Origin of the sequence: Streptomyces sp. NPDC096152 (assembly GCF_044763235.1) — a bacterium.
Taxonomy (GTDB): Bacteria; Actinomycetota; Actinomycetes; order Streptomycetales; family Streptomycetaceae; genus Streptomyces.
Window position 1 is genome coordinate 202207 of record NZ_JBIWFW010000006.1, and the last position, 57110, is coordinate 259316.

The following is a 57110-nucleotide window of genomic DNA, read 5'->3' on the forward strand; positions in this document are numbered from 1 at the left end:
CGGGGGGGGCGGGGGGGGGGGGCGGCGGGGGGGGGGGTCGGGGCGGGCCCCCCTTGACCGTGCGGGGTGGGGCGGGCTGGGGCCCCCACGCCCCCCCCCCCGCCGCGGTGGGGCCGGGGGCTCTCAGCCCTCGAGCACGCCCGCGCCCAGCAGGCCGAAGAGCAGCACGCCGACCACGATCCGGTAGATGACGAAGGCGTTGAAGGAGTGCTTGGCGACGAACTTCAGCAGCCAGGCGATGGAGGCGTAGGCGACCACGAAGGAGACGATCGTGCCGACGGCCAGCGGGGCGGCGCCCACGCCGGTGCCGAGGGCGTCCTTCAGCTCGTACAGGCCGGCGCCGGTGAGGGCCGGGATGCCGAGGAAGAAGGACAGGCGGGTGGCGGCGACCCGGTCCAGGTCGAGGACGAGCGCGGTGGACATGGTGGCGCCGGAGCGGGAGAAGCCGGGGAAGAGCAGCGCGAGGATCTGCGAGCAGCCGACCAGCATCGCGTCCTTGAAGGAGGTGTCGTCCTCACCGCGCTTGTGGCGGCCCATCTGGTCCGCGGCCCACATCACGCCGCTGCCGACGATGAGCGAGCCCGCGACCACCCACAGCGAGGCGAGGGGGCCTTCGATGAGGGGCTTGGCGGCCAGGCCCACCACGACGATCGGGATGGTCGCGTAGATGACCCACCAGGCGAACTTGTAGTCGTGGTGGTAGCGCTCCTCGCGGTTGGTCAGCCCGCGGAACCAGGCGGAGACGATCCGCACGATGTCCTTGAAGAAGTACACGAGCACGGCGGCGATGGCGCCGACCTGGATGACGGCCGAGAACCCGACGACCGCGTTGTCGTCCACGGGAATCCCCATGAGCCCCTCGGTGATCTTGAGGTGGCCGGTGGAGGACACGGGAAGGAATTCGGTCACCCCCTCGACTGCTCCGAGGACGACGGCCTGACCGACGGAGATGGCGCTCATGGGATCCAGTTCTGAGGAGAGTTGGTCGACAGTGCTGTAGACAGTCTTACTACGCCGAGATGAAGGCAGGATTATCCGGGCCACAGAGCGCCGGCGGCGGACGCACCGGCGAACGCGGCGCCGAGGCCCGCCGCCACGCTCACGACGGCGTTGGCCGCAGCGTAGAGCCCGGCGCCGGTCTCGGTAAGCCTCAGGGTCTCGTACGAGAAGGTCGAGTACGTCGTCAGGGCCCCGCACAGGCCGGTGCCCAGCAGTAGCTGCAGGTGGGGTCCCGCGGCGCCCGCCGAGACGGCGCCGGTCAGCAGGCCGAGGACCAGACAGCCGGTGACGTTCACCACGAACGTGCCCCAGGGGAAGACCGAATCGTGCCGGGACTGCACCGCCCGGTCGGTGAGGTAGCGGAGGGGGGCGCCGACCATGGCTCCCACGACCACCAGCAGCCAGTTCACAACGACTTCTTACCCTTCCCGCCCGCCTCCGCGGGACCGTCCGGGCGGCCGGCGTACCGGATGACCTCGCACGCGTCGAGGGTCACGAGCCCCTCGGCGACCAGCTCGTCCAGCTGCGGCAGGAACGCCCGCACCCGCTCCTCGGTGTCCACGATCACGACCGCCACCGGCAGGTCCTCGCTCATCGACAGCAGCCGCGAGGTGTGGATCAGGGAGGAGGCGCCGAAGCCCTCGACGCCCCGGAAGACGCTGGCGCCCGCGAGGCCCGCGGCATGGGCCCGGTGGACGATCTCCGAGTAGAGGGGCCGGTGGTGCCAGGTGTCGTTCTCGCCGATGAACACGGTCAGGCGCAGGGCGCCGCCGGTGAGTCTCGTCATCGCTGCCTCCGGGCCAGGACGCGGCGGGTCGCCGTCACCGCGAGCCACACCGCCGCGAGCGCCGCGAGCAGGGTCGCGGCCAGATAGGCCAGCCCGGTGCGGGCATGGCCGGAGTCGACCAGTTTCTGCACGTCGACGGCGTACGTGGAGAAGGTGGTGAAGCCGCCGAGCACGCCGGTGCCGAAGAACGGGCGGACCAGGCGGTGCGCGGCCCACACGTCGGTGATGACCACCATGAACACGCCGATCACCGCGCAGCCGGTGACGTTGGTCCAGAACGTCGCCCACGGGAAGCCGCCGGGCGGTGCCGGCCAGCACAGCGAGGCCGCGTAGCGGGCGGTGGCCCCGACGGCGCCGCCGAGCGCGACGACCGCGACGACCGGGGTCTGGGCGCGCCAGGCCCGCCGCCCGGGGCGGCTCGCGACGGCTCGGAGGCTCTCGGTGCGCGGGGCTGTCATGGTCGTACGTCTCCTACTCGCCCGGGCCCGGACATGCGGGGCCGCTGCCTTCGCAAGTAGGGACCGTTGGCGGCGACGGTGCCGCGGTTCGGGTACGGCGGGCCCCACCGCCGCGCCGCGGTCTGATCGCGGCCGGGCTACAGACTAGCGCCGGGGCGCGGGCGGGTCACTTCGAGCCCGGGGCCGCCGCGGCCGGCCCCCGCTCCCCCGGTCCGTCGTGCCGGGACCGCTCACCACCCCTTCTCGAACAGCCGGGCCACTTCCGCGATACGGATGTCGTCACGGCGGTAGTAGGTGCGGCGCCGGATGCGGCGGGTGCGCAGCAGGCCCAGGTCGGCGAGCAGCGCGAGGTGGGTCGCGGCGACCCGGCGGGGCACGCCGAGCTTGGCGGCGACGGCCCGTACGGTGACGCCGTCGACGGCGGGGTCGCCGGGCCGCTGCCGGGGGAAGTGGGCGGCCGGATCCTTGAGCCACTCCAGGATGACCCGACGTGTCCGGCCGGCGGGAGTCCTCAGCATCGCCGCCTCCTCCGTCGATGGCGTCCCGTCCCCGTTTTTCCCACTCTCGCGCGGCCGGACCCGCCACGTCCCGGACTCGGGGTTCCTTGTCCGGTACCGAACGCCCCTGGTGGTGCGCCCGGTTCGGCGCGTGCGCGGGGCGCGCGGCGCCCGGGGCGGGGTGCACGCCCGGGGCAGGGTGCACCCCCGGGGCAGGGTGCACCCCCGGGGCGGGGTGCACGCCCGGGGCGGGGTGCACGCCCGGCCGCGATCGGGAACGGTGTCGCGAAGACGGTCAGGATCGGAGAAGCCGCCCGCCGCTCCCCCGTCCTAGCGTGGGGCCACCGCCCGAAAGCGTCGGGCGTGTCCGACGGACCCCCGTCGGCCCGGCTCACCGAGGAGTACGCCATGACCGCCGGCCTCAGGACGATCGTCTACCCCGTCAAGGACCTGGACCGGGCGAAGGCCCTGTTCGGCGCGCTGCTGGAGGTGGAGCCGTACGCGGACGAGCCCTACTACGTCGGGTTCAAGGACTCAGGCCAGGACGTCGGTCTCGACCCGAACGGGCACGCGAAGGGGATGACGGGACCGGTGCCCTACTGGCACGTCGCCGACATCCGGGAGCGGCTGGCCGCGCTGCTGGCGGCGGGCGCCGAGCTGCTGCAGGACGTGCAGGACGTGGGGGGCGGGCGGCAGATCGCCTCGGTGAAGGACGCGGACGGCAACCTGGTCGGCCTCGTCCAGGACTCCTGAGCCCTTGAGTGGTCCCTCGGCCGTGCCGATGTGGATGCACGCGCATTAACATTCGGTGCATGGGAGCGAACGCGGCCGAGACCCTCGAGGAGCGGTGGCGGGGCATCCTGTCGGTGCACGCCCGCACGATGTGCGAGATCGACCGGGTGCTGCACCCGCACGGGCTGGGCGCGAGCGACTTCGAGGTGCTGGACGTCCTGGCGTCCGCGTCGCCCGGGGAGGGCGGCCAGTGCCGCGTGCAGAACCTCGTCGGCCGGGTCCACCTGAGCCAGAGCGCCCTCTCCCGCCTCATCGGCCGGCTGGAGAGGGAGGGCCTGGTGGTGCGGACGGTGTGCGCGGAGGACCGGCGCGGGGTGTGGATCGCGCTGACCGGCAAGGGCCGTGACCTGCACACCGAGGTGCTGCCGCTGCAACGCGCGGTGCTGGCCCGTATGTTGAGCGGCTGACACGGACCGGGCGGCCCCGCCCTGTTCCCGCCCCGGCCCCCGGTGCGCCGCCCTGCCGCCCGTCCGCCCGGTCCTACCGGCGGGCCAGCAGGGTGCGCACACCCTCCGAGGTGAGGGTCAGGCCGTGCGGGGAGCTGGCGTCGATGGTGAGCGACAGGTCGTCGTCCGGCCACTGGGAGGCCAGGGCGCCCAGGGGCACCAGCCGGTAGCGGGAGACGAACGGCAGCAGCTCGGTCATCTCCATCTCGGAGGTGAACACGGGCACCACCGGCGCCCCACCCGGCTGCTCGAGAACCGGCAGCGCCACGGCGGAGGGATTGGTGGCCTCCTCCTCGCTCGCGTCGTCCGGCACGGGCACCAGCACGTCGCTGCTCGCGAGCGTGTCCAGTGCCACCGCGTCCTCGGCGTTGTCCACGAGCACGTCCAGCGCTCGCTGAGCGGGCGTGGCGGTGTTGTCGTTGGCGGGTGTATCCATGGCAGATCCCCTGGTCGCGGTGGTCGTGCGGCCTCCCGGGACGTGATCGCCCGCGGGACGGTCCTGCTCGCGTACCCGAACGGGCAGGGCGCAACCGTCACTCCCCGAAGAATGCGGGGGTGAAGTGGTGAAACGTTGCTTCACAGATCGGTCTCACTCCGGCACGGACTGTTCCGGGATGGCCGCGTCCTGCGGCGGGTCGGGGCGGCGCAGCAGACGGGTCTCCAGCGCGTCCAGTCCGAACAGCATCAGCATCAGTGCCACCGGGACGAGCAGAGCGAGGGCGATCACGATGCCTCCCGACGGAGCAGTGATCAAAGCTGCGCGTTGCGGCAGCCCGGTTCACCCCAGCCTGCGTCCGAACGGGCTACGGCGCACGTCCGGGGCCGGGGTCCCGTAGGCCGTTCGGGTGAAGCGGAGGGGGGCGGCGCGCCGGGGCACCGGTGCGCCGCCCCCTGTCACCCGGGTGCGGTGGGCCGGCCGGGCTCACACCCCGACGAGCCGGCCGTCGAGTTCGTCCGGCCGCGGGCCGGAGCCCTCCGGCGTCCGGGCCGGAGCGGCCGGGGAGCCGGCGGCGAGGCGCAGCTCGATGACGGCGCGGACGGCGGGCCACTCGTCGTCCAGGATCGAGTAGAAGGCGGTGCTGCGCACGGCGCCGTCCAGGCCGCGGGAGTGGGCGCGCCGGACACCCTCGCAGGTCGCGCCGAGCCGTTCGATCGCCGTGCACGAGCGGCGGTTGCGGGCGTCGGCGCGCAGGGAGATCCGGCGCACCCGCCAGGTCTCGAAGGCGTGGCGGAGCATGAGCAGCTTCGCCTCGGTGTTGATCCCGGTGCCCTGGGCGTGGGGGGCGAGCCAGGTGTTCCCGATCTCGGCGGCGTCCGGCACGGCGGTGACCGGATCGCCGTACGGCACGCCGGTCACGGCGGGCCACACCAGCGGGCCCTGCCAGTAGTCGAGTTCGAGGAAGCGGGTGGAGCCGACGACCCGTCCGTCAACGGCGCGGAGCACGGCGAACGGCAGTGCCCGGCCGGCCGCCTGCTCGGCGAGGGCGCGGTCGATGTAGCCGCGGGCCGCTTCGAGGTCGTGCGGCACGGGGGTGAAAGCGTAGGAGGAGCGGTCCTCGGCCCCGGCTCGGGCCAATCCCTCGGCGTGGTGCGGAGCGAGGGGTTCCAGCCGCGTCACACGGCCGGTGAGAACGACGGGTACGGGCACAGGGCCTTCGGTCTTTCTGCGAAAAAGGGGGGTGGAACTGCCCGCCACCGGGACCCCGGTGCAGGGCGGTGGTACAGGATGCGTCAGAGATCCCGTTGAGCGAGGAACGGGGACGTGAAGGACAGTAGACGGTCCGATGACGCCCCGCGCAAGACCCTCCGCCCGGTTCTCTCAGAGGTGTCCCGGGAGTCCACCCGGAGTGCCCCCGGGAGCGGCAGCACGACGGCCGGGGGCGCGATCGCGGCGGGCCCGGACGGGCCCTCCGCCGTGTGCAGCGCGGAGGGCCCCGGGGCTCACTTCCGAACCCACTGCTGTCTGGGTAACCACCGTCGCGGCCCCCGATTCGTCCCGTGCGCCACTTCCTGGAAGGCCCCCCCACCGCCGGGGACGCCCCGCCTCTTCCAGCCGGGTCGGGCCCGGCGTTTGCCACCGGGCCGGGCCCGCCCCGTCCTGCCGGGCCCGCCGCTTCCTGCCACACCCCGGTACGTCCCGGGCGGCCCGGCGACGGCGTCAGCGCGGGCGGCGCGGCGGGGGCTGCCTGACCCAGTCCAGGGAGCGCTCGACGGCCCGCTTCCAGCAGCCGTACTCCCACTCGCGCCATTCGGGGTCCATGTCCGGCAGCCACTGGGCGGCCCGGTGCCAGTTGCGGCGCAGGACCTCCAAGTCGGGCCAGTAGCCGGCCGCGAGCCCGGCGGCGTAGGCGGCGCCCAGGGAGACCGTCTCGGCCACCAGCGGCCGTACGACGGGGACGTCGAGGACGTCGGCCAGGAACTGCATGAGCAGGTTGTCCGAGGTCATGCCCCCGTCGACCTTGAGCTCCTTCAGGGCGAGCCCGGAGTCGGCGTTCATGGCGTCGACCACCTCCCGGGTCTGCCATCCGGTGGCCTCCAGGACCGCCCGGGCCAGATGCCCCTTGGTGATGTACGAGGTCAGGCCGACGATGACGCCGCGGGCGTCGCTGCGCCAGTGCGGTGCGAACAGGCCGGAGAAGGCGGGGACGATGTAGCAGCCGCCGTTGTCCTCGACGGTGCGGGCCAGGGTCTCGATCTCGGGCGCGCTGTGGATCAGGCCGAGGCGGTCCCGGAACCACTGGACCAGCGAACCGGTCACGGCCATCGGCCCTTCCAGCGCGTAGACCGTGGGCTCGTCGCCGATCTTGTACGCGACGGTGGTGAGGAGCCCGTGCCGGGAGCGCACGACGTCGGTGCCGGTGTTCATCACCAGGAAGCTGCCGGTCCCGTAGGTGCACTTGGCCTCGCCGGGCGAGAAGCAGGTCTGCCCGAACAGGGCGGCCTGCTGGTCGCCGAGGGCGGCCGTGATGCGGACGCCGGGGAGCAGGGCGCGGACCTCGCCGTAGCTCTCCGCCGAGGACCGGATCTCCGGCAGGATCGGGCGCGGCACCCCGAAGAACTCCATCAGCTCCGGCTCCCAGGTCAGGGTCCGGATGTTGATCAGCATGGTGCGGCTGGCGTTGGTGGGGTCGGTGATGTGCAGGCCGCCGTCCTTGCCGCCGGTGAGGTTCCAGATCAGCCAGCTCTCCATGGTGCCGAACAGCACCTCGCCGTCCCGGGCGCGCTCCTCCAGGCCCTCCACGTGCTCGAAGAGCCAGCGGATCCGGGGGGCGGAGAAGTAGGTCGAGGGGGGAAGGCCGCAGCGGTCGAGGAAGAACTCGTCCCCGGGCCGTTCCCTGAGCTCGTCGACGAGCGGGGCGGTGCGGGTGTCCTGCCATACGATGGCGCGGCCGTACGGCGCCCCGGTCCGCCGGTCCCAGAGCACGGTCGTCTCCCGCTGGTTGGCGATCCCGACGGCGGCGATCTGGGCGGCGTCCACCCCGGCGGCGTCCAGCGCCTCGGGCACGATGCGCCGGACGTTCTGCCAGATCTGGACGGCGTCGTGCTCGACCCAGCCCGGCCGGGGGAAGAACTGCTGGTGCTCGCGCTGCGCGACCGACACCAGCCGGCCCCGATGGTCGAACAGGATGCATCGCGTGGACGTGGTGCCCTGGTCGATCGACAGCACGTAGCGTTCAACCATGATCGGGCCTGCCTTCCGATGCGTCGCGCGGGGTGCGGGATCTACCAGCGGGCCGCTCCCAGGTCTCTGGAGATCGCCCGTGCCGCCTCCCGGAGCAGGGCGATCAGGGCGGGCTGGGGCCTGCCCCTGGTGTCACAGATGCGCTCGACCGGGCCGGAGAGGCCGATCGCGCCGACCACGAGGCCGCCGTGGCCCCGGATCGGCGCGGCCACCCCGGCGTCGCCCATGCTCATCTCCTGCACCTCGGCGCCCCAGCCGAGTTCCCGGATCTCGGCGAGCGCCTGGTTCAGGTCCTCGGGGAGCACCAGGGTGTGCCGTGTGTACGCGTCCAGTTCCGTCCGCAGCAGGGGTTCGACGGGCGCGGCTCCGAAGGCCAGCAGGACCTTGCCGAGCGAGGAGGCGTGCAGTGGCAGCAGCGCGCCCACGTCGAGGGTCTGGAGGGTGTCGTCCGGCCGGAAGACGTGGTGCACGATGAGCACCTTGCCCTCCAGCGGGGTGCCCAGGCGGACGGCCTCCCCGCTGCGGGCGGCGAGGGCGTCGGCCCAGTTGAGGGAGCGCGAGCGCAGCTCGTTGACGTCGAGGTAGCTGCTGCCCAGGTGCAGCAGCGCCGCGCCGAGCTGGTACTTTCCGGTCGCCTCGTCCTGCTCCACGAAGTCCACGTGCTGCAGGGTGCGCAGAATGCCGTGGGCGGTTCCCTTGGCCAGACCGAGCGACGACGCCACCTCGCCGAGCCCCAGTCTGCGCGGGCCGCCGGCGAGCAGGCGCAGGATCGCCGCCGCCCGTTCGATGGACTGCACCGGTCCGGCCATGCAGCGATCGTAGCCCGATTTGCCCTGATCCGGACTGCTGTTCGGCAATGCCGACCATTGTTCATTGACCGGACGCGTTTCCTTCCCTAGCGTGCCATATCGCGTCCGTACTCCGGTCGGACGCGCCACCCGAAGGAGGAGGGCACATGACCGCAGCGCAGCTCGCGGCAGCGCCTCGCGAGGAAGCGGACCAGGTCTTCCCGCTGCCGCCCGCCCCAGGGGCCGTCTCGGTCGTACGCCGTCGCGTGCGCGCGGTCCTGGGTGGCTGGAACCTGCCCGCCGACGCCGTCGAGGACGTGCTCCTGGTGGTGTCGGAGCTGATCACGAACGCTCTTGTGCACGCCCTGCCGCCGGCGACACTGCGGCTGTGGCGGATCCCCGTGGACGGACGCGCCGGGGTGCGCGTCGAAGTGACCGACCGGGGCCCCACCGCTCCGCCCGGCCCCAGGAAGTCCGCTCCCGACCTCGACGAGCACGGCCGGGGCCTCGGGATCGTCGCAGCCCTGTCCGCCCGGTGCGGCGTGCTCGCGCATCCCGGCGCGACCAGCCGGTGGGCCGAGGTGCTCACGGGCTGAGCCGGCCGGGCGGCGCCGATCGGCGCCGCCGTGGCGCGGCTCCCGCTTGACTCCTCGCGAAGACGCCGTCCAGGGTGGGCCACCAGGCCTGTGGACCGGTCCGAAGAGGGGCTGTCATGGTGGATTCGCTCGGCGTCGCCGTCGTGGGGTTCGGCTGGATGGGACGGGTGCACACCCAGGCGTACGCCCGCCTGCCGCACCACTTCCCGCAGCTCACCGTACGGCCGCACCTGGTCGCCGTGGCCGACGAGGTGCCCGGGCGGGCGGAGCGGGCGGCCGGGCAGTACGGCTTCGCCTCGGCGACCCGCGACTGGCGGGAGATCACCGCCGATCCCCGGGTCCGGGCGGTCAGCGTCACCGCGCCGAACTTCCTGCACCGCGAGATCGGCGTCGCCATGGCCCGCGCGGGCAAGCACCTCTGGATCGAGAAGCCGGTCGGCCTCACCGCCGCCGACGCCCGCGCCGTCGCCGACGCGGCCGCGGAGTCGGGCGTCCGGGGCACGGTCGGTTTCAACTACCGCAACGCGCCCGCCGTGGCCGCCGCCCGCGAGATGCTCGCCGCCGGCGAGATCGGCACGGTCACCCACGTCCGCATCCGGCTGTTCAGCGACTATGCCGCCCACCCCGAGGGCGCGCTGACCTGGCGGTACGAACGGGAACGCGGCGGGAGCGGGGTGCTCGGCGACCTCGCCTCGCACGGCGTCGACCTGGCCCGGCACCTGCTCGGCGAGATCGACTCGCTGACCGCCGACACCGCCGTGTTCGTGCCCCGGCGGCCCCGCCCGACCGGCGCCACCGCCGGCCACAGCCGCGCGACCGGCGGCGAGCCCGGTCCGGTGGAGAACGAGGACTACGTGAACTGCCTGCTGCGCTTCACCTCCGGCGCCCGCGGGGTGCTGGAGGCGTGCCGGGTCTCGGTCGGCGAGCAGAACGCCTACGGCTTCGAGATCCACGGCACCACCGGCGCCCTGTTCTGGGACTTCCGCCGGATGGGCGAACTCGGCGTCAGCCGCGGCACCGCGTACCAGGACCAGCCCGTCAGCACCGTCCACGTCGGCCCCGGGCACGGCGAGTACGCCGCCTTCCAGCCGGGCGCGGCCACCGCCATGGGCTACGACGACCTGAAGGTGATCGAGGCGTACCACTTCCTGCGCTCGATCACCGGGCCCGAAACCCGCGGAGCCACCCTCGACGACGCGGTGGCCGCCGCGCAGGCCCTGGACGCCATGGCCCGCTCCGCCGAGGAACGGACCTGGGTGCGCCTGGCGTAGGCACCCGCCCCCGGCGTTTCGGCCACGCCGCGCGGCGCAGTCGCCGCAGGGAGCGGGGGCGGCCGCGGCACGCGCCCCGGGATTCCACGGCGGGGACGCGACTCAAACACGTGCGTTCGAAACGGCGGCCGGTTCGTTGTCCCGGTCGGCATCAGCCCGTGCCCCCTGACATCCGCCCGACCCTCATCCCGTCCCCGCCCCCTGTGCCGAGGAGCGCGACCACCGTGATCAGCGACCTGGTGAACCTGCGTGCCTGGACGGCGTACGGCCGGTTCCAGATCGATCGAGGATTCCGGCCGCCGGAGCCCGCACGACTCCACTGGGGCGCTCCCGGCGCGGCCGGGCCAGGGACCGAACTGCTCGGTGACATCTCCGGCCGGCGGCTGCTCGACGCCGGCAGCGGCGCCGGGCACTACGCCGCGCATCTCGCCACCCGGCACGGCGCCCTGGTCGACGCCGTCGACGTCTCCCCCACCCAGCACCGCCGCGCCGTCACGCAGTACGGCACCACCCCCGGCGTGCGCTACCTGCTCGGGGACGTCGTCGAACACCTGCGGCGCTGCGAGCCGTACGACCTCGTGTACTCGATTCACGGGCTCGGCTTCCTCGACCCCCGCCGCAGCCTGCCCGCCCTGCGCGCCGCTCTGCGCCCCGAGGGCCGGCTGGTCTTCTCCGTCCTGCACACCGATCTGCACCGGCGGCCCCCGTCCGCCGACGTCCGGCCCCGCTCGCTGCGTGTGGGTCCGGCGGGCATGGAGCCCCGGGAGGTCCACATGTGGGTGCTCGCCCCGGAGTTGTGGGAGGACGTCCTCACCGCGCACGGTTTCGCCGTGGACGCCGTCGCCCTGCTTCCCCGCCCGGACGGCGATCCCGTCGTCGACCAGGTCGTCCGGGCGCGCCTTCGCGGGTGAACCTCCATACGGGTGATCCACTCCTCCCTCCAGCGGGGCGGATCAGCGGAAAACCCGGCTTTTCCGTGGTCGCGGTCCTCTCATCGCGATCGCATTCGAGTGGCAACGCGGAAGTGGCCGCACAAGACTGAGCGCCGTACGGGCCGACGCTTTGCGGGATTTCCTCGAGGAGCTCGAATGGTAGAGAAGTCCGCCGACACCCTGATAAACGCGACGGGAGAACCCGCGACCGCCGGGCGCGGCGGCGACGGCCGGAGAGCGGTGGAAACCGAGACGGAACTCGCCGGAATACTGGCCGGTCTCCTGTCCGTGGCGGAGGTCGCGGGCACCAGCAACTTCTTCACCGATCTCGGCGCCAACTCCCTGGTCATGGCCCAGTTCTGCGCCCGGGTCAGGAAGCACCCGGATCTGCCGTCCGTCTCCATGAAGGACATCTACCGGCACCAGACGATCCGGGATCTGGCGGCCGCTCTCGCCTGCGCCGCACCCGCTCCCGCCGACCCGGCGCTCCCGGTGCCGCCGTCGGCCCCCGGACCGGCGCCCGTGTCGGCGCAGCCGCCGGCACCGGTCACCCCGGCGAGCGATCTCGGTTACGTCGTGTGCGGAGCACTCCAGTTACTGGTCTTCCTCGGCTATTCCCTCGCCACCGGATTCGCCGCCGACTGGGGTTACTCGTGGATCGCCGAGGGCTCGGGTCCGGCCGACGTCTATCTGCGCTCCGTCCTCGCCGTCAGTGTCGGTTTCCTCGCCCTGTGCGCCTTCCCGGTCCTGGCGAAATGGATTCTCGTCGGACGCTGGAAACCGTGCGAGATCCCGGTGTGGAGCCTGGCGTACCTGCGGTTCTGGATCGTCAAGGTGCTGCTCCACGCCAATCCGATCGTGCTCTTCATCGGCAACCCCCTGTACGTGCTCTACCTGCGGGCGCTCGGTGCACGGATCGGCAGGAACGTCACGATCCTCTCCCGCACCGTGCCGGTCTGCACCGACCTGCTGACGATCGGCTCCGGCACGGTGGTCCGGAAGGACTCCTACTTCCTCTGCTACCGGGCGCACGCCGGACGTATCCAGACCGGACGGGTCACCCTCGGCAGGGACGCGTTCGTCGGCGAGAAGACGGTGCTCGACATCGACACCGCCCTGGGCGACGGAGCCCAGCTCGGCCATACGTCCACCCTGTACCGGGGTCAGTCCGTCCCGGACGGCGCGCGGTGGCACGGGTCCCCGGCGGAGCCGACGGACGTGGACTACGTGAGGGTCGCACCCGCCCGGTGCGGCACGTTGCGCCGGGCCGGGTTCGGCCTGTTCTCCCTCGTGCAGATGCTCTTCCTCTACCTGCCCCTGACCGTCGGCGGCTTGTACATGATCGCCACCGGGGTTCCGGCGTTCGGCAGGTGGCTGAACCGGGAGGGAGCCGGCGTCTCCTCGGCGGAGTTCCTGCTCGACGCGCTCGCCGTCTCCGCCCTGCTGTACTTCGGCGCCGTCGTCGTGGGGCTCGCCGTGCTGCTCACCGTTCCGCGCCTGCTGAACCTGGTCATCACGCCCGACAAGGTCTATCCGCTCTACGGCTTCCACTACGGGGCGCACCGGACGATCGCCCGGATGACGAACCTGAAGTTCTTCGCCTGGCTCTTCGGCGACAGCTCCTACATCGTCCCCTATCTGCGACGCCTCGGGTACGACCTGTCCCGCGTCGAGCAGACCGGGTCCAACTTCGGCACCGAGGTGCAGCACGAGACGCCGTTCCTGGCGTCCGTCGGCACCGGGACGATGGTGGCCGACGGACTGTCGCTGATCAACGCGGAGTTCTCCAGTACGTCCTTCCGGGTCACCCGGGCGACGATCGGCCCGCGCAACTTCCTCGGCAACAACATCGCCTATCCGGCCGGAGCCAGGACGGGCGACAACTGCCTGCTCGCCACGAAGGTGATGGTCCCCCTCGACGGCGAGATCCGCGAAGGGGTCGGGCTGCTCGGCTCGCCGTCGTTCGAGATCCCGCGCACGGTGGAGCGGGACACCCGGTTCGACCATCTGCGGACCGGGGACGAACTGCGGCGCCGGCTCGCCGCCAAGAACCGCTACAACCTCCGCTCCATGGCCCTGCACCTGTTCCTGCGGTGGCTGCTCACCTTCGTCCTGACCGCGCTGGGTCTGGCGTGCCTGACCCTGTACGGCACCCTCGGGCATCTGGTGATCGGCGGATACCTGGCACTCACGGTCGCCCTCACCGCCGCCTTCTACGTCCTGGTGGAGCGGTGCATCGGCGGGTTCCGCCCGCTGCGCCCCCGGTTGTGCTCCATCTACGACCCCTACTTCTGGTGGCACGAGCGGCTGTGGAAGGTGCCGGACGAATACCTCAACCTGTTCAACGGGACCCCGTTCAAGAACGTGATCTGGCGCGGGCTGGGCGTCCGCGTCGGACGCCGGGTCTTCGACGACGGCTGCTACATGACGGAGCGGGCGCTCACCACCGTGGGCGACGACTGCACACTGAACGCGGGCAGCAAGATCCAGTGCCACTCCCAGGAGGACGGCACCTTCAAGTCCGACCACTCCGTGCTGGGTGCCGGCTGCACCCTCGGGGTCGGCGCCCACGTGCACTACGGCGTGACGATGGGCGACGGCGCCCAACTCGCCGCCGACTCCTTCCTGATGAAGGGCGAGGAGGTCCCCCCGTACGCGCGGTGGGGCGGAAATCCCGCCGTGGAGAGGCCGGATGTCCCCGGTGGGCCCGGTTGGGGCCAGGCGGCCACGGCAGCAGGAACGTCCTCGGCGAACGGCGCCGCGGCGACAGCGCGTTGAGGAAGGCCATTCGATGGGAACGCAGGCGCAGGCGGACCGGGAGTTCTGGAGCGGCGTGGTGACCGCCGGCGGCGTCACCGCGGTCCCCCGATGGACCCGGGAGCCGGTGGCGGGTACGGCCGAGCACCGTGTCGTGGTGCCGGACGGCGTGGCGGGGGCGGTGCGTGCGCTGGCCGCCGCGTCCGACGTGCCGGTGAGCGCGGTGCTGCTGGCCGCGCACGCCAGGGTGCTGGCCGCGGTGTCGGGCGAGCGGGAGGTCGTCACGGGGTATGTGCCGGGGCCCGGACACGGCCCGCTGCCGTGCCGGCTGGCCGTCCCCCCGGGGTCGTGGCGCGGCCTGGTGCTGAACGCGCACCGGACCGAGGCGGAGGTGCTGGCGCACCGTGACTTCCCGGTGGACGACCTGCGCCGGGAACTGGGCGTGTCCGAGCCGTCGTACGAGATCGTGTTCGGCCCCGCGGGGTTCGACGGCGAACTGCCCGCCGAGGTCGTACTGGCCGTGGACTGCCGTACCGAGGACGGGCGGTCGGCCCTGCGGCTGCGGTACCGCACCGAGGTGCTGGACGCCGCGTGCGCGGCCCGCCTCGGCGGTTACCACCTCACCGCGCTGGGTGCCCTCGCCGCCGACCCGGACGCGGAGCACACCGGACGGAGTCTGCTCACGGCCGACGAGGTCCGGTACCAGCTCGAAGGGCTCGCCGGGCCGCACCGCGAACTGCCGCCGGTGCGCGCGCACGAGCTGTTCGAGCAGCGCGCGCGGGCGCATCCGGAGGCGGTCGCCGCGGTGCACGGCGCACGCTCGTGGACGTACGGCGAGCTCAACGCGCGCGCCAACCGGCTGGCGCGGGCCCTGCTGTCCCGGGGGCTGGGCAGGGAAGACGTGGTGGCCGTGGTCACCGAGCGCAATCTGGACTGGCTGGCCTCGGTGCTGGCGGTCTTCAAGGCCGGGGGCGTCTACCTGCCGATCGAGCCGCACTTCCCAGCGGGCAGGATCGCGGCGACCCTGTCGCGCGCCGGATGCCGGCTGGTGCTGACCGAGCCCGGCAGCGACCGCAACCTCACCGAGGCCCTGGGCACGCTGCCGGGGGTGCGGACGCTGCCGGTCGGTACGGCGTACGAGGAGCAGGACGCCGACGGCGACGTGGGCGTGGCGGTCGCCCCGGACCAGTTGGCCTACATCTACTTCACCTCCGGCTCCACCGGGGAGCCGAAGGGCGCGATGTGCGAGCACGCGGGGATGCTCAACCATCTCCACGCCAAGATCGACGACCTGGGCATCGGGCCGGGCCGGGTGGTGGCGCAGACCGCGCCGCAGTGCTTCGACATCTCCCTGTGGCAGTTGCTGGCCGCGCTGCTGGTGGACGGGCGGACCCTGCTGGTCGAGCAGGACGTGGTCGTGGACGTCGAGCGGTTCGTCGACACCCTCGTCCGCGGCCGGGTCGGGGTGGTGCAGGTCGTGCCCTCCTACCTGGAGGTGGTCGTGTCCTACCTGGAGCGGCACCCCCGCGAACTGCCCGACCTGGCCTGTGTGTCGGTGACCGGCGAGGCGCTGAAGCGAGAGCTGGTCCAGCGCTGGTTCGCGGTCCAGCCGAGGATCAAGCTGGTCAACGCCTACGGACTGACCGAGACCTCCGACGACACCAACCACGAGGTCATGGACCAGGTGCCCGAACGGGTGCTGCTGGGACGTCCGGTGAACAACGTGCGCGTCCTCGTCGTCGACGAGCGGCTGTCCCTGGTGCCCCTGGGCGCACCCGGGCTGATCGCGTTCTCCGGGGTGTGCGTGGGCCGCGGGTACGTCAACGACCCGGAGCGCACGCTCGAGGCGTACCGGCAGGACCCGTACCGCCCCGGCGAGCGGCTCTATCTGGGCGGCGACTGGGGGCGCTGGCACCCGGACGGCAAGCTGGAGTTCCTCGGCCGCCGGGACAACCAGGTCAAGATCCGCGGCTTCCGCATCGAGATCGGCGAGATCGAGAACACCCTGCTCCGGGTGCCCGGAGTGCGCGACGGCGCGGTGGTCGTCGCCGAACTCGCCGGCCGCAGCACGCATCTGATCGCCTTCTACAGCGGTCGCCGCCAGGACACGGAAGCGCTGCGCGAGGCACTCGGCGCGGCGCTGCCCGCGTACATGGTCCCGAGCGCCTTCCACTGGCGGGACAGCCTGCCGCTGACCGCCAACGGCAAGATCGACCGGAAGGCCCTGACCGCGCTGGCCGAACGGGCCGCGGCGGACGCCGACAGTGCCGGCGCCACCGGGGAGCGGAACGTCCCGCGCACCCCGGCCGAGCGCAGGCTCGCGGCCGCGTGGGCCGGGCTGCTCGGGGTGCCCGAGGAGCGGATCGGCCGGCGGGACCACTTCTTCGACTCCGGCGGCACCTCGCTCACGGCGGTGAGACTCACCCTGGCCCTGGACCGCGCGGTGTCCCTGAAGGACATCACCCGCCATCCGGTGCTCGCCGACCTCGCCGCCCTGCTGGACGGCGCGGGACGGCAGCGCGCGGGGCGGCGCGCGGAACTGCTGCAGCCGCTGTCGGCGCCGGAGGGAATCCCGGAGTGCGCCCTGGTCTGCTTCCCCCACGCGGGCGGCAACGCGGTCAACTTCCAGCCCCTGGCGAGCGCCCTGGCGGGCCACGGTGCCGCGGTGTACGCCGTCGACCCGCCCGGGCACGACCTGGCCGCCCCCCACGAGGCGTTCGCGCCGCTGGAGGAGCTGGTGGAGCGGGTCGTCGCAGAGATCACCGGGCGCGGTCTGACCGGGGTCATGCTGTGGGGCCACTCCTCGGGTGCCGCGCCGGCCGTGGAGACGGCGCGGCGGCTGCGGGAGCTCGGCGTCGACGTGCACCGGGTCTTCCTCGGCGCGCAGCTCCTCGGCACCGCGGACGAGCGGCGCGCCGCCGTCGGCGAGCTGACCTCGCTGAGCGACGCGGAGATCGCCGCACGGCTGAGCGCGGAGGGCGGCCACACCGAGCTGGGCGAGCTCGACGCGCGGCACGCCGAGCACGTCGGCGCCGCCTACCGGCACGACTGCGTGGCGGCGCACCGCTACTTCGCCACGGCGCTGGAGGCCCCGCCGGCCGACAGGCTGTCCGCCCCGGTCACCGTGGTCGTCGCCGACGACGATCCGCACACCGCGCAGGCCCCCGACCGGCACCCGGAGTGGCGGCTCCTGGCCGAACGGGTGGACCTGCACCGGCTCGCCGAGGGCGGCCACCACTTCCCCCGCACCCGTCCCACCGACGCGGCGCGGGCCGTCCTGGGTGCCTCCGAACTGATGGCACCGTCCTGAGCCCGCCGCGACCCGCGATCTCCACGGTCCCGCGGGGAGGTGTGCGGCGCTTCGACAGCCCTCGCGGACCCGGCAGTCCCGGACCCAACCTCGCGAACGCGGCCTTCGCGGACCCAACCGTCGCGGAGAGCGCCTTCGCGGACCCGGCCAGACCTTCGCAGACCTCGCGGACCGGAGAGATCCTCCGCGGTGACGAACGAGAGGAAACCAGATGTCGTTCTCTTCCCCGGCATCCCTGCTCGAGGTGGAGCTGGAGCCGGACCGGCCCCCGGTCCTGCACGTGGACCCGCCCGAGGACGCGCCCCGCTGGGCGGCCGAGCACCGCGAGGGACTGCGGGCGCGGGTCGCCGAGCACGGAGCGCTCCTGATCCGTGGTCTGGAAGTGCGGGAACCCGCGTCCGCCGGTGCCGTCTTCGCGGGGCTGGCCGGCGGCCTGATGACGGAGCGTGAGGCCTTCGCGCCCCGGCAGCGCTACAGCCCGGGGCTGTACGCCTCCACCACCTGGCCGGCCAACCAGCCGATGTGCATGCACCACGAGCTCAGCTACGCGGTGGAGGTCCCCGGACTGATGCTCTTCGCGTGCCTGACCGCGCCGGCCGAGGGCGGGGCGACCGCGGTGGCCGACGCCGAGCGAGTGCTCCAAGCGCTGCCCGCGGCAGTCGGCGAGCGGTTCGAGCGCGAGGGCTGGATGCTCACGCGCTCCTACAACGACGAGATCGGGGCGTCGCTGGAGGAGTCGTTCGGCACCGCCGACCGCGCCGCCGTGGAGCGCTACTGCCGCGCCAACGCCATCGAGTTCACCTGGCAGCCCGACGGCTCCCTGCACACCCGGCAGCGCCGCAGCGCCGTGGTGCGCCACCCGGTCACGGGCCGCCGCTGCTGGTTCAACCAGATCGCCTTCCTCAACGAGTGGACGCTGGCCCCGGAGGTACGGGAGTACCTGGTGGACGTCTACGGCGAGGAAGGGCTGCCGTTCAACACCCGCTACGGGGACGGCAGCCCGATCGGCGAGGACGTGGTCCAGCTCCTCAACGCCACCTACGAGGAGCACACCCGGCGCGAGCCGTGGCAGGCCGGCGACGTGCTGCTGGTCGACAACATCCGCACCGCGCACAGCAGAGAGGCCTTCACCGGAGAACGCCAGGTGGTGGTCGCCATGGCCGAGCCGCAGCGCCTGCCCGAGAGCCGTCCCGCCGGGGAGGGGAGCCGCCGATGACCTCCGTGACCTCCCCCGCCGCCCACGGCACGGCCCCGCGCCCGGCGCCGGTGCCGAGCTTCTCGGTGATCTCCGGCGCCCAGGTGCGGCAGGCCCTGGAAGGGCGCGAGAAGCAGATCGTGGAACTGGTCGAGTCCGCCTACCGGCTGCACGGCCGGGGCGACTCGGTGAACCCGCCGTCGTACTTCCTGCGCTTCCCCGACCGTCCGAACTCCCGCATCATCGCGCTGCCCGCCTCCCTCGGCGGACCGGTGGGCGTGGACGGCCTGAAGTGGATCTCCAGCTTCCCCGACAACGTGGCGGCCGGTCTGCCCCGGGCGTCGGCGGTGCTCATCCTCAACGACCGCGAGACCGGCTACCCGTTCGCCTGCCTGGAGAGCTCCATCATCAGCGCCACCAGGACCGCGGCCTCCGCCGCGCTGGCCGCGGACTGGCTCACCCGCGGCCGGTCCCGCCCCACCCGGGTCGGATTCTTCGGCACGGGCCTGATCGCCCGCTACATCCACACGTTCCTCGCAGGCACCGGCTGGACGTTCGACTCCGTCGGTGTGCACGACCTGTCCGCCGACAGCGCCGCGGGCTTCCGCGGCTATCTGCGGCAGGACGGCCGCGCCGGGCACACCGGTCGGGTCACCGTCCACGACAGCGCCGAGGAACTGATCCGCTCCAGCGACCTGGTGGTCTTCGCCACCGTCGCCGGGCAACCCCATGTCACCGACCCGGCCTGGTTCGCCCACCACCCCGTCGTCCTGCACGTCTCCCTGCGGGACCTGGCCCCCGAGATCCTGCTCGCCTCGGCGAACGTGGTCGACGACGTCGAGCACTGCCTGAAGGCCGACACCTCCCCCCACCTGGCCGAGCAGCTCACCGGCGACCGCGACTTCCTGGACGGCACACTCCACGACGTCATGACGGGACGAACGAGCCTGCCCACCGACCGAACCGTGATCTTCTCGCCCTTCGGGCTCGGCGTCCTCGACCTCGCCGTCGGCAGTTACGTGCACGACGAGGTGGCCCGGACCGGAGCCCTCCACGTCATCGACGACTTCTTCCACGAGCTGCGCCGATACGGCTGAGCGGTTTCCCTCAGCCCTGGCATGAGGAGGCCAGCGTGCCCGTCATTTCCGCTCCCCACGCGTACAACGAGGGCCAGCTCTACATCGACTTGGAGTCGATCATGGGGCGATCCCTCTTCCTGAAGTGCGAGGGGTTCAACTTCGCCGGCTCGATCAAGCTGAAGGCCGCGGTAGAGATGGTGGAGGCCGCCGAGCGGGACGGGCTGCTGACGCCGGACTCGGTGCTGATCGAGTCCTCATCCGGCAACCTGGGCGTGGCGCTCAGCATGATCGCGGCCAGCAAGGGCTACCGGTTCCTGTGCGTGACGGACTCCCGGTGCAATCTGTCGACGCGCCTGCTGATGGAGGCGCTCGGCAGCCAGGTGCACGTCATCGCCGACCTGGACGCCAACGGCGGCTTCCTCGGCGCCCGCATCGACTACGTGCGCGCACTGTGCGCCGCCGACGACCGGTACGTGTGGCTCAGCCAGTACACCAATCCGGGCAACTGGCGGGCGCACCACCGCAGGACGGCGCCGGAGATCGCCAGTCAGTTCCCGCAGCTGGACGTGCTGTTCGTGGGTGCGGGGACCACCGGGACCCTCATGGGCTGCGCCCGGTTCTTCCGCGCGTGGCACCGGCCCGTGCGGGTCGTCGCGGTCGACACCGTCGGCTCGGTGACCTTCGGCGGCGAACCGGGCCGCCGGATGATCCCGGGAATCGGCATGAGCATGCGCCCGCCCCTGCTGGACGAGTCCTACGTCGACGAGGTGATCAAGGTCGAGGAGGCCGACACCATCCGCGTCTGCCACCGGCTGGCCCGGCGCGGGTTCCTGTTCGGCGGCTCCACCGGGACGGTGGTCAGCGGGGCGATGGACTGGCTGGCCCGGCACGACGACATGGGCGAGCTCACCGCGGTCGCCATCGCCCCGGACCTCGGTGAGCGCTATCTCGACACCATCTACCAGACCACCTGGCTGGAGGACCTCTACGGCGAACACGTCCTCGGCGGCGAGGAGGTGACCGCCGGTTCCCCGGCGGCCGAGCCGGTGCTGCGCACGCCGGTGCGCGAGCGCGAGCCGCTGAACGGCACGCCGTAGGCGGGCGCCCGGCCGGTTCCGCACCGGGCGTCCGGTGCGGGACCGGCCGGGCGCTCGGTACGGTGCGCCTCAGGACGGTGGCGCGCCTCAGGACGGTGGGGCGCCCCAGGCCTCAGGACGGTGGCGCGCCTCAGGACGGTGGTGCGCAGCAGCTGTCGTCCGGGGCAGTGTCCAGGCGGCAGAAGCAGGACGCCGTGATCGGCACGTCGGCCACCGCGGTCGCGATCTTCAGCTGCTGGGCGACGATCCGTGCCTCGGCCGTCCGGCCGAGCCGCAGCAGGCACTCGTGGAATCCGTGCAGCGCCCAGACGTTGCCGGGGTGCTGCAGCGGGCGGGGAAGCGTGTCGTCGAGCCCCAGGTCGGCCCGGTAGACCGCCTCGGCCTCCTCGACCCGTCCCCGCTCCAGGAGCAGCGCGCCGTACGCGTGCCGGGCGGGCTGCATCCAGCCCCACGGCTCGTCGTACGGGAGGCCGTCGTCCAGTTCGACCGACCGGCGCAGCGCGGTGAAGGCCGCCTCGTGGTCGCCCCGGCGGTAGTCCAGTTCGCCGTCGAGCATCGCCGAGGCGATCGCCAGGATGTCCGCGCAGGTGTTGTTGAACAACATGCGGGTCTGCGGGACTTGGGCGGCCGCCTGCCGGAAGAGGGTGCGTTCCGCCTCGGCGTCGGCGATCCTGCCGGTGGCGGAGAACGCGACGCCGCGCGCGTAGTGCCGCATCGCCGTGCTCACGCGGTACAGCCGCGGGTCGGCCGGCGGCGGCAGACGCAGGATGTCGTCCCAGCGGCCGAAGCGGATCAGGACGTGCACCCGCATCGCGAGAAAGCCCTCCAGCCAGTCGGCCATCGGCGGGCTCTCCACGCGCAGCAGTTCCTCGGGCACGGCGGCCTCGAGCCGCTCCGCCGTCTCCAGCGCGTCCTGGAAGCGGCCGAGGAACATCGCGCCGTAGATCCGGAAGTGGAGGTTGTGGCACCGGTAGAGGGTGTAGAAGTTCATCGCGCCGGCCCGGGTCAGGTACTTCTCGTCGGCGGCGATGGCCGCGGCGTTGTCGGAGACCACCCGCCGGTAGTCGCCGCAGAGCACCTCCAGATGGGACGGCATGTGCTGCAGGTGCCCGGCGTCGGGCACCAGGCCGCGCAGCCGGTCGGCGGCGGGCAGGGCGGTCTCGGGGGACGGGGACATCTCCATCAGGTGGATGTACAGGTGCAGCAGGCCCGGGTGCCGGGTGCCCGCCCGTGTCGCCATCGCCCCTTCGAGCACGGCCCTGGCCTCGGGCGTGCGCGCGCCGGGCGCGGGGCGGCCGGTGCGGATGTCCCACAGCTGCCAGGGAGTGAGGTTCATCAGGGCGTCGGCGTACAGGGCCGCCACGTCGAGGTCGTCGGGCGCCAGCCGGTGGACGGCGCCCATGCGGTCGGCGTAGGCCGCGTTCCACACCGAGCAGTCCTCGGCATCCTCGGCCTGCGCCCGTGGGTAGCGGGCGCGCAGCGCCTCGATGAGCGCCCGCTCCACGGGGGACGCGGACGCCGCCTTGGTGTGCGCCCGCTCCACCGCGGCGTGGGTGCGCTCCACCGTCCGCGCGAGGTCCCGCTCGTCGAAGAACTCCCAGGGCTTGTTGTAGTTGGGGCCCAGGGCGTAGGCCACGCCCCAGTCGGCCATGGCGCAGTCGGGGTCCGCCGCGGCGGCCGCCTCGAAGCAGCGGACGGCCTCCTCGTGGTTGAAGGCGTACGTCCAGTTCAGCCCGCGGTCGAACCACGACTGGGCCTCGGGGGACGACGTCGTCACGCGCCGGGTGTGGCTACCCAGGTCGTAGTAGTTCACATGTCCCGACCCTAGCGGGACTTCGAGCAAAACGTATCGATTCACCGTGAATCACTCCGCCGGTCGGCCGCCCGAGCCCCGGCGGTCGCCGCGCGCACGCACTCTTGACGAGTACACGTAGAACGCCGAAGAATGAGCGCGCCGCTTTGACAACGTTGTCCAAGTCTCCGGGGAGGGGCTGACGTTCATGCGATGGACCCGGCGAATACGTGGTGCGGGCACAGTGGTTGCCGCGGTCGCGCTGCTCGGTGCCGCCCTCGCCGCACCCACGGCCGAGGCGGCCGACACCGGCGGCGGCCGGCTCACCGATCTCGTCAACCCGTTCATCGGGACCGAGAACGAGGGCAACACCTACCCCGGCGCGGCCGTGCCCTTCGGCATGGTCCAGTTCTCGCCGGACACCGGGCACAACACCGGCTACGACCACTCCCAGAACCACATCCGGGGCTTCTCGCTCGTCCATCTCTCCGGCGTCGGCTGCGGGCTGGGCGGTGACCTGCCCGTGCTGCCGACCACGGGCGACGTCACCGAGACCGACTACGCCGAGTACCAGGCCGAGTTCGGTCACGACACGGAGCGGGCGAGCCCCGGCTACTACAAGGTCGGGCTGAAGACCGGCATCGACGCCGAACTGACCGCGACCGCGCGCACCGGCGTGCAGCGGTACACCTTCCCCGCCACCGACAAGGCCAATGTGCTGCTCGACGCGGGCCAGTCACTGCACCGCACCGTCTCCACCCGGGTCGAGGTCCTCGACGACCGGACCGTGCGCACCGCGATCACCGGCAGCGGTTTCTGCCAGGACACCAAGCCGTACACGGTCTACACGATCACCCGCTTCGACCGCCCGTTCACCGCGTACGGCACCTGGAACGGCTCGGCGGTCACCGACGGTTCGAGGACCGGCCGGGACGGGGCCTACGTCCGCTTCGACACGACGAAGGACCGGACCGTCGAGGCGACGACCGCCCTGTCGTACGTCGACGCGCACGGCGCGGCCGTCAACCTGCGCTCCGAGGGCGGCCGTTCCTTCCAGCAGGTCCGCGAGGCCGCGCGGCGGGCCTGGGAGGACCGGCTCGACGACGTGCGCGCGCAGGGCGGCACCCCCACACTGCGCCGCACGTTCTACTCGTCGCTCTACCGGTCCTTACTCGCACCGAACATCGGCAGCGACGCCGACGGCCGCTACACCGGCTGGGATCAGAGGATCCACCACGCGCGGGGCTTCACGTACTACCAGAACTGGTCCCTGTGGGACACCTACCGCACCCAGTCCCAGCTCCTGTCGCTGCTGGCGCCGCGCGAAGCCCGCGACATGGCGATCTCCCTCATCAGGATCGACGAGGAGAGCGGCTGGCTGCCCAAGTGGGGCTACGGCACGGTCGAGACGAACATCATGACCGGCGACCCGGTCACCCCGTTCCTCACCAACGCCTACCAGCAGGGCCTGCTCAAGGGCTACGAGGAGCGGGCGTACACGGCGCTGAGGAAGAACGCCGACGGCGTGCCGCCCGCCGAGTCGCCGGCCGTGGGCCGCGAGGCGAACAAGGAGTACGTCGAGGGCGGTTTCGCGCCGTACATCAAGGGCCGGCCGCACGCCAAGCCCGGCGACTCGGACTACGACCACGGCGGGTCAGCGACGCTGGAGTACGCCCTGTCGGACTCCATGCTCGCCGAGATGGCCCGCGACCTCGGCCATGACGCCGACGCGGCGCGCTACGCCGCCCGGGCCCAGAACTACCGCAGGATCTTCGACCCCTCGACGGGCTTCTTCCGCGCCCGTGACGCCTCGGGAGCGTTCACCGGCCCGGCGGACCCGGCCAGGAGCGAGGGCTTCCACGAGGGCACGTCCTGGCAGTACCAGTGGCTGGTGCCGCAGGACCTGCCCGGCATGGTCGACCTGATCGGCGGGAAACGGGCGGCGAACGACCGGCTGGACTCCTTCTTCGCCTACGACCGGCTCGTACGGGACCCGGCGAGGACCGCCCGCGAGGTGTGGGTGAACGGCCCGTACGACTACTACAACGCGGACAAGTACAACCCGCAGAACGAGCCCGACCTCATCGCCCCGTACACCTACCTCTCGACCGGGCAGCCGTGGAAGACCACCGACGTGGTGCACGCCGCGCTCACCCTCTTCACGGACACCCCCACCGGCATCACCGGCAACGACGACCTCGGCACCATGTCCGCCTGGAACGTGCTGTCGTCCATCGGCCTCTTCCCGGTGCAGCCCGGCTACGACACCTGGGGCCTGTCCACCCCCGTCTTCGAGCGCGTCGACCTGAGGCTGGACCGCCGCTACTACCCGCGCGGCGCGCTCACGATCACGGCCCCCGGCACCTCGGACGCCCACCGCTACATCCGGTCCGCCCGCGTCGACGGCACCCCGTACGACCGCACCTACCTGACGACCGACGCTGTGCGGGACATGCGTTCGCTCGGGTTCACCACCGGCGCCGAGCCGTCCGCCTGGGGAACGGCCGCCGAGGCCGGACCACCCGCGCTGAATCAACACGGAAGGTGATCCCACAGGGAAACTGAAGGCCGCCCGAGTCCCGTCCCCTCCCCCCGGGGGGGCGGGACTCAGGCGTGTCCGGGGCGTACAGTGTGAGTACCCCTGGGGGTATTTTTCAAGGAGAAAACCGTGGAACTGGAGCTTGAAGGCCCAAACCTGAAGTCCGTACTGAACCGGCTGCGCCGCGCACAGGGCCAGATTTCCGGCGTCATCCGGATGATCGAGGAGGGGCGCGACTGCGAGGACGTCGTCACCCAGCTCGCGGCGGCGTCGCGCGCCCTCGACCGGGCGGGTTTCGCGATCATCGCCAGCGGCCTGCAGACGTGCGTGGCCGACATCGACGCCGCCCGGGCGAACGGCGAGGACGCCGTACAGATCCGCACCCGACTGGAGCGGCTGTTCCTGTCGCTGGCGTGAACCGGCACGCCTTTGGCCCGCCGATCCCTGGACACCACCCGCCCCACCCGTCCCTCGCGAACCGACAGAAAGGCCACCCCATGCGCTACGACCGCACCGTGCACCTCGACACCGACTTCGCCACCGCCGTCGAGCGTGTCCGGGAAGCCCTGGCCGCGCAGGGCTTCGGCATCCTCACCGAGATCGACGTCACCGCCACCCTCAAGGCCAAGCTCGACCAGGACATGGAGGACTACGTCATCCTCGGCGCCTGCAACCCGCCGCTGGCGCACCGCGCACTGGAAACGGACCGCACCATCGGGCTGTTGCTGCCCTGCAACGTGGTCGTCCGCACAGAGGGCGTCGGCACCACCGTCCAGGCGCTCGACCCCGCCACCATGGTGACGCTGACCGGGCTCGACGCCCTGCGTCCCGTCGCCATCGAGGCGACCCGCCGCCTCGACGCCGCCCTCACCTCGCTCACCGCACAGACCCCCGAGGGCACTTCGCGGGCGGACTGACCGCCCACGGGATACCCCCGGGGGTACTTGTGTTACGGTGGTACACATACCCGGGGGGGTAATTTCCGTGGGAAAGGAACATCTCCGTGTTCTTCATCGACACCATTGAGCTCGAGGGCCTCGGCAACCGCCACTACCTGGCCGGCGGCAAGGAGACGGCCGTGGCGGTGGATCCGCCGCGCGACTTCGACCAGGTGCTGGTGGCGGCGGCCCGGCGCGGGGTGCGGATCACCCACGTCGCGGAGACCCACATCCACAACGACTACGTCACCGGTGGTCTGGAGCTGGCCCGGGTGACCGGCGCCGCCTACCTGGTCCCGGCCGGTGCGCACGTGTCGTTCGAGCGGGTGCCGGTCGCCGACGGCGACACCGTCACCCTCGACTCCGGACTCGAACTGCGGGCCGTCGCCACCCCCGGGCACACCCCGCACCACACCTCCTACGTCCTGCAGGACAAGGGCGTGCCGGTGGCCGCGTTCACCGGCGGCTCGCTGCTGATCGGCACCGTGGGCCGCCCCGACCTCGTCGAGCCGCGCCTGACCGAGCAGCTGGCCCGCGCCCAGCACGCCTCCGCGCACCGTCTGGCGGCCGAGCTGCCGGACGAGACCTCCGTCCTGCCCACGCACGGCTTCGGCAGCTTCTGCTCCTCGGCGCAGGCCGAGGGCGACGCCACCACGATCGGCAAGGAGAAGGCCGTCAACGCGGCGCTGACCTCCGACGTGGACTCCTTCGTGGCCCGGCTGCTCGCCGACCTCGACGACATACCGGCGTACTACACGTACATGGGTCCGGCCAACGCCGCCGGCCCGGCCCCGGTGGACCTGACCCCGCCGGCCGTGGCGGACGCGCGGGAGATCGCCTCCCGGCTCGCCGCCGGCGAGTGGGTCGTGGACCTGCGCAACCGGGTCGCCTTCGCCGAGGGCCACGTGGCCGGGTCGTTCAACTTCGAGGCGGACGGCAAGATCGCCACCTACCTGGCCTGGATGATCCCGTGGGGCAAGCCGGTCACGCTGCTCGCCGAGTCCCCGGAGCAGCTGGCCGCCGCGCAGCGGGAGCTGGTCCGGGTCGGCATCGACCGGCCCGCCGCCGCGGCGACGGGCAGGCCCGAGGAGTGGGTCGCCGAGGGCGGCCGCCCGGCCTCCTTCCCGCGGTCCACGTTCGCGGGGCTGGCCGAGCAGGGTACGGACGGGATCGTCGTCCTGGACGTCCGCCGCGACTCGGAGCGGGCCGGCGGCCACATCGAGGGCTCCGCGCACATCCCGATCCACGAGCTGCACAAGCGGCTCGGTGAGGTACCGGCCGGCACGGTCTGGGTGCACTGCGCCGGAGGAATGCGGGCCGGCATCGCCGCCTCGCTGCTGGACGCCGCCGGGCGGGACGTGGTGGCCGTCGACGACGGCTTCGACAACGCTCCCGAGGCCGGACTGTCGATCGTGACCGGCTGAACAGGCCCGTCGTACCCCATCACTAGTTCTTGCGAGGTTGTGTGATGTTCCTCTTCCGTCGCGGCAAGAGCCGCGTCACCGTCGACGAAGCCCGCCGACGCACCCAGGGCACCGGCGCCCAGGCCGTCCTGCTGGACGTGCGCGAGCAGCGCGAGTGGAGCGCCGGGCACGCGCCCGGCGCGGTCCACGCGCCGCTGTCCGTCCTGCAGGCCGGGGCGGCCCTGCCCGGCGCGGCCCAGGGGCGGCCTCTGGTGGTGATCTGCCGCAGCGGGAACCGCTCGCAGCGGGCAGCGGAACTGCTGACCGGACGCGGCATGGACGCCGTGGACGTCAAGGGCGGCATGAGCGCCTGGGCCGCAGCCGGTCACCCGGTCGTCGACGAACGCGGGAACCGCGGCTCGATAGCATGACCGTTCTGATCGTCGCGCTCCTGGCCGGCGCCGCCATAGGCCTGGCCCTGGGCGGCCTCGGCGGGGGCGGCAGCGTCCTCGCCGTTCCGGCCCTGATCTACCTCCTCGACTTCACTCCGGCGGCCGCCACGACCGCCAGCCTGATCATCGTGACCATCACCTCGGTCACCGCCCTGGTCGGGCACGCCCGGGACGGCAACGTCATCTGGCGCACCGGCCTGCTGTTCGCCGCGGCGGGCATCGTTCCCGCGATGCTCGCCGGCGCCCTCTCGAGCCATCTGCCCGAGACCGTGCTCACCGTCGCCTTCGCCGTCATCGCGGCGCTGGCGGCCCTGCGGATGCTGCGCCCCCAGCCCACCGTGCCCCCCGGCCGGGTCCACGCGGGGAAGGCGGGAGCCGCCGGCGCCGGACTCGGCGCGGTGACCGGGTTCCTGGGCGTCGGCGGCGGCTTCCTGGCCGTCCCCGCACTGGTCAGCGTGCTCGGTCTGACCATGCGCCGGGCCGTCGGCACCAGCCTGCTGGTCATCACGATCAACTCGCTGGCCGCGCTCACCGCCCGGGCGGGCAGTGGGGTGCAGCTGAACTGGGCGGTCATCGCGCCGTTCACCGCGGCGGCGATCCTCGGTGCCTGGGACGGCAAGCGCCTGTCGAAGAAGATCAAGGGCAAGACGCTCCAGCGCGTCTTCGCCTATGTGCTGCTCGCCGTCGCCGCCTTCATGCTCGTCGACGTGATCGCCTGATCACATCATGACCACGCCACCCCCCTGATACCCCGCGGGGTACCCGTACTACTCTCCTCGTACCCCCCTCGAAGCCCCTTCGAAGCACAAGGATGACTCCCCTCATGACGACCCCCACCACTCTCGATCCCGGCCAGGCCCGCACCCGCCTCCACGAGCTGACCGTCATCGACGTCCGCACGCCCGGCGAGTACGACGGCGGCCACATCCCCGGCGCCCTCAACATCCCGCTCGACCAGCTGGACGCGGCCATGCCCGACATCCGCACCGCGGCCCAGCGCGGCGAGGTCCTCGTCGTCTGCGCCTCGGGCGCCCGCTCGGAGAACGCCTGCCGGATGCTCGCCGAGAACGGCATCCACACCGCCACCCTCTCCGGCGGAACCGGTGCCTGGGCCGCCCAGGGCCACGACCTGCAGCGCCCCCGGGGCGCCGCCAAGACGAAGTGGGCCATGGAGCGCCAGGTCCGCCTGGTCGCCGGTTCGCTCGTCCTGACCGGCCTGCTGCTCGGCCTGTTCGTCCACCCGGCCTTCCAACTGCTGTCCGCGGGCGTCGCGGGCGGGCTGGTCTTCTCGGCCCTGACCAACACGTGCGGCATGGCCGTCATCCTCGGCAAGCTCCCGTACAACCGCAGCCGCCAGTGCGACCTGGACAGCGCGCGGGCCCGCCTTCGCAACAGCTGAGCAGCGTGCCGCCGGCCGCGCGACTGATCGCGCGGCCGGACCCGCCGCCCCGCGAAGCGAGATGCCCCGGATGCCTGAAGGCATCCGGGGCATCTCGCTTCGCGGTGGCACGGGCATCGGGCCGAAGGGCCCGGCAGCGGTGCTGCGCGGTGGCTGCGGGTGGGGGCCCGGCCCCCCCATACCGCCACGGCCCCGTAGGCGCGTGGCCCTGTACGCGAAGGCCCCCGTACGCGCGGGGCCGTCGGGCGGCGCGCGGTCCGGACGGCCCGGGCGCCGGCCGCCACGGCCGTCACCCGATGCGGCCGTCAGGCGCGTCAGGCGGTGCGGGCGTCCGTCGCCGCGGCCGCGGCGGGCTCGGTCCGGTCGGAGGTCTCCACGGCGGCGAGGTCCCGGTGCCGGGTCTCGCTGGCCACGCCGACGGCGATCAGGGTCAGGACGGCCGCCGCGATGACGTACAGGGCGATGGGAGTGGAGCTGCCGTAGTCGGCGAGGAGGGCGGTGGCGATCAGCGGCGCGGGCGCGCCCGCGGCGACCGAGGCGAACTGCGCGCCGATCGAGGCGCCGGAGTAGCGCATCCGGGTCGCGAACATCTCGGAGAAGAAGGCGGCCTGCGGGGCGTACATGGCGCCGTGCAGCACCAGGCCCACGGTCACCGCGATGAGCAGGTTGACGAACGTACCGGTGTCGATGAGCGAGAAGAACGGGAACATCCACAGGCCGACCCCGGCCGCGCCCAGCAGGTAGACGGGGCGGCGTCCGATCCGGTCCGACAGCGCGCCCCAGGCCGGGATGACGGCGAAGTGCACGGCGGAGGCGATCAGCACGGCGTTCAGCGCGGTCTCCTTGGAGGCACCGGCGGAGGTGACGGCGTAGACGAGGATGAAGGCCGTGATGACGTAGTAGCTGATGTTCTCCGCCATGCGCGCGCCCATGGCCACCAGGATGTCGCGCCAGTGGTGCCGCAGCACGGACACCAGCGGCAGCTTCTCCGTCGCCGCCTCGGCGCCCTGGGCCGCCTTGCGGGCCTCGGCGTGGGCCAGGGCCTGCTTGAAGACGGGCGACTCGTCGACAGAGAGACGAATCCACAGACCGACCATCACCAGGACACCGGAGAGCAGGAACGGGATCCGCCAGCCCCAGCTGCCGAACGCCTGCTCGGAGAGCAGGGCGGTCAGCAGCGACAGCACACCGGTGGCGAGCAGCTGCCCGGCCGGCGCCCCGGTCTGCGGCCAGGAGGCCCAGAAACCGCGCCGCCGCGCGTCCCCGTGCTCGGAGACCAGCAGCACGGCCCCGCCCCACTCACCGCCGAGCGCGAAGCCCTGGACCAGGCGCAGCACCGTCAGCAGGATCGGAGCCGCGGCCCCGACGCTCGCGTACGTGGGCAGCAGTCCGATCGCGAAGGTCGCGCCGCCCATCATCAGCAGGCTCAGCACCAGCAGCTTCTTGCGTCCCAGCCGGTCCCCGTAGTGCCCGAACACGAGGGCGCCGACTGGCCGGGCGGCGAAGCCGACCGCGTACGTCAGGAACGACAGCAGCGTGCCGACCAGCGGGTCGCTGTTCGGGAAGAACAGCGTGTTGAACACGAGCGCGGCGGCGGAGCCGTACAGAAAGAAGTCGTACCACTCGATGGTGGTGCCGATGAGGCTGGCGGCGACGATGCGGGGGAGGTTCGCCGGTTTCGGCGGAGCGGTTGCTGCGGAGGCCATGTGCGCCACTTCCTCGTGTGCGGTGGGGACGGGTGTACGTGTCGGCACACCGTAGGAAGACGCAGATCAGGCGCACATGTGGTGGGACACCATAGTTCTGGTGCGGGGTGTAAGTGCCGCCCCCATGCGTCGCTCAGGAGCGCGCGGCGCCCGCCTCGACCGGGAGATCGGCGAGCCGCCATTCGAGCATGCCGTCGACCAGGCGGGCCGCGCGGCGCCCGTGGGCACCCAGCAGTCGGGCGGCGTCGTGGGACAGGACGCAGTTGGTGCCCCTGCAGTAGGCGATGACCTCTCCCTCGGCCGGGAGGTCCGCCAGGCGGGCCTCGAGTTCGTCGAGCGGGACGGACAGGGCGCCGGGGATGTGGCCGGCGGCGTACTCCTCGGGCGGCCGTACGTCGATCACGGTGGCGGTGCCGGACCTGACCCGTTCCAGCAGTTCCTCGCGCGTCAGGCAGTCGGTGTCGTCGGGGCCGAGATAGGCGGCGCGGGCCGCACCGGCCGCCGCGCGGTGGGCGCGGGCGACCCGATGCAGCAGCGAGTAGAGGGCGGCGACGTCGTCGCCGGCGAGGCGGTAGTGGATGCGCACGCCGTCACGGCGGGTGGTGACCAGCCCGGCCCGCTTGAGCGCCTGCAGATGGGCGGACGCCGTGGTCAGGCCGAGCCCGGCGGCCCGGGCGAGCGCGTCGACGCTGCGCTCGCCCTGGGCGAGGAGGTCGAGCAGCTCCAGCCGTTTGCCGTGGGCCAGCGCCTTGCCGGTCTGGGCGACGGCGTCGAACAGCTCCGCTTTGCGGGCGGGATCTCCCATGTGACATCCTCCGTAAATCCATGGATTATTGTAATACGGGTTCAAGGACATCATGAGCACCTCCGCCCCCTCACCGGCGGCCGACGGCGGAATCCGCCTCGGCCTGCGCGCCAATCTCGCCCAGTTCTCCCTCCTGGTGGCTGTGAACGCCCTGGTCGGAGGGATGCTCGGGCAGGAACGCACCGTCCTGCCGCTGCTCGCGCACAGTGTCTTCCACCTGTCCGCCTACACCGCGGCCCTGACGTACATCGTCGCGTTCGGGGCGACCAAGGCGATCACCAACTTCTTCGCGGGCACCCTGTCCGACCGCTTCGGCCGCAAACCGGTCCTCGTCGCCGGATGGGTGATCGCCCTTCCGGTGCCGCTGCTGCTGATCTGGGCGCCGTCCTGGGGCTGGGTGGTCCTCGCCAACGTCCTGCTCGGCGTCAACCAGGGGCTGACCTGGTCCACCACCGTCATCATGAAGATCGACCTCGTCGGCCCCGCGCGGCGCGGGCTCGCCATGGGCTTCAACGAGGCCGCCGGCTACGCCGCGCTCGCCGCCACCGCCATGGCCACCGGCGCGATCGCCGCCCACACCGCGCTGCGGCCGCAGCCGTTCTTCCTGGGCATCGCCTACGCGGCCCTCGGGCTGGGGCTCTCCGTCCTCGCCGTGCGCGAGACCCACGCGCACGCCCGGCTGGAGGCCGCCCAGCACGGCGCCGCGAAGAACCCGGACCACCACGGCGAGCTGACCACCGGGCAGGTCGCCTGGATCACCAGCGCCAAGGACCGGGCCCTGTCGGCGGCGAGCTGGGCCGGCATGGTCAACAACCTCAACGACGCCCTCGCCTGGGGCATCTTTCCCCTGCTCTACGCGGCCCACGGACTGTCCGTCGCCGCGATCGGCGCCCTCGCCGCGCTCTACCCCGCCGTGTGGGGCCTCGGTCAGCTTCTCACCGGCTGGTGGTCCGACCGCGTCGGCCGCAAGCACCTGATCACCGCCGGCATGCTGCTGCAGGCCGTCGCCATCGGGCTGGTCGCACTCGGCACCACCTTCCCTGTGTGGGCCCTCGCGCAGGTCCTGCTCGGCGCCGGTACCGCCATGGTCTACCCGACGCTGCTCGCCGTCATCGGCGACGTCGCCCACCCCGCCTGGCGGGCCCGCGCGGTGGGCGTCTACCGGCTGTGGCGCGACGGCGGATTCGCCGTCGGCGCCCTGCTCGCCGGGGCCCTCGCCGACGCCTACGGCCTGACCACCGCCGTCTGGGCCGTCGCCGCCCTGACCGCCGTGTCCGGGATCGTGGTCGCACTCCGCATGTACGAGACCCACACCCCGTAGCACCTCCGCCACATCCGGGGCGGAGGACGCGGTGAGGGACGCGCCTCCGTGCGACCGGACGCGAGATGCCGGGCCCCACCCCGAAGCCACCGCGTGGCACCGCTCAGTGCTGTGCCGGTGCCGACAACCGGTGCAGGCGCAGGGCGAGCTGGATCTCCAGGGCTCGGGCGGGCGTCTGCCAGTCGTCGCCGAGCAGGCGGCCGACGCGCTCGAGGCGCTGGGCGACCGTGTTCACGTGGACGTGCAGGGCGTCCTTGGTGCGGGCCGGGCTCATGCCGCAGGCGAAGTACGCGTCCAGGGTGTGCACCAGGTCCGTGCCGCGCCGCTCGTCGTAGGCGACGACCCGGCCTATGGTGCGGTCGACGAAGCCGGCGATGTCCCGGTCGCCCGCGAGCAGCAGGCCGAGGAAGCCGAAGTCCTCGGCGGCGGCGCCGTCGCCGGAGCGCCCCAGCAGCCGCAGGGCCTCCAGGCAGCGCCGGGCCTCCGCGTAGGCGGCGGCCACGCCGTCGGGGTGGGCGGCGAGGTCCTCCACCGGCGCGGAGGCCCCGACGGTGACCGCCTCGTGCACGGCGATGCCGAGGTGGCGGGCGGTGCGGCGGGCCACCTCCGTGGCGGTGTCACCGCGGCCCAGGGGCAGCAGCAGGACCGTGCCGCCGTCGCGGGCGGCGGCCAGTCCGTGCCGGGTGGCGGCCAGATGGGAGGCGGCCGACCACAGCCGGCGCCGGGCGTCGGCCTCGTGGTCGGCGTCGGCGGCCGGCGCGTCGAGGCGCGCGGCGAGCACGACCTGGGTGGAGTCCAGGTCGGCGCGCAGCCGGGCCGCCCGCTCGCGCAGCAGGCGCGGGTCGCGGTCGCGGCCGTCGAGCAGGTCGTCGAGCAGCTCGCCGCGGACGCGCTGCTCGGCCTCGGCTGCCGAGCGCCGGGCGAGCAGCAGCAGCGAGGTGACCATCGCGGCGCGCTCCAGGGTGCGCTGGTCGACGGGATCGAGTGCGGGGTGGCCGCGCAGCACCAGCGCGCCGAGCAGTTCGCCGACCGCCGCGACGGCCGCGACCCAGTCGTCCCCGTGCCGCACCGCGTGCCCGTCGGCCCGGGACGCCTCCAGCGCCTCGGCGGGTACGGCGGCGGCCTCGGTGAACTCGACCGTGCCGTCGAGGACCTCGGAGACCGCGGCCGCCACGTCGTGGACGCCGCCGCCGCGCAGGACGAGCTCGGCGAGCCGGTCATGGACGTCGGAGGCCCGCTCGATGACGGCGCTGCGGTCGCGGATGATCTCGTTGGCCTTCTCCAGGCCGGCCAGGGCCGAGCGGGTCTCGGTGAGCAGGTTGGCGCTGTCCAGGGCGGCCGCGGCCAGGGCCGCGAAGGAGCCGAGCAGCGCGATCTGCTCCCGCTCGAAGTGCCGCTCCCGCCGGTCCGCCGCGAACAGCACCCCGATCACGTGCGACCCGAGAACGAGGGGCACGCCGAGGATGGCGACCAGGCCCTCGTCCCGCACTCCGGTGTCGATGGTGCCGGTGTGCTGGAAGCGGGGGTCCTTGAAGTAGTCGTCGGTGACGTAGGGGCGGGACGTCTGCGCGACCAGGCCGCCGAGGCCCTCCCCCATGCCCAGGCGCAGCTGCTGGAAGCGGGCCGCCACCGAGCCCTCGGTCACGCGCATGTACGTGTCGCCCCGGTCCTGGTCGTGCAGGGTGAGGTAGGCGACGTCCGTGCCGAGCAGGGAGCGGGCGCGCTGCACGATGGCCTGGAGCACCGAGTCCAGGTCCCGCAGACCGGCCAGGTCGTGGGCGGTCTCGAACAGGGCGGACAGTTCCGCCTCGCGGCGCCGGCGCCCCTCCAGCTCCGCGCGCACGCGCAGGGCGAGGGCCTTGGCGTGATCGAGTGCGGCGATCCACGCGTCCGGCCGGCCCTCGGCGCGGGCGAGCAGCACCGGCTGTTCGTAGGCCTCCGCGGGCGCGCCCCGGGCGAGCAGTTCGAGGAAGGGCGCTTCGGCGCCGTCGGCCGTGACGCCGGAGGTGACGTCGGCAGGGCCGGCCGGCGCCCCGGTGCCGTTGGCGGGGCGCCCGGCGGACCGCACGTGATCGCTGGACATGCTCACAGGATTCCCCATCGTCCGCCCGTCCGCCGAGCCCTGTGGACAACTCGGCGGACGGGCGGACGCCGGGTCGGTCAGTGCGCGGTCCAGCCGCCGTCCAGCACCAGCGAGGTGCCGGTGACGAAGGACGCCTGCGGGCTGCACAGATACGCCACGGCCTCCGCGACGTCCTCCGGCTCGATCAGCCGCTTGACCGCGCTGTCCTGCAGGAGCACCTCGGTCAGCACGCGCTCCTTGGGGATGCCGTGCGCCTGCGCCTGGTCGGCGAGCTGCTTCTCGACCAGCGGTGTGCGGACGTAGGCGGGGTTCACGCAGTTGGAGGTGACGCCGTGCGGGGCGCCTTCGAGGGCGGCCGTCTTGGACAGTCCCTCCAGGCCGTGCTTGGCCGCGACGTACGCCGACTTGAAGGCGGAGGCGCGCAGGCCGTGCACGGAGGAGATGTTGACGATGCGGCCCCAGCCCTGCCCGTACATGTGGGGCAGCGCGCCGCGGATGAGCCGGAACGGGGCCTCCAGCATCACGGTCAGCACCGTGTGGAACACCTCGGGCGGGTACTCCTCGATGGGGCGCACCAGTTGCAGGCCCGCGTTGTTGACGAGCACGTCCGTGCCCGCGGCCGCCTGCTCGGCGGCGTCGAGGTCGGTGAGGTCCAGGACCTGCGGCTCGAGGGTGCCCGCCAGAGCGCCGGACTGCTCGGCGAGCGCGTCCAGGCCGGCCGCGTCCCGGTCGACGGCTCTGACCTTCGCCCCGGCGGCGGCCAGCCGCAGCGCGCAGGCGCGGCCGATCCCGCCGGCGGCACCGGTGACGAGAGCCGTGCGACCGCCGAGGTCGAGCGAGGGGGCGTGGGGGGCCGGAAGGGCGTCGGGCGTGGTCATGTGCCGACCCTAGGCACGCCCCCACCCCTGCCACATGTGGCAGCAACCCATACTTCAGCCGGGGTCCGTGGGGTCGAACCACGTGGGTGCGTCGGCCAGGGCCTGCTTGATCCGGAACAGCCCGAACTCATTGAGCGCGGGCAGCGCGTCCACCGGGAACCAGTCCACGTCCAGGGACTCGTCGTCATTGACCCGTGCCTCGCCGCCCACCGCGCGGCAGCGGAAGGTGATGTCCATGTACTGGCAGATGTCGCCGTTGCCGTAGGTGACCGGTTCGAGCGCCTGGACCAGGACGACCCGTTCGACGACGCAGTGCACGGCCGTCTCCTCGTGCACCTCGCGCACGGCGCAGGCGGCGGGCTGCTCCCCCGGCTCCGGGATGCCGCCGATCACCGACCACCTGTGGGTGTCGGCGCGACGGCCGAGCAGCACCCGCCCCTCGTCGTCGAAGACGATGGCGGTGACCCCGGGGAGCCACAGCAACTGCTGCCCCGCGGTGGCCCGGATCGTGCGGATGAAGTCAGGAGTGGCCATGGTCCGACCCTAACGGGCCGCTCCGTCTCCCCCGGCGCGCGGTTGGGGGCGTACGACCGGCGTACGGCTACGCGTCACCGGCGCGCCGGCCGCGCGCACCGGCCCCGATCGCCCAGCCGAGGCCGCCGGCGGCGACCAGGACGAGGGCGATCTCCGGCAGGATGCCCAGCCGGGTGGCGGGCGTCTCGGAGGAGCGCAGCGGCACCTTCTGCACCAGGGAGTCGGCCACGTACATGCCCGTCCTCTGGGTGATCCGCCCGTCGGGCATGATGATCGCGCTGACGCCGCTGGTCACCGGGACGGTCACGGTCCGGCTGTGCTCGACCGCGCGGATCCGGGACATGGCGAGCTGCTGGTAGGTCATCTCGCTGCGGTCGAAGGTGGCGTTGTTGCTCGGCACGGAGATCATCTGCGCGCCGTGCGTGACCGTGTCCCGCACGGCCCAGTCGAAGGCGGCCTCGTAGCAGGTGGCGAGGCCGATCTTGGCGCCGCCGACCGTGAACACGCCCGGCTCGGTGCCCCGGCTGAAGTCCTGCCGGACCATCGACGTCCAGTCCTTGTTGACGGCGCCGAGCAGCGAGCGCAGCGGCAGGTACTCGCCGAACGGCTGGACCTGCCGCTTGTCGTACGTCTGCACGGGCCCCTTGGCCGGGTCCCACAGGATCTGCTCGTTCAGGAGCCTGCCGTCCCGCTCCACGACGGAGCCGACGGAGACGGGCACGCCGACGGCCTTGGCCGCCTCCTCGATCACCATGCGCGCGTCGGCGTTGGCGAAGGGGTCGATGTCGGAGGAGTTCTCCGGCCAGAGCACGACGTCGGGCCGGGGAACCTTCCCCGCCTTCACCCGCTGCGCCAGCCGGAGCGTCTCCCGCGCGTGGTAGTCGAGGACGGCCCGCCGCTGCGCGTTGAACTCCAGGCCCGAGCGGGGCACGTTGCCCTGGACGACCGCGACGGTCGCGGTCCCGTCCTCCGCAGCGTCGCTCACCAGGGGGCGGGCCGCCACGGCGCCCGCGACCGGGACGGCCACGCTCAGCAGCGCCGCGGCGGCGGCCGGCCGCCGTACGGCACCGGTGCGCCGCCCCTCCCCGGCCAGCCGTACGACCTCGCAGAGGCCGAAGCCGCACAGGACGACGCCGAAGCCGAGCACCGAGGTGCCGCCCACCGCGGCCAGCGGCAGGAACACGCCGTCCGCCTGGCCGAAGGCGATCTTGCCCCAGGGGAAGCCGCGGAACGGCACGCGCGCGCGTACCGCCTCACCGGCGATCCAGACGGCCGCCGCCCACAGCGGCCAGGCGGGCAGCCGGGACACCGCGGCGATACCCGCGCCCACCAGCGCGACGAACACCGCCTCCACCGCGACGAGCGCCAGCCAGGGGCCGGAGCCGACCTCCACGCCCGTCCACACCAGCAGCGGCAGCAGGAAGCCGAGGCCGAAGAGGTAGCCGAGGCCGAGGGCCGCCTTCCAGCCGCGGCCGCGCAGCACCCGGCCGAGGACGGCGAAGGCCGGCAGCGCCAGCCACCACAGGGTGCGCGGCGGGAAGCTGACGTAGAGGAGCACCCCGGACAGGATCGCGGCGATGGCGGGGACGAGCCGTACGAGCTTCGCGCGCCAGGGCGCGGGGGCGGTCTGCGGTCGCAGCCGGTCCGACTCGTCGACGGAAGTTGCGGTGACGGTCACCCCGGGAGTCTACGGCGCGTGACCAGGGGGCCGACAGCACGGTCCGTGACCGGGCCCCGGCCTCCGGCGGCATCCGCCGGGCCTCCGGCTCTCCGGGCACGGCGGCCACATCGTCCGCAACGGCATCGGTCCCGCACGAGACGTCCCCAATCCGGTCATCAGCCGTTACGGTGTGCCGGAGCCCCTGTCGTGCGGCCGTTCCGGCCGGGCGGCCGGGGTCCGGTCACGGGCCGGGAGCGACCGGCGTGCGGGGGCGCGGCAGGGGGGCAAGGGTGCGGGGGGCGAGGGGTGCGAACCACGGACATGACGTCGGCCGACGGGGCGGACGGCGGAAGCGGAAGACGGACCGACGGCGACGGCCGGGGCGGGAACGGACGGGACCCCGACGGGCGGGACCGGAACGACCAGGACGCTGACGGGCGGGACCGGAATGGCCGGGACACCGACGGGCGGGCGCGGAATGGCCGGGACACCGACGGCCGCGACGGGACCGGCCGTGTCGCCGACGGCCACGGCGGCGGCCACGTCGAGGGTCTCGGCGACAGTCACAGACGAATCGTTTCTGATGCGAGCGGCGTCGTGGTGCTCGGTGCCTGCGCCACCTGGTCGCTGATCACCGGCACGCTGCACGACGGCCGCCCGGAGGGTGTGCTGCTCGCCGTGCTGGCCGTGGCCGCCGGATACGCCACGGGCCGGATCTGCGGGGCCCTGATGCCGGTCGCCGCCCCCTGCGCCGGGGCGCTGGCGGGACTGGGACTGGCGTTGGCGGTCCCGGGGCTGGTCCCCGGACCGCAGTTCGCCGCTCCGCTGGGGCACGCCGGGGCCACCGCCGCCGTACTGACCCTCTCCGCGGGCGCCGCCTGCTGTGCCGCCCGGGCCGCGTCCGTCCCGGTCCTCCGGCTCGCGCTCGGGGCCCTGGCCGTCGCCGTGGCGGTGGCCGCGGCGGTGCTCGGTTCCGCCGTCGGCCTCGTCTGCTGCGGCGCGGTGCTGCTCGTCTCCCTGGCGGCAGGCCGCGTGCGGCGCCGCGGGGCGGCCGTCGGGGGCCTGGCCGTGGCCGCGGCCGGGGTGGCGGGGCTGGCCTGGGCGGTCGCGGCGCGTGTCCTGCCCGACGGTCTCGCCGTGTCCGCGGAGGGGCAGCTGACGCGGCACCGGATCGAGCTGTGGCGGGACGCGCTGCGCCTTGCCCACCGGAACACGGGCCTGGGCGTGGGTCCGGGCCGGTTCGTGGAGTTCAGCCCGGCGGCCGCCCAGTCGCTGCAGCCGGACGGCAAGCCGCACTCGGCCCTGTTGCAGCAGGCGGCCGAGCAGGGACTGACCGGCGTGCTCCTGCTGGCGGCGGCGTACGGCTGGCTGCTCCACGCGCTGTGGCGGACCGCGCGCCCCACGCCGGTGGCGCTCACCGCCGGGGCGGCCCTGACGGCGGTGGCGGCGATCGCCGCGGTCGGGAACGCGCTGAGCTTCACCGCCGTGACCGTGGGCGTGGGACTGCTGGCGGGGACGGCCACCGCACGCCCGCTGGCCGAGGAGCCGGGGCCCCCGGGGGCGGAGCCGCGGTCAAGCCGAGACCGTCCGGCGCCTTGAGCCGCGCCGGGCGAGCCATCGTGCCGGGACCGTCCGGCGCCTTGAGCCGCGCCGGGCGAGCGGTCGTGCCGGGGCCCGGTCGGGGCCGGCGCTCAGGCCGCGCCCGGTGACGGCGGGCGCAGGCGGTCCCTGATGACGCGGACCGCCGACTCGGCGTTGTCGACCGTGATCGTGAAGGTGTGGCCGTCCCACAGGCGCAGCACGACGCCCTCGCCCCGCCGTACGATGACCGCGGTGCCCTTCTCGGGCCGCCAGCGGTAGCCCCATCCGCCCCAGTGACGCGGGGTGACGTGCGGGTCGAACTCGGCGCCCGCGACATGGTCGAGGGGAATGCGGCGACGCGGCAGGCCGATGTGGCCGCAGCGCACCTCCAGCGACTCGGTGTCGACCCTCAGCGCCACGTGCACGAAGGCGAGGGTGCCGAAGAGGACCAGCAGTCCGGCCGCGATGCAGCCCACCACGGACATCACCAGCGGGACGACGCCGGAGGTCCAGGCGGAGTCGACGGCCAGCTCGATGCCGAGAGCCATGCAGCCGGCGCCCACCAGCGCCAGCAGCCACTGGAACCGGTTGGTGGCGCGTCCGGTCCAGACCTCGGAGTGGGGGGTGTCCTCGCCGCGGGGATGGTCCCTCATGCCAACGAGGTTACTCAGGTTTCGCCGGGCGGGTAGGGCGATGCGGAGCGTGACCGGCCGGCGCGGACGCGCGGCGGACGGCCCCCGTCCGGTGCGCGCCGACCCGTCAGCGGGCGGGGGTGACCACCTGGAGGAGGCGGCCCTCCTCGTAGCTGAGGGCGGTGTCGGGCAGCTCGGCCTCGCGCCCGCTGAGCAGCACCGTCAGCGCGCTGTCGAGATCGGCCTCGGGTACCGGGTCGGCGCCGATCCGGCGCAGCGCCTGGGCCGCCACCGCACCGGCGGAGCCGTGCAGGATGAGCGGCGGCTGCCCGGGCCGCTGAACGGCCGCGCGGATGCGCTCGGCGACCAGTTCGTAGTTGGTGCAGCCCATGACGACGGTCGTCACGTCGTCGGGGGTGCGGGCGGCGGCCGCGGCGATCGCCGCCTCGACGGCCGCCTCGTCGGCGTGGTGGACGGCGTCCGCGAGCCCGGGGCACGGCACCTCGGTGACGGTCACCCCGTCGGCGAACCGCTCGATCAGGTCGCGCTGGTAGGGGCTGCCGGTCGTGGCGGGCGTGGCCCAGATCGCGACGGGTCCGCCGCCCGCCGCGGCGGGCTTGATCGCGGGCACCGTGCCGATGATGGGCAGGCGGGGTTCGAAACGGGCGCGCAGCTCGGGCAGGGAGTGCACCGAGGCGGTGTTGCAGGCGACGATCAGGACGTCCGGCTCGTGGGCGGCCGCGGCCCCGGCGACGTCCAGGGCGCGCTGCGTGATGTCCTCCGGGGTGCGCGGTCCCCAGGGCATCCCGTCGGGGTCCCAGGAGAGCACGAGATCCGCGTCGGGCCGTAGCCTGCGTACCGCGGCGGCGGCGGGAAGAAGGCCGATTCCGGAGTCCATGAGCGCGATCTTCACCCGGCCACGATAGACGATGGGCCCCGGCGGCCCCGCCCGGTGGGGCAGACTGCGCGAGTGAGCGCGATCGTGTGGACCGCCGCCGGATCACTCGCCGCCTGGCTGTGGCTGCTGCTCGGCCAGGGCTTCTTCTGGCGCACGGACGTCAGACTGCCGCCGGCCGGAGAACAACCGGGCGAGGAACGGTCGGGCGAAACTCGGCCGGGCGAGACCCCGAGTCCGGACGGACGGCCGCCGGTCTCCGGCGCCCCGGACGGGCGGCCGGCGGTGAGCACCCCCGCGGACGGACCGCCGCCGCAATACGCCGCCCCGGACACACGGCCGCGGGGGTGCACCGATGCGGACGACTGGCCGCCGGTCTGCGTCGTCGTTCCCGCGCGGGACGAGGCCGCCGTCCTGCCCCGGAGCCTGCCGTCGCTGCTCGCGCAGGCGTATCCCGGGCGGGCGGAGGTCTTCCTCGTCGACGACGGCAGCTCCGACGGCACCGGGGAGCTGGCCCGCGCGCTGGCACGGCGGCACGGCGGGCTGCCGCTGACCGTGACCTCGCCGGGCGAGCCGCCCCCGGGCTGGACCGGCAAGCTGTGGGCCGTACGCCACGGCATCGCCCTGGCACGCGCGCGGGCCCCCCGCTACCTCCTCCTGACGGACGCGGACATCGCCCATGCGCCGGACAGCCTGCGCCGGCTGGTGGGGGCGGCCCGCGCCGGGAACTTCGACGTCGTCTCGCAGATGGCCCGGCTGCGGGTGGAGAGCCTGTGGGAACGGCTCGTGGTGCCGGCCTTCGTCTACTTCTTCGCGCAGCTCTATCCCTTCCGCCGGATCGCCCGCGCGGGCACGCGGACGGCGGCCGCCGCGGGGGGCTGCGTGCTGCTGGGCTCCGAGGCCGCCGAGCGGGCGCGCATCCCGGACGCGATCCGGCACGCCGTGATCGACGACGTGGCGCTCGCGCGGGCCGTCAAGCGCGGCGGGGGCCGCGTCTGGCTGGGTCTCGCCGACCACGTCGAGAGCGTGCGCCCCTACCCGCGGCTGCACGACCTGTGGCGGATGGTCTCGCGCAGCGCCTACGCCCAACTGCGGCACAACCCGCTGCTGCTGCTCGGCACGGTGGCGGGGCTGGCCCTCGTGTACCTCGCGCCGCCCGTGACCCTGGCGGCCGGCCTGGTGACGGGGAGCCCGGCGGCCGCGCTCGCCGGTGGGCTCGCCTGGCTGGTGATGACGGCGACGTACGTCCCGATGCTCCGCTACTACCGCCAGCCGCCGTGGCTCGCTCCCCTGCTTCCCCTCACCGCGTTCCTCTATCTGCTGATGACCGTCGACTCGGCGGTACAGCACCAGCGGGGCCGGGGCGCGGCCTGGAAGGGCCGCACCTACGGCCGCCCGGACGCCGTGGCCGACGCGGCGGCCGGCGCGGACGCCGTGGCCGAGGAGAGCTGATCCCCGCTCCCCCGGCGTCCGTCGCTCCCGCCGGCGGCGCTCACTTGCGGCCGGGGGTCCAGTTCATGCCCCAGCCGTAGGCACGGTCGACGGTCCGCTGCGGGCTCACCCCGCGCTCGGGCACCAGGTAGCGGGCCTCCCGCCGGACGACGAGCTCGCCGCCGGTGTTGGTGATCAGGGCGAGCGCGCAGACCGTCGAGGGGACCGTGCACTCGTCCAGGGAGAAGTCGATCGGGGCGCCGTGCTGCGGGCGGAGGGTGACGGTGGCGTGCAGGTCGGCGAAGGAGCGGGCCCCCTCGTAGATCGTCACGAAGACGAGGACGCGCCGGAAGTCCTGGGTGTGGTCGAGGTTGATCGTGAGGTTCTCGCCGTCGGCCGAGGCGCCGGTGCGGTCGTCGCCGTCGAGGTGGATGTAAGGAGGCCGGTGCAGCGCTCCGAAGGCGTTTCCGAGGGCCTGGACGACTCCCTTGCGGCCGTCCGCCAGTTCGTACAGGGCGCACAGGTCGAGGTCGAGGTCCGCGTGCAGGGCCACCGCCCGTCCGCGCTTGCCGCCCCAGCCGGAGAACTGCTTGCGCACCTGCCAGTTGAGGTTCACGCGCATGGCACCCGAGGTTCCGCCCTGCTTGGCCAGCGACACCGACGGGGCGGCCTTGGTGAGCGTCACCTTGGTCAGGCGGACCGGGGCCGCGGGCGGCGCCGGCGGCGGGGGTGCCGTGGGCGGGGGCACGGTGACGGGGAGCGCGACGGGCGGCGGAAGCGGCACGGGGGGCCCGGCGGGCGGGGGCGCGGTGACGGGGGCGGAGCCAGGGGTCGTCGGCGGGGCCGCCGTGACCGGGGCGGAGGGCGCCGCCGGCGGCGCCGTGTGCTGCTGCGACTCGTCCACGGTGATGCCGAAGTCCGTGGCCAGGCCCTCCAGTCCGCTGCTGTAGCCCTGGCCGACGGCCCGGAACTTCCAGGCGCCCTGGCGGCGGTAGAACTCGCCGAGCACGAACGCGCTCTCCACGGTGGCGCCGGGGCTGTCGAAGCGGGCGACCACCGTGTCCCGGTCGGCGTCGCGGACCTCGATGTACAGGTCCGGCACCTGCCCGAACGTGCCGCCGTCCGCGGAGGCGGCGAGCACCACCCGCTCGACCGCGGGCCCCACGCGCGCGAGGTCGACGAGGAGGGTGTCGGTCACCCGGCCGCCGAGATCGTGCTTGCCCTCGTGGCGGACCGTGCCGGAGGGGTGCACCGGCTGGTTGTAGAAGACGAAGTCCGCGTCGGAGCTCACCTTTCCGCCAGTCAGCAGCAGCGCCGAGGCGTCCGCGTCGGGCACCCCCGGTCCCGGCCGCCATCCCAGCTCGACCCGCAGGGCCGTGCTCGGCACCGGCGTGTTCGACCCCTTCGTCAATGACATGTACGCCCCCATCACGTCTCCCGCCGACCGATGCCGCGGCAGCCCGCCGGCTCCCTACCCGCCCAACCTATTCCCGGGGACCGCGAACTCCCATGAGGAGCACCGGAACACGTCCGGCCAACCGCCGGTAACCCGCCGGGAACTCGGGCTTTACACGATCGGACCACGAATCGGTGCCCCTTTTCGACAAATTCGCTCACATTGGGGATCCCGCGTCACCGCCGACACGGAAAACAACCCTCTTATCGGTCTCCCCAACCAGCACATCGTGGGCTTAACTTATGTGCCATGACCTCCCCCCGCTCCACTTATGGCGGCGGCTACTACTCCGCCTCCTTCCCGGACACTCCGATCTACGACTCGCTCGTGGCCGAGCGGGGCACCCCGCAGATCGCCCCGATCCGGGTCCCCGCGCAGTACGACACGGGAAGTCACCTTCCCGCGCTCCCGTCGTCGCTGCCCGCCCTCCCGGCCGGCCCGTCCCAGCCCTCCTACGGGTACCCGCAGATGCCGCAGCCCGCCCCGCTGCAGCAGGCGCCCGCGGCGTACATCCCGCAGCAGGCCACCGCGCCGCGCGGATACCCCGGCCCGCAGCAGCCCCAGCCGATGCGCCCGATGGCGACCAACACCGGCTACGAGGCGATGCGTCCGGCGGCTCCCAGGCCCGCCGCCGCGCCGTACCAGGACCCCTACGGCAACCAGCAGTACCGCGGCTACTGATCCCCACTGACCGTCCCTGCCACCTGGCAGGATGAGGTCATGGGGAACGCGGAGCTGCACTCACTGCACATCCACCCGGTCAAGGCGTTCCGGGGCGTGGCGCTCCGGAGCCGCGCCGTGGAGCCCTGGGGACTGGCCGGGGACCGCCGCTGGGTGGTGATCGACGACGGGGGAAAGGTCGTCACCCAACGCGGGCAGCCACGCCTCGCACTGGCCGCCGCCGAGCTCCGGCCCGACGGCGGCCTCCGGCTGTCCGCACCGGGGCGCGAGGCGGTCACCGTGCCCGTCCCGGAGCCGGGCGTCACGGTGACGGTGGACATCTTCGGCGAGAAGGTGGAGGCCGTCCCGGCCACGGCCGCCGCGCACGCCTGGTGCAGCGGCTACCTGGGCGCCGACGTCCGTCTCGTCCACATGGACGATCCCGCCCGACGCCGGCCCGTCGCGCCCGAGCACGCCCTGCCGGGAGAGACGGTCAGCTTCGCCGACGGCTTCCCGCTGCTGCTCACCACCGTCGCGTCCCTGGACGCCCTCAACTCGCTGATCGCGCGGGGCGACCACGCCGGCGAGGGCCCGCTGCCCATGAACCGCTTCCGGCCGAACGTCGTGGTGGCGGGCACCGCCGCCTGGGCCGAGGACGGCTGGTCCCGCATCGCGATCGGCGAGGTCGCCTTCCGGGTCACCAAGCGCTGCGGCCGCTGCGTGGTGACCACGACCGACCAGCGCACCGCCGAGCGCGGCAGGGAGCCGCTGCGCACCCTCGCGCGCCACCGCCGCGTCGGCGGCGACCTGGCCTTCGGCCAGAACCTGGTGCCCGAGCGCACCGGCACGATCCGGCTCGGCGACCCGGTCACGATCCTCGGGTGATCTCCGGGCGGCCGGGGAACCCGCGGCCGGGGCCCGGCCGTTGGACGGATGACGCGGCCTTCGTCGAAGGACCCGGGCAAGAGGTGACGTCGCTCTCTCTTCCGGGGTCCGAAAGGCGCACGGCGCGTGCGGGGGCTATCACGGAGCGGGAAGGGGGTGCGGGACGGTGCGGGCAATCAGCGGACTCTGGCGCTGGCGGCACAACCCGCTGCGGCGCGGGACAGATCTGGCCGAGTCGTGGGTGGCGCTGGTGGCGCTGCTGCTCGTCCTGGTCGCCGCCCCCGTCGTCGGCTCGCTCGTCGGCGACCTCGCCCAGGACACCCTGCAGCGCTCCGTCCGGGACCAGCGCCAGGACCGGCACCTGGTGACGGCCACCGTGGTGCGAGGGCTCGAGCGCATAGCGGTGGAGCCCGATCCGGAGACCTCCTCGGGGCGGGAGGTCCGCAGCCGCGTGGTCGCCGACTGGACGGCCCCGGACGGCACCCGGCACCACGCGGCGGTCACCTGCGTCCTGAAGAACCCCCGTCCGGGCGACCACTTCCCGCTGTGGACGGACCGGCGCGGCCGCATCACCTCCCGGCCCCTGGACTCCGCCACGGCCGCGGCCCACGCCGTGCTGGCCGGACTCGGCGCGTCCGCGCTGACCGCCGGCGCCGTCGAGGGCATACGCCGGCTGATCGTCTGGCGCATGGTCCGCCGGAGGTACGCACGTTGGGACCAGGCCTGGGACCGCGCGGGCCCCGACTGGGGCCGCACCGGCACCGGCAGCTGACGGCCTTCCGGCTCTGGTCAACCGACCGCCCGCGCGCACGCTACGGTGGTCCGGCCGACGCACTCGGCATCAACCCGCGTACCACGAGCTGGGGGCACAGCAACACCATGGCACAGGGCACGGTCCAGGTGACGCACACCGGCACCTCGCGGTGGCGGCGCCGCACAGGTGAGTACGCATCGCTCGCCGCCGCCCTGGAGGCCGCGGCGGACGGCGACGTCCTCACCGTCGCCCCGGGCACCTACCGCGAGAATCTCGTCGTGGACCGGGCGGTGACCCTGCGCGGCCCCGAGGGCTCCCCCGGCTCGGTGCGCATCGCGCCGGTGGACGGCGTGCCGCTGACCGTGCGCGCCGCGGCCGTGGTCCAGGACCTGCACGTGGAGGGGCAGGACGCGGCCGCGCCGGCGCTGCTGGTGGAGGAGGGCACGCCAGAGCTGCGGGACGTGCGGGTCGTGACCAGGTCGGCGGCCGGCATCGAGGTGCGCGGCGGCGCCAGGCCGACCGTGCGGCGCTGCACCGTCGACAACCCGGCGGGCATCGGCATCGCCGTACTCGACGGCGGCGGCGGGGTGTTCGAGGAGTGCGAGGTGGTGGCCGCCGGGCAGTCGGGGGTCGCGGTGCGCGGCGGCGCCCACCCCCGGCTGGAGCGCTGCCGGGTGCACCACGCCTCGGGCGCGGGCCTCACCGCGACCGGCGACAACTCCGCCCTGGAGGCGGTGGGTTGCGAGGTCTACGAGGTCCGGGGCAGCGGTGTGCAGGTCACCGGGCGGGCCACGGCCCACCTCACCGACTGCGATGTGCACCGCACCACCGCGGACGGGGTCACCCTCGACACGGACGCCGTGCTGACCCTCGCCGACTGCCGCATCCACGACATCCCGGAGAACGCGGTGGACCTGCGGTCGCGTTCCGTGCTGACGCTGACGCGGACGACGGTGCGTCAGTTCGGGCGCAACGGCCTGTCGGTGTGGGACCCGGGCACCCGAGTGGACGCCAACCAGTGCGAGATCTTCGACAGCACCGGCGACTACCCGGCCGTATGGGTCAGCGACGGTGCGACCGCGGTGCTGGAGTCCTGCCGGGTGCACGACGTGCCGGACGCGCTGTTCGTGCTGGACCGTGGCTCCCGCGTGGACGTCGTCGACAGCGATCTGTCCCAGGTGCGCAACACGGCCGTGTCGGTGAGCGACGGCGCGACCGCGCAGCTCGACGACTGCCGGATCAGGGAGGCGGGCACGGGCGCGTGGTTCCGCGACCACGGCAGCGGCGGCACGCTGAACAACTGCACGCTGGACGGCACACAGACCGGCGTGATCGTCACCAAGGGCGCCGACCCGACCATCGAGCGGTGCACCGTCTCCTCCCCCGCCGAGGCCGGCTTCTACGTGTCGGCCGGGGGCCGCGGCAGCTTCGTCGGCTGCCGGGTGACCGGCAGCGGCGGCTACGGCTTCCATGTGATCGACGGCTGCCGCACGACGCTGCGCAAGTGCCGCACGGAGCGGTGCGCGCGCGGGGGGTACGAGTTCGCGGACGGCGGGCCGGACGCCTCGGCCGGGGCGGGTCCCGTGGTCGAGGACTGCACCAGCGACGAGAGCGGGGGCCTGCGGCCGCCCGTGGCGCGGGAGACGGCCGCGCAGACGGTGAGCCCGTCGACGGGGCTGCTGGGCGCGATCCCCGGGCAGCGCACCACCGAGCCGGAGCCGCCGATCGCCGCCGTGCCGCCCGCAGAGCCCGCCCGGACCGCGAAGGACGTGCTCGGCGAACTCGACGCGCTGGTGGGCCTGGAGAGCGTCAAGCGGGAGGTCCGCGCCCTCACCGACATGATCGAGGTGGGCCGGCGCCGCCGGGAGGCGGGCCTGAAGGCGGCCTCCGTCAAGCGCCATCTGGTCTTCACCGGCTCCCCCGGCACCGGCAAGACCACGGTCGCGCGGCTGTACGGCGAGATCCTCGCCTCCCTCGGCGTGCTGGAGAAGGGCCATCTCGTCGAGGTGTCCCGCGTCGACCTGGTCGGCGAGCACATCGGCTCCACCGCGATCCGCACCCAGGAGGCGTTCGAGCGGGCGCGCGGCGGGGTGCTGTTCATCGACGAGGCCTACGCGCTCTCGCCGGAGGACGCCGGGCGCGACTTCGGCAAGGAGGCCATCGACACGCTGGTGAAGCTGATGGAGGACCACCGGGACGCGGTGGTGGTGATCGTCGCGGGTTACACCGCCGAGATGGAGCGCTTCCTGTCGGTCAACCCGGGTGTGGCCTCCCGCTTCTCGCGCACCATCACCTTCGGCGACTACGGCCCGGAGGAGCTGCTGCGCATCGTGGAGCAGCAGGCCGAGGAGCACGAGTACCGGCTGGCCCCGGGCACGGCGGAGGCCCTGCGGACGTACTTCACGGAGATCCCCAAGGGCCCCGCGTTCGGCAACGGGCGCACCGCCCGCCAGACCTTCGAGGCGATGGTGGAGCGGCACGCGAGCCGGGTCGCCCAGGTCGACGACCCGAGCACGGACGATCTGACGCTGCTCTACCCGGAGGACCTGCCCGAGCTGTCCTGAGGTTCGCCGTCCGGGCCCGCGGGCGGGTCCCCCGGCACCAGGGTGTCGGCGGGATGCCCGCTCCGGTGGCGGGGTGCGGGCAGGTCCGGTCGCAGCCGGGCCAGCAGGTGCGCGCGTTCCTCCGCGAACACCGGGTCCGCCTGGTAGTCGGAGTGGCCCAGGATCGGCGCGGGCAGCGGATGCCGCGTGGTCCGGCCGTAGGCGAGCGGGTCCCTCAGCGGGGCGCGGTCCACCTCGGGCCCGCGGTCGCCGGGCAGCCGGACCGGGCCGCCGATGGGGTCGGTGCGCCGGTAGAGGTTGCGCCAGCAGTCCACGTCGTGGTGCAGGGCGCTGAGGGCGGCGGCCCCGAAGTGGGCCGGGAACCAGCGGCCGTAGAGGCGCTCGAGCGGTGAGCCGTATGTCAGCAGCGCGACCCGGGCCCGGACCGGCCCGGTGAGCTGCCAGGCCGCGGCGGCCGCCAGCACGCTGCCCTGGGAGTGCCCCGACAGCACCAGCCGTCCGCCGGTGGCGCGCGTCCAGGTCGCCATCCGCCAGGTGAGGTCGGGCACCGCGCGTTCGGCGTAGCACGGCGGGGCGAAGGGGTGCGCGGCACGCGGCCAGAAGGTTCCGACGTCCCAGAGGATGCCGATGGTGCGGCGGGCGGCGGCGTCCTTGTAGGCGCGCCGGCCCCAGGTGACGAAGAGCAGGAAGCCGAGCCCTATCAGCCAGGAGCCCAGTGCCTGCGCGGTCTCGGCCGCGCCCCGGACGACGGGGTACGCGTGCTCGGCGGCCCGTACCGGGGTCCGGTCGGTCCGCAGGGCTCCCACCAGCGCCACGGCGCCCAGCAGGAGGGTGGCCGCGGAGGTGACGCCGACGAGGAGGGGTCCGGCGTCGGTGAGCGTGGCCATCGCGCGTGTCCGCGCGATCCGGCGGGTGCGCTCCGGGTCCTCCGGCTCGCCCGCGTGTTCGCCCTCCACCACGGCGCGCTCGGCGCGGGCCAGCCGCCGGGTGCGCAGGGCGAGCAGGCCGCAGAGCACGAGCAGCGCCACGAGCACCGGCGGGACCACCGATGCCTGCCAGGTGAGCAGGACCGGAGGGCCGTCGATGGACGCGTGGGTTCCGTCGAGCCAGTCGGCCACCCGTTGCGCGACCCCGCCGGACATCACGCCGCCGAGCGCGCAGGCCAGGGTGGCGACCGCGGGGCCGCCCAGGCCGCGCAGCGCGGCACGGGGGTCGGGGCGGGTGCGGTGCAGCATGTGTGCGACGGCGCCGAGGGCGAGGACCAGCAGCCCCTGCGCCAGCGCGATCCCGCCGAAGGTGGCGTCGCCGGGCAGCCGTCCCGCCGCCTGCCAGCCGGGGCGCGACCACCCGGCGTAGACCGCGGCGAGCAGGAGCAGGACCAGGGCGCCGAGCGGCAGCCGCCGTACGAGGGGATGGTCGGTCCCCCGGTCCGGCCGGTGCTCGCTGCGGCCCCTGCCGCACACCACCGCCACCGCGAGGCACGCCACGACGACGAGACCGGCGTGCAGGAGCCAGCCCAGGGCTTCCAGGAGCGCGGGGCCCGAGGGGCGGCGGTCGAAGCGCGCCGCCGGGCCGGCGACCGCGGCGGCGACCGTCAGCAGACCGGCCGCGGTGTGGGCGGAGCGCAGCCGGGCGACCAGCCGGCGCCCGTACCAGAAGCCGGGACGGCCCAGGGAGGTACGGCCGGTGTCCTCGGTGTCCTCCGTGGGTTCGGGGCCGCCGGGCCGGGGACCGCCGGTGCCCCGCGCACCCGGGGAGTCCGGATCGGCCTCCTCGACCGCCCCGGCTTCCGGTAAGTGCGCCGGCCGGCCCCGGGACGCGGGGCCGGCGCCGTGCCCGCTCGCGGGGTTACGGACGGGGTCGTGCGCCGGCTCCGGCCGGTGGAACATCGGCTGCTGGGACTCGTAGGCGCTCCAGGTGCGGTGGGACAGGTACCACAGCAGTGCGGTGAGCGCGGTGGGCACCAGGGCGGCGAGGGCCAGCCGGCGGCCCGGTGCGCTCCACCAGCCGCCGTCGGCCGGGGACAGGAAGCCCAGCCAGGAGTGCCGGGCGGCGCACGCGCGGGTGCCCGCGCACTGCCAGGCCGCGAGGTCGAGGGCGACCTCGCAGGCGGCGGCGACGAGGAGCACCGTGAGGGTCAGGCCCGCCAGCCGTACGAGCAGTCCGTACAGGCGCACCGCCCGGGTGCGGTCGGGGCCCGCGGGGCGCATCCAGTGCGCGAGGTTGACCACCATGAACGGCAGCAGCAACAGCCACAGGGCCCGGGTGCCGTTGCCGGAGGTGAGGTTGCACCACACGTACGCCTCGGGCACCGGTCCGCCGCGGTGCTCGGCGGGCCGGGTCTCGGCGTCGACGTCGGCGGCGCGCCGGAAGACGGCCGCCGTGTCGTCGCCGGTGACCCGCACCGTGCGCGGGTCGTCCAGCATGCGGTCGGGTGTGGTGCCGCCGACCCCGTGGACCAGGAGTTCCAGGGCGGCGCCGGCCGGCTCGGGCCGCCGGGCGGGGCCGGCCGCCCCGCCCGGAGCGGCACCCCGCTGTGCACGTTCCACTGGTTCCACCGTTCGCACTCCCCCGTGACGCGCCGTCGGCCTGTGTCCGTGCGGCCACCAGGATGTCCGCCCCCGGCAGCGGGCGCATCCGGCGTCACGGAATCTCCCCGATCCGGGTGACGGCCGGGCCCCGGCGGGACGCCTGTGACATGCGCCCGCCGGGACGGGCGATGGCGCGACGGGCGGCGAGCCGTGAAAGGATGGGACGCCCGCGCACCGGGGACGCGACGGACCTCCTCGCCGGCGGCGGGTGCGCCGGGCGGGTCGGACGGCTTGAGGCGAAAGGAACCGGAGCACACGTGAGTGAGAATCAGAACCTCCTCGCGGAGCAGCGGCGCGCCCTGATCCTCGACGAGGTCCGGCGCCGCGGCGGTGTCCGGGTCAACGAGCTGACCCGGAAGCTCGGCGTGTCGGACATGACGGTCCGCCGCGATCTGGACGCGCTGGCCCGCCAGGGCGTGCTGGAGAAGGTGCACGGCGGGGCGGTGCCGTTGGTGGAGGCGAGCACGCACGAGCCCGGCTTCGAGGCGAAGTCGGGGCTGGAGCTGAGCGCCAAGGAGGACATCGCCCGAACGGCGGCCGAGCTGGTGGCGCCGGGCACGGCGATCGCACTCTCGGGCGGGACGACGACGTACGCGCTGGCCCAGCACCTGCTGGACGTGCCGGATCTGACGGTGGTCACCAACTCGGTGCGGGTGGCGGACGTCTTTCACGCGGCGCAGCGCACCTCGGGCCGGCGGCCGGGCGCGGCGACCGTCGTACTGACCGGCGGGGTGCGCACCCCGTCCGACTCGCTGGTCGGTCCGGTGGCCGACCAGGCGATCGCGGCGCTCCACTTCGACGTGCTGTTCCTCGGTGTGCACGGGATATCGCTGGAAGCGGGCCTGTCGACGCCGAACCTCGCGGAGGCCGAGACCAACCGGCGTCTGGTGCAGTCCGCGCGGCGGGTCGTGGTGGTCGCCGACCACACCAAGTGGGGTGTGGTGGGCCTGAGTTCCTTCGCCGGGCTGGAGCAGGTCGACACCCTGGTGACGGACGCAGGGCTGCCGGCCGACGCGCGCGCCGAGGTCGCCGAGAAGCTGCGCCTGGTGGTGGCGGGCGAACGGGCCGACCGGACCACCGCGGCGGACGGTGCGGACATCTGACGTCCCGTCGGCCATCCGGCGCGCTCCCGCCGGCACCGGCACACGGGTGCGGTGGGCCTTCGCCGCCGACGGACCGGCGGCCCTCCGACTCGTCCTCACCCTGGCCCGGGCGGGACTGGGGCGCGCCCTCCGGGACGCCGTGCGGTCCCTCGACCGGCGGCTGACGGCCTCCTGACCCGCCGCGGGTGCTGCCCCACGCACTGGACGGGGCACACCACCCCCGGCTCAGTCCGGCCACACCCCGGTCGCCAGGAACGACTCGATCGCCGCCGTGTACGGCGCGATGTCCAGGCCCTGGGCGGTGAGCCAGTCGTCCGAGTAGTACTTGTCCAGATACCGGTCCCCGGGGTCGCACAGCAGTGTCACCACGCTGCCCTGCCGCCCCTGCGCCACCATCTCGGCGATGATCTTCAGGGCGCTCCACAGACCGGTGCCGGTGGAGCCGCCCGCCTTGCGGCCGATGGCCTGCTCCAGTGCGCGGACGGCGGCGACGCTGGCCGCGTCCGGCACCTTCATCATCCGGTCGATGGCGCCGGGCACGAAGCTCGGCTCCATGCGCGGCCGGCCGATGCCCTCGATGCGTGAGCCGCAGTCGCACGTGACGTCCGGATCGCCGGTGGTCCAGCCCTCGAAGAAACAGGAGTTGTCCGGATCGGCGACACAGATGCGGGTGTCGTACTGCATGTAGTGGACGTAGCGCGCGATGGTCGCGGAGGTGCCGCCGGTGCCCGCGGTGGCGACGATCCACGCCGGCTCCGGGAACCTCTCCAACTCCAGCTGGCGGAAGACGGATTCGGCGATGTTGTTGTTGCCGCGCCAGTCCGTGGCCCGTTCCGCGTAGGTGAACTGGTCCATGTAGTGGCCGCCGGTCTCTCCCGCGAGGCGGGCGGACTCCTCGTACATCGTGCGGGGGTCGTCCACGAAGTGGCACCGGCCGCCGTGGAACTCGATCAGGCGGCACTTCTCGGCGCTCGTCGTGCGCGGCATGACCGCGATGAAGGGCACGCCGATCAGCTTCGCGAAGTACGCCTCGGAGACGGCGGTCGAGCCACTGGAGGCCTCGATCACCGGGCGTCCCGGCCGGATCCATCCGTTGCACAGGCCGTAGAGGAACAGCGACCGTGCCAGCCGGTGCTTGAGGCTGCCGGTCGGGTGGGTCGACTCGTCCTTCAGGTACAGGTCGATACCCCACTCCTCGGGCAGCGGGAAGCGCAGGAGGTGGGTGTCGGCCGAGCGGTTGGCGTCGGCCTGGACCTTGCGGACGGCCTCTTTCAGCCAGGCGCGGTAGCCGCTGTCGGTCCGGTCGGCGTCGAGGGTTTCGCCGGTCCGGGTCTGTGGGGTGGTGCTCACGGCGGGACTCCTTACGCTGAGCGCCGACGGCGTGGAGCGCGGCCGGACGCCCCCGATGATAGACACCTTCCGGCACGCTTCCCACCTGCATAAACGCGCCTTTGAGCGGCTCAAAGCCGCCCCTGGGGCGGCCGTAGCGCACTCACTCCCGGACGCCACGCGCTCCCGGGTGGGGGCGCACTTCGCGCGAGTGCTCCGGGCACCGGCGGCGGCCGGGGCGCGCGCACTGGTGCTGTCCGGCGAAGGGGGGCAGACTGCACCGGCAGGAGGAGGCCTGGGCCCCCGCGGGACATGCGGAGCCCGGCGGACGGACCGGCTCCTCGACCCGTCGGCACGCGGGACGAAGCCCACGACGAGCGATGCGCAAGGGGGCGGGAAGGGATGGCGGAACCGGAATTCACGGCCAGGGGCGTGCGGATCGAGCAGCGGCTGCGTTCGCTCACCCGGGCCGGGCAGATCCGGATCAGCGGCGGCAGGCTGGAGTTGCTCACCAGTTACGGCAGCGAGATCGACAGCGCGCCGGTGCGGGCGGTGCGGGCGTCGAAGCCCTGGTTCGCCCCGGACGACCGGGCACTCGCCGACCTGAACGGCAAGCGCTACCTGCTGACCCTCGGTGACCACGACCTCGCTCCGGGCGAGACCGGGCCGCCCGCCGCGCGCCGGTTCATCGAGGCCGTCCGCCGGGCGGCGCGACACGACCGCTAGGAGACGCGAGTTGCAGGACTCGGCCCCTTGCGTCACGCTGGTCACACGTCACTCTGGGTTTACCGGCGATAACGCTGCGAACCAGCCCGCCGGCCACGACAGCAGGCGGCAATGTCACGCAGGCGTCCTGCTGCATTCGAAACGTCGTGTTCTTCCGGACCTCTACGTCGGGGAGTCGCAGCCGTGATCAGTCACCCAAGCAGGCACTGCACGGTGGAGCTCCAAGCCCTGCCGTCGCGGATCGGCCAGGTCCGCAGAATCGTATCGGCGCACTTGCGCTACTGGCAGCTCAACCCTCTGATAGATCGGGCCGCGCTCGGTGTGACGGAGCTGTTGACCAACGTCCACCAGCACGCCCGGCCCGACAAGTTGTGCACCGTGGAGCTCGAGGTGCTGCTCGACCGGCTGACGGTCTCGGTGCGCGACCACGACCCGCGCCTTCCCGTGGTGGAGGACGTGGAGCCGCTCGCCACCGGGGGCCGTGGTCTGGCGATGGTGGCGGCGATGAGCGAGAGCTGGGGCGCGCGCCCGGACGGGGAGCGGGGCAAGGTCGTCTGGTTCACCCTGCCCACCGCCGTGTCCGCGGTGTCGGTGCCGGCCCTGGTGCCGCGCCTGACCGCCGGGGAGACGTCCGTGCGCCGGTTCACCCAGGTCGAACCCGCGCTCGACGGCGCCGCCCGGCCGGCGCACGCTCCCGCCCGGTCGGCCGTTCCCGGCTGACCGGGCGGTGACCGAATGGTGAACGGGCCCGCGGGACATCCCGCGGGCCCGTCCCGGCTGTCCGCGGCGTCACGGCGCGGCGACGGCCCGCAGCACGTCCAGGCGGGCCGCGCGCCGGGCCGGGCGCAGCGCGGCGAGGACTCCGGCCGTGACGCCCACCAGCGCCACCGCCACTAGGCGCACCGGCGGGACGGCGAACGCGAACGAGGTGCCGCTCGCGCCCTCGGAGGCCTTCACCAGCACCCAGCCGAGGCAGGTGCCGAGGGTGAGCCCCCCGGCCGTGCCGAAGGCGGCGATCAGGACCGACTCCCAGCGGACCATGGCGCGCAGCTGGGCGCGGGTCTGGCCGACCGCGCGCAGCAGCCCCAGTTCGCGGGTGCGTTCGTGGATCGCCAGGGTCAGCGTGTTGGCGATGCCGAGCAGCGCGATGAGGACCGCCAGGGCGAGCAGGGCGTAGACGAGCGTGAGCATCATGTCGATGCCGCCGGCCGAGGACTGCGCGTACTCGGCGCGGGTCTGCACCTGCGGGTTGCCGTACCGGGCGGCCACCCGCTGGACCGCCTTCCTGCCCGCGTCGGCGCCCACCCCGTCCTTGAGGGAGACGGCGACCAGGGTGTCGGCGTCCTGGGTGCGGTGCGGGGCCCAGGCGGCGCGGGTGACGACGTAGTCGCCGGCGAGTTCGGACTGCCCGTAGACCGCGCGGACGGTGAACATCCCGGTCCTGCCGTCGGTGAAGGTCAGCCTCGCCCGGTCGCCGGTGGTGAGGCCGCGTGCGTCGGCCTCCTTCCGGCTGACGGCGATCCCGTCGGTGCCGAGGGCGCGGAGGCTGCCCCGCACCCGGCCGAGGTCGAAGGTGCGGGCGAGGGCGTCAGGGTCGGTGACGGTCAGGGATCGCCCCCTGCCGTCGACCTCCGCCACGCCCCGGCCGAGCCCGACGGCGGTGTCCACCTCGGGCAGTCGCCGCACGGCGGCGGCGAGCCCGGGGCTCAGTCCGCTGCCGCCCGCGCCGAAGGACGGGGTGCTCACCGCGAGGTCGCCCGCGAAGGAGCGGGACACGGTCTGGTCCATGGTGGCCTTGAGCGAGGCTCCGAAGACCGTGAAGAGCGACACGACGGCGACCCCGATCATCAGCGCGCCCGCGGTCGCGGCGGTGCGCTTCGGGCTGCGCAGCGCGTTGCGCCGGGCGAGGGCGCCGGTGACGCCGCGCAGCCGGTCGAGCGGGCCGCCGAGGAGCCGTACGACGACGGTGGAGGCGACCGGGCCGAGAACCACGAAGGCGGCCAGGGCCAGTACGGCGCCCAGTCCGGCCGCCCACACCGACCGGGAGACCAGCACGCCGGCCAGGGTGACCGCGACGGACGTGACCGCGAGGGCGGTGCCGGCGGCCGCGCGGCTGCGGGAAGCCCCGGAGGAGTCGACGGCGCTCTCGCGCAGCGCCGCCAGGGGCGCGGTCCGGCCGGCCCGTACGGCGGGCAGCAGCGCGGAGCCCAGGCAGACGACGACGCCGACCGCGAGCGGCGGCAGCATCGACCGGGACGTGACGACGAGGCCGCCCTCGGGGAAGGGGAACCCGATGGCCGGGAACAG

50 protein-coding genes and 1 pseudogene (1 of these 51 running past the window's edge) are annotated in these 57110 nt (G+C 73.6%); 28 read left to right on the forward strand and 23 right to left on the reverse strand.

Features of this window, described 5'->3' with window-relative positions:
* Nucleotides 1-123: 123 nt before the first annotated feature.
* The 5 genes from ACIQ9G_RS21470 to ACIQ9G_RS21490 form a co-directional block, all read right to left on the reverse strand.
* Nucleotides 124-960 carry an undecaprenyl-diphosphate phosphatase gene (locus tag ACIQ9G_RS21470; RefSeq protein ID WP_403611802.1) on the reverse strand — a complete coding sequence of 279 codons (837 nt, stop codon included), beginning with the start codon at nt 958-960 and terminating at the stop codon, nt 124-126.
* Between the two features lie 71 nt (nt 961-1031).
* Nucleotides 1032-1409 (reverse strand): fluoride efflux transporter CrcB, encoded by a 378-nt coding sequence (crcB, locus tag ACIQ9G_RS21475; RefSeq protein WP_403611805.1) that lies wholly within the window; start codon nt 1407-1409, stop codon nt 1032-1034.
* Nucleotides 1406-1786 (reverse strand): DUF190 domain-containing protein, encoded by a 381-nt coding sequence (locus ACIQ9G_RS21480; RefSeq protein ID WP_403611808.1) that lies wholly within the window; start codon nt 1784-1786, stop codon nt 1406-1408. The genes crcB (ACIQ9G_RS21475) and ACIQ9G_RS21480 overlap by 4 nt, the downstream gene beginning before the upstream one ends.
* Nucleotides 1783-2244 (reverse strand): fluoride efflux transporter CrcB, encoded by a 462-nt coding sequence (crcB, locus tag ACIQ9G_RS21485; protein WP_403611811.1) that lies wholly within the window; start codon nt 2242-2244, stop codon nt 1783-1785. The genes ACIQ9G_RS21480 and crcB (ACIQ9G_RS21485) overlap by 4 nt, the downstream gene beginning before the upstream one ends.
* Nucleotides 2245-2474: 230 nt before the next feature.
* Nucleotides 2475-2762, reverse strand: a complete 288-nt coding sequence (locus ACIQ9G_RS21490) for an ArsR family transcriptional regulator (protein WP_403611814.1) — start codon at nt 2760-2762, stop codon at nt 2475-2477.
* 387 nt (nt 2763-3149) lie between these two features.
* Between ACIQ9G_RS21490 and ACIQ9G_RS21495 the strand changes: the two genes are divergently transcribed.
* Both ACIQ9G_RS21495 and ACIQ9G_RS21500 read left to right on the forward strand, forming a co-directional pair.
* The gene (locus tag ACIQ9G_RS21495) at nt 3150-3494 is read left to right on the forward strand and encodes a VOC family protein (RefSeq protein WP_403612629.1); all 345 of its coding nucleotides are present in this window, start codon (nt 3150-3152) and stop codon (nt 3492-3494) included.
* A 59-nt stretch (nt 3495-3553) separates the two neighbouring features.
* Complete coding sequence (locus ACIQ9G_RS21500; RefSeq protein WP_403611817.1) at nt 3554-3940, forward strand: MarR family winged helix-turn-helix transcriptional regulator; 387 nt, start codon at nt 3554-3556, stop codon at nt 3938-3940.
* Nucleotides 3941-4013: 73 nt separating this feature from the next.
* Here the strand turns inward: ACIQ9G_RS21500 and ACIQ9G_RS21505 are convergent, their stop codons facing one another.
* The 5 genes from ACIQ9G_RS21505 to ACIQ9G_RS21525 form a co-directional block, all read right to left on the reverse strand.
* Complete coding sequence (locus tag ACIQ9G_RS21505; protein ID WP_403611820.1) at nt 4014-4415, reverse strand: SseB family protein; 402 nt, start codon at nt 4413-4415, stop codon at nt 4014-4016.
* 153 nt (nt 4416-4568) lie between these two features.
* The gene (locus tag ACIQ9G_RS21510) at nt 4569-4706 is read right to left on the reverse strand and encodes a hypothetical protein (protein WP_392193175.1); all 138 of its coding nucleotides are present in this window, start codon (nt 4704-4706) and stop codon (nt 4569-4571) included.
* A 195-nt stretch (nt 4707-4901) separates the two neighbouring features.
* Nucleotides 4902-5627, reverse strand: a complete 726-nt coding sequence (locus ACIQ9G_RS21515) for a GNAT family N-acetyltransferase (RefSeq protein WP_403611824.1) — start codon at nt 5625-5627, stop codon at nt 4902-4904.
* A 510-nt stretch (nt 5628-6137) separates the two neighbouring features.
* Nucleotides 6138-7661: a glycerol kinase GlpK gene (glpK, locus tag ACIQ9G_RS21520; protein WP_403611827.1), complete on the reverse strand. Its 1524-nt coding sequence runs from the start codon at nt 7659-7661 to the stop codon at nt 6138-6140.
* A gap of 41 nt (nt 7662-7702) precedes the next feature.
* Entirely contained in the window at nt 7703-8470 is a 768-nt protein-coding gene (locus ACIQ9G_RS21525; RefSeq protein ID WP_403611830.1) for an IclR family transcriptional regulator, read from the reverse strand.
* 146 nt (nt 8471-8616) lie between these two features.
* Here ACIQ9G_RS21525 and ACIQ9G_RS21530 point away from each other — a divergent pair, with 146 nt between their 5' ends.
* The 8 genes from ACIQ9G_RS21530 (at nt 8617) to sbnA (ending at nt 20686) form a co-directional block, all read left to right on the forward strand.
* Nucleotides 8617-9045 carry an ATP-binding protein gene (locus ACIQ9G_RS21530; RefSeq protein ID WP_403611833.1) on the forward strand — a complete coding sequence of 143 codons (429 nt, stop codon included), beginning with the start codon at nt 8617-8619 and terminating at the stop codon, nt 9043-9045.
* Between the two features lie 116 nt (nt 9046-9161).
* Nucleotides 9162-10316 (forward strand): Gfo/Idh/MocA family protein, encoded by a 1155-nt coding sequence (locus ACIQ9G_RS21535; RefSeq protein WP_403611836.1) that lies wholly within the window; start codon nt 9162-9164, stop codon nt 10314-10316.
* 224 nt (nt 10317-10540) lie between these two features.
* On the forward strand, nt 10541-11227 hold the full coding sequence (locus tag ACIQ9G_RS21540; RefSeq protein WP_403611839.1) for a class I SAM-dependent methyltransferase: 687 nt from the start codon (nt 10541-10543) through the stop codon (nt 11225-11227).
* Between the two features lie 177 nt (nt 11228-11404).
* The gene (locus tag ACIQ9G_RS21545; protein ID WP_403611841.1) at nt 11405-14026 is read left to right on the forward strand and encodes a Pls/PosA family non-ribosomal peptide synthetase; all 2622 of its coding nucleotides are present in this window, start codon (nt 11405-11407) and stop codon (nt 14024-14026) included.
* A gap of 13 nt (nt 14027-14039) precedes the next feature.
* Nucleotides 14040-17315, forward strand: coding sequence for an amino acid adenylation domain-containing protein (locus ACIQ9G_RS21550; protein ID WP_403611844.1), 3276 nt, complete (start codon nt 14040-14042; stop codon nt 17313-17315).
* A gap of 211 nt (nt 17316-17526) precedes the next feature.
* A complete protein-coding gene (locus tag ACIQ9G_RS21555) occupies nt 17527-18531 on the forward strand; it encodes a TauD/TfdA family dioxygenase (protein ID WP_403611847.1) in 1005 nt (334 codons plus the stop codon).
* Nucleotides 18528-19607, forward strand: coding sequence for a 2,3-diaminopropionate biosynthesis protein SbnB (sbnB, locus tag ACIQ9G_RS21560; RefSeq protein WP_403611850.1), 1080 nt, complete (start codon nt 18528-18530; stop codon nt 19605-19607). The genes ACIQ9G_RS21555 and sbnB overlap by 4 nt, the downstream gene beginning before the upstream one ends.
* 35 nt (nt 19608-19642) lie before the next feature.
* Nucleotides 19643-20686: a 2,3-diaminopropionate biosynthesis protein SbnA gene (gene sbnA, locus ACIQ9G_RS21565; protein WP_403611853.1), complete on the forward strand. Its 1044-nt coding sequence runs from the start codon at nt 19643-19645 to the stop codon at nt 20684-20686.
* 130 nt (nt 20687-20816) lie between these two features.
* Here the strand turns inward: sbnA and ACIQ9G_RS21570 are convergent, their stop codons facing one another.
* Entirely contained in the window at nt 20817-22499 is a 1683-nt protein-coding gene (locus ACIQ9G_RS21570; protein ID WP_403611856.1) for a tetratricopeptide repeat protein, read from the reverse strand.
* Between the two features lie 187 nt (nt 22500-22686).
* Between ACIQ9G_RS21570 and ACIQ9G_RS21575 the strand changes: the two genes are divergently transcribed.
* The 7 genes from ACIQ9G_RS21575 (at nt 22687) to ACIQ9G_RS21605 (ending at nt 29209) form a co-directional block, all read left to right on the forward strand.
* Complete coding sequence (locus ACIQ9G_RS21575) at nt 22687-25026, forward strand: GH92 family glycosyl hydrolase (RefSeq protein ID WP_403611859.1); 2340 nt, start codon at nt 22687-22689, stop codon at nt 25024-25026.
* 120 nt (nt 25027-25146) lie between these two features.
* Nucleotides 25147-25434 (forward strand): metal-sensitive transcriptional regulator, encoded by a 288-nt coding sequence (locus ACIQ9G_RS21580; protein WP_403611861.1) that lies wholly within the window; start codon nt 25147-25149, stop codon nt 25432-25434.
* A gap of 80 nt (nt 25435-25514) precedes the next feature.
* Nucleotides 25515-25934, forward strand: a complete 420-nt coding sequence (locus ACIQ9G_RS21585; protein ID WP_403611864.1) for a DUF302 domain-containing protein — start codon at nt 25515-25517, stop codon at nt 25932-25934.
* 86 nt (nt 25935-26020) lie between these two features.
* On the forward strand, nt 26021-27379 hold the full coding sequence (locus ACIQ9G_RS21590) for a rhodanese-like domain-containing protein (RefSeq protein WP_403611867.1): 1359 nt from the start codon (nt 26021-26023) through the stop codon (nt 27377-27379).
* Between the two features lie 44 nt (nt 27380-27423).
* A complete protein-coding gene (locus tag ACIQ9G_RS21595; protein ID WP_403611870.1) occupies nt 27424-27789 on the forward strand; it encodes a rhodanese-like domain-containing protein in 366 nt (121 codons plus the stop codon).
* Entirely contained in the window at nt 27786-28529 is a 744-nt protein-coding gene (locus tag ACIQ9G_RS21600; protein WP_403611873.1) for a sulfite exporter TauE/SafE family protein, read from the forward strand. The genes ACIQ9G_RS21595 and ACIQ9G_RS21600 overlap by 4 nt, the downstream gene beginning before the upstream one ends.
* A gap of 104 nt (nt 28530-28633) precedes the next feature.
* The gene (locus ACIQ9G_RS21605) at nt 28634-29209 is read left to right on the forward strand and encodes a rhodanese-like domain-containing protein (RefSeq protein WP_403611876.1); all 576 of its coding nucleotides are present in this window, start codon (nt 28634-28636) and stop codon (nt 29207-29209) included.
* 314 nt (nt 29210-29523) lie between these two features.
* Here the strand turns inward: ACIQ9G_RS21605 and ACIQ9G_RS21610 are convergent, their stop codons facing one another.
* Nucleotides 29524-30915 (reverse strand): MFS transporter, encoded by a 1392-nt coding sequence (locus ACIQ9G_RS21610; RefSeq protein WP_403611880.1) that lies wholly within the window; start codon nt 30913-30915, stop codon nt 29524-29526.
* A 133-nt stretch (nt 30916-31048) separates the two neighbouring features.
* Complete coding sequence (locus tag ACIQ9G_RS21615; RefSeq protein WP_403611883.1) at nt 31049-31720, reverse strand: ArsR/SmtB family transcription factor; 672 nt, start codon at nt 31718-31720, stop codon at nt 31049-31051.
* A 52-nt stretch (nt 31721-31772) separates the two neighbouring features.
* On the opposite strand from ACIQ9G_RS21615, the gene ACIQ9G_RS21620 reads away from it, so the two are divergent.
* Complete coding sequence (locus ACIQ9G_RS21620; RefSeq protein WP_403611885.1) at nt 31773-33041, forward strand: MFS transporter; 1269 nt, start codon at nt 31773-31775, stop codon at nt 33039-33041.
* Between the two features lie 103 nt (nt 33042-33144).
* Here the strand turns inward: ACIQ9G_RS21620 and ACIQ9G_RS21625 are convergent, their stop codons facing one another.
* The 4 genes from ACIQ9G_RS21625 to lnt all read right to left on the reverse strand — a co-directional run bounded on the left by ACIQ9G_RS21625 (nt 33145) and on the right by lnt (nt 38214).
* The gene (locus ACIQ9G_RS21625) at nt 33145-35124 is read right to left on the reverse strand and encodes a helix-turn-helix domain-containing protein (RefSeq protein WP_403611888.1); all 1980 of its coding nucleotides are present in this window, start codon (nt 35122-35124) and stop codon (nt 33145-33147) included.
* Nucleotides 35125-35201: 77 nt separating this feature from the next.
* The gene (locus tag ACIQ9G_RS21630) at nt 35202-36002 is read right to left on the reverse strand and encodes a 3-hydroxybutyrate dehydrogenase (RefSeq protein ID WP_403611891.1); all 801 of its coding nucleotides are present in this window, start codon (nt 36000-36002) and stop codon (nt 35202-35204) included.
* A gap of 54 nt (nt 36003-36056) precedes the next feature.
* Nucleotides 36057-36536, reverse strand: a complete 480-nt coding sequence (locus ACIQ9G_RS21635) for an NUDIX hydrolase (protein ID WP_403611894.1) — start codon at nt 36534-36536, stop codon at nt 36057-36059.
* Between the two features lie 67 nt (nt 36537-36603).
* A complete protein-coding gene (gene lnt, locus ACIQ9G_RS21640; protein WP_403611897.1) occupies nt 36604-38214 on the reverse strand; it encodes an apolipoprotein N-acyltransferase in 1611 nt (536 codons plus the stop codon).
* A 579-nt stretch (nt 38215-38793) separates the two neighbouring features.
* Here lnt and ACIQ9G_RS21645 point away from each other — a divergent pair.
* The gene (locus tag ACIQ9G_RS21645) at nt 38794-39795 is read left to right on the forward strand and encodes an O-antigen ligase family protein (RefSeq protein WP_403612632.1); all 1002 of its coding nucleotides are present in this window, start codon (nt 38794-38796) and stop codon (nt 39793-39795) included.
* A gap of 92 nt (nt 39796-39887) precedes the next feature.
* On the opposite strand, the gene ACIQ9G_RS21650 is transcribed toward ACIQ9G_RS21645, so the two are convergent.
* Both ACIQ9G_RS21650 and ACIQ9G_RS21655 read right to left on the reverse strand, forming a co-directional pair.
* Entirely contained in the window at nt 39888-40430 is a 543-nt protein-coding gene (locus tag ACIQ9G_RS21650; protein ID WP_403611900.1) for a hypothetical protein, read from the reverse strand.
* A gap of 106 nt (nt 40431-40536) precedes the next feature.
* Nucleotides 40537-41322, reverse strand: a complete 786-nt coding sequence (locus ACIQ9G_RS21655; RefSeq protein ID WP_403611903.1) for a glutamate racemase — start codon at nt 41320-41322, stop codon at nt 40537-40539.
* Nucleotides 41323-41361: 39 nt separating this feature from the next.
* Between ACIQ9G_RS21655 and ACIQ9G_RS21660 the strand changes: the two genes are divergently transcribed.
* Complete coding sequence (locus tag ACIQ9G_RS21660) at nt 41362-42756, forward strand: glycosyltransferase (RefSeq protein ID WP_403611906.1); 1395 nt, start codon at nt 41362-41364, stop codon at nt 42754-42756.
* Nucleotides 42757-42796: 40 nt separating this feature from the next.
* Here ACIQ9G_RS21660 and ACIQ9G_RS21665 read toward each other — a convergent pair whose 3' ends face one another.
* Nucleotides 42797-44152, reverse strand: coding sequence for a TerD family protein (locus ACIQ9G_RS21665; RefSeq protein WP_403611909.1), 1356 nt, complete (start codon nt 44150-44152; stop codon nt 42797-42799).
* Between the two features lie 288 nt (nt 44153-44440).
* Here ACIQ9G_RS21665 and ACIQ9G_RS21670 point away from each other — a divergent pair, with 288 nt between their 5' ends.
* The 4 genes from ACIQ9G_RS21670 (at nt 44441) to ACIQ9G_RS21685 (ending at nt 49054) form a co-directional block, all read left to right on the forward strand.
* Nucleotides 44441-44872: a DUF6643 family protein gene (locus ACIQ9G_RS21670; RefSeq protein WP_403611912.1), complete on the forward strand. Its 432-nt coding sequence runs from the start codon at nt 44441-44443 to the stop codon at nt 44870-44872.
* Between the two features lie 39 nt (nt 44873-44911).
* Nucleotides 44912-45736 carry an MOSC domain-containing protein gene (locus ACIQ9G_RS21675; RefSeq protein ID WP_403611915.1) on the forward strand — a complete coding sequence of 275 codons (825 nt, stop codon included), beginning with the start codon at nt 44912-44914 and terminating at the stop codon, nt 45734-45736.
* A gap of 166 nt (nt 45737-45902) precedes the next feature.
* Entirely contained in the window at nt 45903-46508 is a 606-nt protein-coding gene (locus ACIQ9G_RS21680; protein ID WP_403611918.1) for a hypothetical protein, read from the forward strand.
* Nucleotides 46509-46615: 107 nt separating this feature from the next.
* Complete coding sequence (locus tag ACIQ9G_RS21685) at nt 46616-49054, forward strand: right-handed parallel beta-helix repeat-containing protein (RefSeq protein ID WP_403611921.1); 2439 nt, start codon at nt 46616-46618, stop codon at nt 49052-49054.
* Here the strand turns inward: ACIQ9G_RS21685 and ACIQ9G_RS21690 are convergent.
* Nucleotides 49024-51603, reverse strand: a complete 2580-nt coding sequence (locus tag ACIQ9G_RS21690) for a hypothetical protein (RefSeq protein WP_403611924.1) — start codon at nt 51601-51603, stop codon at nt 49024-49026. The two genes, ACIQ9G_RS21685 and ACIQ9G_RS21690, sit on opposite strands and share 31 nt — an antisense overlap.
* Nucleotides 51604-51902: 299 nt before the next feature.
* On the opposite strand from ACIQ9G_RS21690, the gene ACIQ9G_RS21695 reads away from it, so the two are divergent.
* On the forward strand, nt 51903-52748 hold the full coding sequence (locus ACIQ9G_RS21695; protein WP_403611927.1) for a DeoR/GlpR family DNA-binding transcription regulator: 846 nt from the start codon (nt 51903-51905) through the stop codon (nt 52746-52748).
* 16 nt (nt 52749-52764) lie between these two features.
* Nucleotides 52765-52923 (forward strand): annotated as a pseudogene (locus ACIQ9G_RS21700) (SRPBCC family protein); the annotation flags it as partial.
* A 50-nt stretch (nt 52924-52973) separates the two neighbouring features.
* Here the strand turns inward: ACIQ9G_RS21700 and ACIQ9G_RS21705 are convergent.
* Entirely contained in the window at nt 52974-54098 is a 1125-nt protein-coding gene (locus ACIQ9G_RS21705; RefSeq protein WP_403611930.1) for a PLP-dependent cysteine synthase family protein, read from the reverse strand.
* A gap of 381 nt (nt 54099-54479) precedes the next feature.
* Here ACIQ9G_RS21705 and ACIQ9G_RS21710 point away from each other — a divergent pair, with 381 nt between their 5' ends.
* Nucleotides 54480-54803, forward strand: a complete 324-nt coding sequence (locus ACIQ9G_RS21710) for a hypothetical protein (RefSeq protein ID WP_403611933.1) — start codon at nt 54480-54482, stop codon at nt 54801-54803.
* A gap of 183 nt (nt 54804-54986) precedes the next feature.
* Nucleotides 54987-55523: an ATP-binding protein gene (locus ACIQ9G_RS21715; RefSeq protein ID WP_403611936.1), complete on the forward strand. Its 537-nt coding sequence runs from the start codon at nt 54987-54989 to the stop codon at nt 55521-55523.
* Nucleotides 55524-55592: 69 nt separating this feature from the next.
* On the opposite strand, the gene ACIQ9G_RS21720 is transcribed toward ACIQ9G_RS21715, so the two are convergent.
* Nucleotides 55593-57110, reverse strand: the 3' portion of a protein-coding gene (locus ACIQ9G_RS21720) for an ABC transporter permease (RefSeq protein WP_403611939.1). Its footprint extends 1044 nt past the window's final position; only the last 1518 of its 2562 coding nucleotides appear in the window; the start codon falls outside the window, past its right edge — the gene reads right to left on this strand; it ends in the stop codon at nt 55593-55595.

Coding starts and splice junctions, on each gene's coding strand:
- ACIQ9G_RS21535 (WP_403611836.1), top strand. CDS start 9,162: ATGGTGGATTCGCTCGGCGTCGCCGTCGTGGGGTTCGGCTGGATGGGA.
- ACIQ9G_RS21605 (WP_403611876.1), top strand. CDS start 28,634: ATGACGACCCCCACCACTCTCGATCCCGGCCAGGCCCGCACCCGCCTC.
- ACIQ9G_RS21525 (WP_403611830.1), bottom strand. CDS start 8,470: ATGGCCGGACCGGTGCAGTCCATCGAACGGGCGGCGGCGATCCTGCGC.
- crcB (WP_403611811.1), bottom strand. CDS start 2,244: ATGACAGCCCCGCGCACCGAGAGCCTCCGAGCCGTCGCGAGCCGCCCC.
- ACIQ9G_RS21675 (WP_403611915.1), top strand. CDS start 44,912: ATGGGGAACGCGGAGCTGCACTCACTGCACATCCACCCGGTCAAGGCG.
- ACIQ9G_RS21545 (WP_403611841.1), top strand. CDS start 11,405: ATGGTAGAGAAGTCCGCCGACACCCTGATAAACGCGACGGGAGAACCC.
- ACIQ9G_RS21495 (WP_403612629.1), top strand. CDS start 3,150: ATGACCGCCGGCCTCAGGACGATCGTCTACCCCGTCAAGGACCTGGAC.
- glpK (WP_403611827.1), bottom strand. CDS start 7,661: ATGGTTGAACGCTACGTGCTGTCGATCGACCAGGGCACCACGTCCACG.
- ACIQ9G_RS21685 (WP_403611921.1), top strand. CDS start 46,616: ATGGCACAGGGCACGGTCCAGGTGACGCACACCGGCACCTCGCGGTGG.
- ACIQ9G_RS21490 (WP_403611814.1), bottom strand. CDS start 2,762: ATGCTGAGGACTCCCGCCGGCCGGACACGTCGGGTCATCCTGGAGTGG.
- ACIQ9G_RS21635 (WP_403611894.1), bottom strand. CDS start 36,536: ATGGCCACTCCTGACTTCATCCGCACGATCCGGGCCACCGCGGGGCAG.
- ACIQ9G_RS21500 (WP_403611817.1), top strand. CDS start 3,554: ATGGGAGCGAACGCGGCCGAGACCCTCGAGGAGCGGTGGCGGGGCATC.
- ACIQ9G_RS21470 (WP_403611802.1), bottom strand. CDS start 960: ATGAGCGCCATCTCCGTCGGTCAGGCCGTCGTCCTCGGAGCAGTCGAG.
- sbnB (WP_403611850.1), top strand. CDS start 18,528: ATGACCTCCGTGACCTCCCCCGCCGCCCACGGCACGGCCCCGCGCCCG.
- ACIQ9G_RS21600 (WP_403611873.1), top strand. CDS start 27,786: ATGACCGTTCTGATCGTCGCGCTCCTGGCCGGCGCCGCCATAGGCCTG.
- ACIQ9G_RS21610 (WP_403611880.1), bottom strand. CDS start 30,915: ATGGCCTCCGCAGCAACCGCTCCGCCGAAACCGGCGAACCTCCCCCGC.
- ACIQ9G_RS21575 (WP_403611859.1), top strand. CDS start 22,687: ATGCGATGGACCCGGCGAATACGTGGTGCGGGCACAGTGGTTGCCGCG.
- ACIQ9G_RS21620 (WP_403611885.1), top strand. CDS start 31,773: ATGAGCACCTCCGCCCCCTCACCGGCGGCCGACGGCGGAATCCGCCTC.
- ACIQ9G_RS21530 (WP_403611833.1), top strand. CDS start 8,617: ATGACCGCAGCGCAGCTCGCGGCAGCGCCTCGCGAGGAAGCGGACCAG.
- ACIQ9G_RS21555 (WP_403611847.1), top strand. CDS start 17,527: ATGTCGTTCTCTTCCCCGGCATCCCTGCTCGAGGTGGAGCTGGAGCCG.
- ACIQ9G_RS21650 (WP_403611900.1), bottom strand. CDS start 40,430: ATGAGGGACCATCCCCGCGGCGAGGACACCCCCCACTCCGAGGTCTGG.
- ACIQ9G_RS21585 (WP_403611864.1), top strand. CDS start 25,515: ATGCGCTACGACCGCACCGTGCACCTCGACACCGACTTCGCCACCGCC.
- ACIQ9G_RS21480 (WP_403611808.1), bottom strand. CDS start 1,786: ATGACGAGACTCACCGGCGGCGCCCTGCGCCTGACCGTGTTCATCGGC.
- ACIQ9G_RS21630 (WP_403611891.1), bottom strand. CDS start 36,002: ATGACCACGCCCGACGCCCTTCCGGCCCCCCACGCCCCCTCGCTCGAC.
- ACIQ9G_RS21625 (WP_403611888.1), bottom strand. CDS start 35,124: ATGTCCAGCGATCACGTGCGGTCCGCCGGGCGCCCCGCCAACGGCACC.
- ACIQ9G_RS21670 (WP_403611912.1), top strand. CDS start 44,441: ATGACCTCCCCCCGCTCCACTTATGGCGGCGGCTACTACTCCGCCTCC.
- ACIQ9G_RS21615 (WP_403611883.1), bottom strand. CDS start 31,720: ATGGGAGATCCCGCCCGCAAAGCGGAGCTGTTCGACGCCGTCGCCCAG.
- ACIQ9G_RS21595 (WP_403611870.1), top strand. CDS start 27,424: ATGTTCCTCTTCCGTCGCGGCAAGAGCCGCGTCACCGTCGACGAAGCC.
- ACIQ9G_RS21665 (WP_403611909.1), bottom strand. CDS start 44,152: ATGTCATTGACGAAGGGGTCGAACACGCCGGTGCCGAGCACGGCCCTG.
- ACIQ9G_RS21550 (WP_403611844.1), top strand. CDS start 14,040: ATGGGAACGCAGGCGCAGGCGGACCGGGAGTTCTGGAGCGGCGTGGTG.
- ACIQ9G_RS21505 (WP_403611820.1), bottom strand. CDS start 4,415: ATGGATACACCCGCCAACGACAACACCGCCACGCCCGCTCAGCGAGCG.
- ACIQ9G_RS21710 (WP_403611933.1), top strand. CDS start 54,480: ATGGCGGAACCGGAATTCACGGCCAGGGGCGTGCGGATCGAGCAGCGG.